Source organism: Flavitalea plasmicola, assembly GCF_030546645.1.
In the GTDB taxonomy this organism is placed as follows: Bacteria; Bacteroidota; Bacteroidia; order Chitinophagales; family Chitinophagaceae; genus Puia.
Genome location: NZ_JAUOTO010000003.1, coordinates 57672 through 115342 on the forward strand (window position 1 = coordinate 57672; position 57671 = coordinate 115342).

Sequence of the window (57671 nt, forward strand, 5' to 3'; positions counted from 1 at the left end):
CATAGGCGATGATGCGATGTGGCTGGTACCATCCGGGATGTGACAGGGTCGCCGCATTGGGGTCCGTGTTGGCGACGGCGCGGGCTGACCAGAGCGAGCTGGCCGTGCTGCCATTCTCGATGGCGGATTTGGTTTCTGTATATGTATAAGCTAAGCTGGCGATCAGGTTGTGCCAGGTTTTTTGTACCCGGGCGGTAGCGACATAGGCATAACCTTTGTTTGTGTTGGCCAGCAGGATGGCGTTGCCGATGTTGGGGTTCAACAGGCTGCTGCCGGCGGAATAATATTTATTGGTGTTGGATACGGAAGTGAGAAATCTCGTCCTGTTGTCGGGGCCATTGGTGATAGCGAACCCGTTGGACTCATTCAGGTTCACGTTGGACATATAGGGAGCATTGATATCCTTGGAATAGGTGAACTCGCCGGTGACCAACCAGTCGTTGGGAAGCTTCTTATCCAGGCCTACACTGGTCCGCAGCTTGGTGGGATATTTGAAATGTTTGTCGATGATGTTCACCGAATAGCTTTTAGGCGTATTGGTTTGCGGAGTGGAGCCAAGTTGGGTGGCCAACTGTGCAGCGGGGTCGGGGTTGAAGATGACACCGGAGTTGGCGGTGCTGGAGCCCTTGGCGAAAGACCCGAATTGCACGCCGTTGTTAGCGGCCTGGTTCTCGATCCAAACGAAGGGGGGAGCGCCTTCGAAGATCCCTGCGCCGCCACGCAGCTGCCAGGTCCTGTCACCTGTGACGTCCCAGTTGAAACCTACCCGGGGAGATACGACCAGGAAGCCGTTGGGCGCCGAGCCTACGTCATATTTTGCACCATTGAGGAAGGACAACGCAGCGAAGCTGTCATTCCTGGTGAATTTGTTCTGGTAACTGGTATAGTCAAATCTTACGCCATAGGTGAACGTAAAGGTGGGGGTCACACGCCATTTATCCTGGGCAAACAAACTGAGGTTGGTGGCGCCTGCATAGGCAAAAGGGAATGCGCCGCCTTTCAAAGCAGAATATTGCTGGTAGAAATATTGGGCCGGTGCTCCGTTGACAAAGTCTGCCAGGCTCGCGAACTGGTATACGCTGTTGAAGCCGGGCGCAAACGCATTCGTATATTTCTTATAGCTGTCCTGTGTACCGAAAGTGATCTCATGCGCGCCTTTGTACATGCTGAATATATCCGTCAGCTGATAGCTATCCATGTTGAGGACGTTGTTATACGTGTACATTTCATAGCCAAAGGTGGTGTAAATATTGCCGTTGCTTAGGATATCCACCAGCGGGAAAGTGGGAGAGGAGCTTTGAGGTGTGCGGAAATCCCTTTCACGGGTGTAGCCCACCTGCAGCTTATTGGACGCTTTGTTGCCAAATCGTGTGTTCAGTTCGGCAATATAGATGTTCAGGTTGTTGTTGATGCGGTAGCCGCTGCCGTAGAACGGCAAAGGGTTTCCATTTGACGTGGGTATCCCGCCTGTGGCCATGCTGGTATTGGGCCGGCTGGTGCTGGGAAACTGGTCGGCGTAGGACTTCAGGTAATTGTATTTCAGGGTCAGCGTATTGTAGGCATTGACGTTGATGTCGATGCGGGCATTGATCTTGTAGCTGTTGGTTTTGAAGGAATATCCGGTGTAGTCGCCCGTGTTATATCCATATTTGTTTTTCACGAAACTGCGGATCGAGTCGAGAATAGTAACGCTTGACTGGGAGACGGAGCCGGATGCTGAAGGGTGACTGGCATCTGAAGGCAGGACATTGGTAGCAGGCGCGCTCTGTTTGCTTTGCTCGGCAGAGATAAAGTAAAACACTTTGCTGGGAATGATCGCACCGCCAATGCTGAAGCCTGCTACATTGTAAGTAAAAGGAGTACGGAGGACCTTCGTGTTTTCCACGTTGTAGCCGATGGTGCCGGGTCCTTTGATATAGGTATATACGGAACCCCTGACCTGGTTAGTTCCGCTGCGTGTAACGGAATTAACGCCTGCGCCTGTGAAACCACCCTGTCTTACGTCATAAGGGGCGACATTCACCTGGATCTGGTCGATGGCATCCAGGGAGATAGGTTGGGCATTCGCCTGGCCACCCAGGGTACCCGAGAGACCAAAAGAGTTATTGAAATCCGCACCGTCCACGGTGATATTGTTCATGGATCCGCTGGTGCCGCCGAAGCTTAGTCCATTAGACGAGGGTTCGAGACGGGCAAAGTCCTGGATGGAACGCTGGATGGTAGGCAGCCTTTCTATCTGGCTGCGGACCACGATCTCCTGGCTGCCTGTGCGGCTGTTGTTGAAGATCTTGTTCTGCTGCCGGGAGCCGGCCACGACTACCTCGGTGAGCTGCCTGGATTCAGCCGTCATTTTGAAGTCGGCGGTGAAATCCTGACCGACCACCAGGTTGATATTGTCCTGCTTTTCTTCCTTGAAACCTACGTAAGAGATAGTGAGCACATAAGGACCTCCAACACGGACGTTGGGGAGGTTGAAGCGACCGTCCTTGCGGGTCGTGGTCGTGTAACGGGTGCCGGTAGGGGTGTGGAGCGCAGTGACAGTAGCCCCTGCCAATGCCCCCTGGTCACCGGTGACCGTCCCAAGGATCTGGGATGTAGTCTCCTGACCAAATGTAAAAAACACACAAAGAACTGTGAACGCTGATAGTAGCAGTCGTTTTATCATAAATAGTCGTTTTTAGTATTTTTTTTCAGCCTGCAAAGAAATGATCTTGTCTTGGCATCAGGGTTACGATCGACGTTAAGGAATTATTACTTAACGCTAGCAGGCGGCAATCGGGGGTTTTTCTCAGGAAGGAAGGGCTATCGGACAGACCGGTTAAAGAAAAGCAAAACTATAAAAAGGCTGCATCTCAGTCCTAATTAATTTTAACAAGTTATAAACAGTTGACCATCAGGAGCACTTTTTTGCCTTATTTATTTCATATGCCAATTATCGTGCATGCGTTGACGCTTTCGGAAAGACCCTCAGCCAGGCATCCTTTTCAACTAAACAGTCGTTTTATTGTTAACTTTGTAACATAATAAATAAGTTGTACATGCTGGCAAGTATTGAAAGCGCCATTGAAGATATAAAACTGGGTAAGCTGGTGATCGTGGTAGATGACGAAGACCGGGAAAATGAGGGCGATTTCATCACCGCTGCCCGGAATGTTACCCCTGAGGTGATCAATTTCATGAGCAAGCACGGACGAGGTCTCATTTGCGCTCCTCTTGAAGAGGGGCGTTGTGATGAGCTGGGCCTGGGTCTCATGGTGAACAATAACACGGCTCTTCACGAGACGCCTTTTACTGTATCGATAGACTTGCTGGGGCATGGCTGTACGACAGGGATCTCGGCAAGCGACAGGAGCAAGACCGTGAAAGCGCTGATCGACCCGTCTACCCGCCCGGAAGATCTGGGACGTCCCGGCCATATCTTCCCTTTGCGGGCTAAAAAAGGCGGGGTGCTGCGCAGAGCTGGTCATACCGAGGCCACCATCGATCTGGCAAGGCTGGCCGGATTTGAGCCGGCGGGTGTGTTGGTGGAGATCATGAACGAGGATGGGACCATGGCCCGTCTGCCGGAATTGCTGGAAATAGCCGCGAAATTTAATCTTAAAGTAGTCTCTATCAAGGACTTGATAGAATATAGACTAAAAATAGACTCCCTGATCGAAGAGATCGTCCGGGTGGACATGCCTACCAAATATGGACATTTCAAGCTCATCGCCTTCCGGGAGAAGAACACAAGCAATGAGCACCTCGCCCTGGTAAAAGGTGAGTGGGAAAAAGAAGAACCGCTGCTGGTAAGGGTGCATTCCTCCTGCTTCACCGGCGATATCCTCGGGTCTATGCGATGTGATTGTGGCGAACAGCTGCATGAGGCCATGCAGTTGGTAGAACGGGAAGGAAAGGGGGCCATCCTGTACATGAACCAGGAAGGCCGGGGCATTGGATTGGTGAACAAGCTAAAAGCCTATAAGCTTCAGGAAGAAGGCATGGATACCGTGGAAGCCAACCTTCATCTGGGTTTCCCCATGGACAAGCGGGACTACGGCGTAGGCGCCCAGATCCTTCGTTATCTCGGGATCTCAAAGATCCGGCTCATCAGTAATAATCCCCGAAAAAGGGCTGGCCTGCTGGGTTATGGCCTGGAGATCGTCGACACCGTACCTATCGAGATCCATCCCAATCCGCACAATGAAAAATATTTGACGACGAAGCGGGACAAGCTGGGACATCAGATCCTGAAATAAGCTATTCCGGCTGTGTATTGCCGCTGCTGTCTTTGGCCGTGGTGGTATTGCCTTCCGTCGCATCCGCGGGCTTCCTATCCTTTCTTGGGATGCGGGGCGTTTTCTTTTTCTTTTTAAACAACTCGTCGATCCTGTCAAAATCCCGCCGGTAGGAGATACTGGCGCCGGAGCTGTTTTGCGTGTGATTGCCTGATAAGTAATTATAGGAGTCACGGTAGAAGAACGAGAGGACAACCCTTCCGTCTGGCGTAATCTTGTATTCGGCGGTGATATCCGGCAGGAACTGGAAGGAGGCTGCCTGCACCTGCGCAGCGCCCATGCCGATGTCGAAAGCGCTTCCCAACGTCAGTGTCAGCTTTTCCTGCATGAAGCTCTTTGCGACGGATAGATTCAGGTTAGTCCTGTCCGGGGTCAGCCTGCTTTGGTCGACATCAGCTATAGCAGTACCGTTGTAGAAGCTGGTATTGAAGTTGACCCGCAGACTGTTGTCCCGGAAGATCTTACGCAGCAGATTGTAGCCCCATCGGCTAAAGTAGTTGCTGACGATACCGGAAATGCTGTTGAAGACCACGCGCGTTGCGGCCCCAGGCGCATCGAAAGCGCTGGTGCTGCTGGATAAAGGCACGAAAGTGTTTAACACCACCAGGCAGGACACCTGCTTGTTCAGCTCATTCACATCCCCCTGGATCTTCTGGAGCAGGGCAAGGGCTTCCGGATCGTTCTTCAATGTGCTGCCGGGAGGCAGATCGATCTGGAAGTCGATCTTCGGTGACATCAATTTATTCGATAGCGTTGCTGTAACGATGATGTCGCCCGTATAACGCTTTACATTCTCGCTGCTGATGACCACCCCGCTGGCAGCAGAGAGACCCAGGTCGCTGAAACGTACATTCTCCGCCCGGTAGGTCGCCGTGATGCCGATGTTGGCATCATAAGGATTTCCGCTCCACTGGATGTAATTGCCCACGCCTTCCTTAAGGATAAAGGGCTTGTGGATGAAAGACTGAAAGGTGAAGTTATAATTTCCCCTGTCGATCTCATATCTTCCTTTCAGCGTCAGGTCCTGATTCGTTCCCACTTCCAGGGCCAGCGAGCCATGACCATTGGCTTTGATGATATCTCCGGAAAGAGGATCAATAATTACATAAACATTCGCATAGTTGTTGGCATACATGTCCAGGCTGACCAGGAGGTTTGAGCTCTTTTTATCGGCAGTCTGATTTTTCATCTCCTTCCCATACACCTTCCATTCAATGAAGTCCGCCTCGCCTTTTTCCCGGACGACGGAAGGCGGCAGGTAGATATTGCTGCTGTCGGTGGGCTCTCCTTTAATATACATCCGCATGTCTTCTTCGGGGCCCGTCAGTGTCACACGTGCTTTACCGATGACAGAGCCATAGAACTGGCTATTGTCGGTGGCTTTGGTATCCAGCAGGAGCAGCCGGTTAGTGCTCAACTCAAAATCAAAGGCCAGATCGTCAAAGGAGTGGTGGAAAAGCCTTCCCCTGCTGAGATTAGCTGTGCGTCCCTGTTTGTCCTTTAGCTGGAACTGGCCAAAGTCGATGGTGTCCTTCTTGAATTGGATGGTAGCCGAAGGGATCTTATAGGTACATTGCGTATATGCGACCTTCAACGAGGCATCTTTCAACTGCACGGTGCCGAGATATTGGAGGTCGTCGCCCTGTCCTACGATCCGGAGCTTGCCAGTGGCATTGCCTGTAAGATTCGTAAAGACACCGCCCAGGTATTTCTCCAGGAGATCTACCTTTGTATCACTGACATCCGCGATAATGTCGAGAGGAGGGCCTTCGAGGCTGTCCCTCGTGTGGATCAGCCCTTTGATATCGAAATGATAGCTTTTATTATCGGAATGGGCCAGCGTATTCAACATCCCGGTGGATTTCTGATAATCCGCGTTCAGCTCCAGCCGGCCGATGGAGTCGTTTTCAAACCGGAATTGCTCCGCCTCGCCCCGGAAATGGGCGGCCGGCTTGCCAAAAGGATCGATCATGTCGACGCTGCCCGAAAGCAGGCCCTCGATCCGTTGGGACTTTACGAAGTAAGGAGTGAAGTCACCGATATTGATCTTCTTAAGGTCTATATGTACGTCGTTCCAACTGCCCTCGTCGGATGGACTGGTGGTCACCTGCACCTGTTGCTCTCCATTGTGGATCGTCAGCCCGTCAGCGGAGATGATCTGGTTGCTGAAGGACAGTTCGCCGTCCTTATCGATCGTCCATGTCTTGCTGTTGATGTCAAAGGTGGACGGCAGGAATTTTACACGCACGCCTGTGGGAAGGGTTTGGACGTCCGCCGAAAGGTTGGCGGAGTTCAACGTCTGGTTGGCGCTGGTCGTCACCTGCACATTGGACAGATCGTTGGAACTGCGCAGGTGAAGCCGGGTACCGGGAAAATGAAGACTATCGTTCAGATGGACATCGCCAATGGTCGTCTCCATGGAAAGACTGTCCAGGTTGCCCCTTCCTTTGAGTGAAAGGTTGTCAAAGCTGATATTCTTATAGCCGAAGTTCGGCAGGTCCACATTCAGGTCCAGCAGATTGTCCTTCGTATTGATACGACCACTTACGCCTGCATTGTTAAAACCCTTCAGGTCCTTACCAAAAAGATCAATGTATTCATCCACCTTTTTGGTCGTAATGACAAAGCTGAAATTTTGATTGATGGGTATGGATTTCGCTGGTTTGATATAGCTAGGATAATACTTGTTCAGAAAGGTCTGGAAGCTGGCGGGCAGGTCCTTGATAGAGAATTCACCCACGATGGCGCCATCGAACTCATTGCTGACCACGGTAATGGTCTTGTTGTTGTCTACGATGCTGGACTCCACAGACAAGGAGTCGAATGATACCCGCTGTCCGTTTTTGAAGACCGAGGCGTCGTAAATGCTGGCACGGCCCAGGAAGTTGTCGATATTGTCACCCGTGAAATTGCAGCGGAACTTACCGTTGAACTCCACCTGCTGACGGACGAACTGCAGCTTGGTCAGATCGGCCTTTGCTACCTGCGCCGTGAAATCGAATTTAGGGTGCTCCTGGCTGAAGTCGATCAATCCGTTGAGACGGGCATCCAGGGAAGGATCCCCCGAGACCAGCTCCCCATTGAACTTCCGCTTGGCCACGGCTCCGTTGATCTGGATATGCTGGTAGGTATAATGATTGAACTCCAGGCTATTGATCGTCCCGTTGAGGCTGGCATTCAATGTACCGGCCTTCAGGCCGGCACCGATGACCTTTCCCTGGAAACTGATCTTCCCCATGTCGTTGTTGTCAAGAAAAGGGCCCAGCTGGAAATTATCCGTGCTGATGATCCCGGAATAAACGGAAGGACCGTATTCCAGCAGCTTCATATTGACATTGGCGTTCAGGGAGCCCAGGTTGGTCTCGATGGTGCCGTTGGTGACGAAGTCCCGTATGTAGCCAGTGAAGTTCCCTTTAAACCGGAGCCATTCGATCCTGTCGAGACGAGGCTGTTCGATCGTCGCTATCTCGGGCGCCAGCATCTTCATATCCTCGTACGTAGTGCTGAATTCGGAGGATTGCAGATCGATAAAGGTCTTATCGATATCCGGAAGCCCTTTCAGCTTGAAGTTTCCTTTCAGCAGGGTGCTCTTACCGGCCTGGACGACGGCATTCTTTCCTTCCAGGTCGGAGACGGTGCCTTTGACAACACCGCTTATGCGGAGATGTTTTTTCCAATCCTTTAACTCAGGGGCAAAGTAGGAGATATCATCGCTGTCTATGTCTGCGTCGGCAAAGTCGGCTTCCATCCGGATCCGGGTCTCGAAGTCGGACATATCGTCCAGGGTCCGGAACCGCATGGCAAAGTAGTTGCGCAAATGACTTTTGCCTGTCTGCAGGTCCAGGCGATGGAACTCCATGGCTTCCGGATACCATTTGATGCGGGCGCTGAGCTTCTTTACTTCGAAGCCGCTGCGCTCTTTTGTGGCCAGCTGGAATTGAGCGGTGATAGTATCCTGGCGCAGCCGCAGGTTGGTAAAGCTGGTATTGACCGTATGGAAATAGATATGGTTGCCGTCGAAATGCTTGTTGGGCAGCGTGTCCTCCCGCTTTTCATTTCTGAAAGATCCATTGGTGATGCTGACCTTGCCGGCAGTGAGGTCCCATCCTGCCGGGTTCAGCCGGAGATGCAGCGGGTCGAGGATAAATGTCGTGTCGGGCGGGGCGGGCCTTCTTCCTCTGTAATTGGTCAGCGTGAAGTCAGGGCGTGTAAAGGTGAGCGCATTTATCCGTGCCAGCTTTTGCGTAAAGCTCATTGTGTCGGCATTGAGATATAGCGCCTGCAGCCGGAGGTCCATATCTTCCCCCCTCCATTCATCTTTTTTTTCAAAATGAATACGGGCAAGGTCGAGGCGTTTGAGGTCCAGCTCCACGGGGTGTTCCGTGGTGTCCTTTTGAACCGTGACGGGTTGGGAAGATGATGAAAAATAATCGACGATGAACTGATAGTTCCACACCGAATCCCTGCGATGCAGCCGGATCGTGGCATCCTCCAATCCAATGTACTGAAGCTCCGTTTTATCCTTGAAGAACCACCAGTCCGTGATATTGACCTTCAGTGCCCCGGCATACAGGATGGTGTCCCGGTGCTGGTCTTCTACCAGCGTGCCTTCCAGCACCATTTTGTTGAAAAGGGAAAAATCCACCCGCTGAACGGTGATGGTGGTATGCAGCTGATGAGAAAGGCGACTGGTGACCTTCGAGACCAGCCAGGTCTGAACAGGTGGCAACTGGATGAGCAACCAAAGCGTTACCAGAAGTAGTATTAAAATCAGTAATGTATTACGGAGTATTTTCCAGATCTTTCTCAGGGGGCATTCATTTCAAGCTGTAAAATTACACAATACCATGTGATGTGCAAATTCAATACCAATAAACCATGGATCCTGGCTGCAAATCACCCATTTATGATTTCTTTTTCCAGGATAAGTTTAATTGCCTTCAAAAGAAGCCGTCAGTGACCGTGCTGATCCTGCATTTGCCGGTTGAACTGGTCCGACCCGCCTTTGGGTATGGACAGGGATTGCCAGTCCTTACCACGGATCATTTTACCAATATAGACGATCTGTCCCACGTGATGGGGGTAATGAGCCAACTGCCGATTGATGGCATCGATGGCTAAAAGAGGCTCGTGGCGGATATGAATGGTGCGCAGGAGGTCTTCGGCTGTCAGGCTGTTTAAGGTTCCCAGCAGGCAGCTCCACCCTTTTTCCCACAGCCCGATCGTCTGCTCGCGATTGTGTGAGTGTCCCTGCAGGCTGAACTCCGTCTCTCTATTCCTACCCGGCTTTTCTCCATCCTCTGTCAGGAAATTGGTCCAGCGACTGATCATGTTGCCGCTGAGATGCTGAATGATGACGGCGATACTGTTGGACCAATCATTGGGTGTGTAATAAAAGTCCTTTTCCTCCAGCTGCATAAAGGTGCCTTCTCCCAGCAGCTTGTATGTAGTCATCCTTTTGATGACCGATGCGAGATAAACATTGCCTAATGATGATGCGTTCATCGGATCTGTATTTTAAAGGTTAATCCCGTTAATATCCTTCTGCTGCGTCGTCCCCCCGGCTATCGCCAACGGCCTCTATCTTCCCTCCCGAAATCTTTATCACTTCCGTACGTCCTATGCTTCCCCGCTGTGTGATAGTGTAGCCCATTTTCTGTAAGGCTTCCCGAACCTCGATGGGGAAGCCGGTCTCCACAAAGATCTCATCAGGCAGCCACTGATGATGGAACTTGGGCTTGTTCACTGCATCCTCCGTCGTCATGTTGAATTCGAGTATATCTATCAATGTCTGGAATACCGAAGTGGTGATGGTCGTACCACCCGGCGTGCCCGCAATGATGAATACCTTACCTTTATCCAACACGAGGGTAGGGGTCATCGAGCTCAGCATGCGCTTGCCGGGCGCAATGGCATTGGCTTCCGCACCGACAGCTCCGTACATGTTGGGAACTCCCGGCTTGATGCTGAAATCATCCATCTCATTGTTGAGGAAAAATCCCGCCCCGCCTACCACTACCTTATTGCCATATCCGCCGTTGAGCGTAGTGGTGATCGACACGGCATTGCCCTGACGGTCACATACATTCAGATGAGTGGTCTCTTCGCTGGCCGGAGAAAGGACGCCTGCCTGTATATCTTTGCTCGCACCAGCTTTGTCCGGCTGTATAAGGGACATGCGTTCATGGAGGTAAGCTTTGCTGGTAAGCGTTTTCACCGGCACCGCATAATAATCCCGGTCGCCCAGGTATTTTGCCCTATCGGCGTAGGCCAGCCTTTCCGCCTCCGCCATCAGGTGCACAGCCTTGGGGGATTCGAAGCCATAGGACTTCAGGGGCAGCTCTTCTGCCATCTTCATCATTTGCTGCAGGATGACGCCGCCGCTGCTGGGCAGCGGCATCGTGACGATGCTGTATTGCTTGTAAGGGAAAACAGTTGCTTCCCGTTCCTTCGCCTGGTATCCGGCCAGATCAGCCGCGGTAATAATGCCTTTGCCCCGCTGCATTTCTTCCAGGATCAGCCTGGCAGTCTCCCCTTCGTAAAAGCCTGCAGCGCCCTTATCCCGGATGAGGCGCAGGGTCTTGGCGAGGTCTTTTTGAATCAATGTATCTCCTGCTTTCCAGCTCTCTTCTTTGATAAATACGGGCCCAACCGTATTGTACTTTTTAAAGGAGGATTGCGCCGCATTCAGGCTATGGGCTTCTGCCGCGGTGATCGCAAAACCGTTTTCAGCAAGATCGATAGCCGGTGCGATCAGCGTAGACATCGGCAGCCGGGCATATTTCAACTCGGCAAAAATACCGGCGATCGTCCCGGGTACGCCGGCGGCCAGGTGGCCATTTTGGCTAAGGTCCGTGCGGGCATTGCCGGACGCGTCCAGGTACATGTCCCGGGTTGCCGCTGCGGGCGCTTTTTCCCGGAAATCCAGGGCGATATTCCTGCCGTCGGCCAGGTGGGCCACCATGAAGCCTCCGCCGCCGATGTTGCCAGCAGCAGGATAGACGACCGCCAGGGCCAGCTGCGTGGCAATGGCTGCGTCCACGGCATTGCCTCCCTTTTGTAAGATGGTCAGGCCGGCCCTGCTGGCCAGCGGGTGTGCCGAGACGACAGCCCCGTTGGCGACCACCTTCTTTTTTTGGATCGCGTAGTGATAAGGACTGCTTGTCTGCGCATAAAGAGAGCAGGTGAATGATACCAGAATGCCGGCGAACAGAAGGCGCATAATGAAAGATGGATTTGGTGGAAAGTTACCATTTTTACTTACATTCATGCTCCATTATTTTCGCAAAAGCGCTATCAACCAACCAGAGAAAACAAACTATGCAGAAGCTCATTTCACTCCTGTCCGGATCATTGTTATTTTCATTCATTGCTTTTTCCCAAACCGCCCCTTCTCCGGAAACATTCCTGGGGTACCGGTTAGGGGACCATTACACCCCTCATTATAAGATCGTCAACTATTTCAGGGAGGTGGCAAGGTCCCTGCCTGCCCAGGTGAAGCTGGAAGAATACGGGAAGACCTATGAAGGCCGCCCATTGCTGCTGGCATTCATCGCATCGCCGGAGAACCTGCAGCGGCTGGAGGATATACGCAAGAATAACCTCCGTCTCGCCGGTGTGCTGAAAGACGGCACCACGCCCGACGAGTCGTACCCTGCCATCGTCTGGCTGAGCTACAATGTCCATGGCAACGAGCCTTCTTCTTCCGAGGCGGCCATGAAGACCTTATATACCCTGGTTGACCCCGCCAGCACAAGGTCAAAAGAGTGGTTGCAGCACACCGTGGTCGTCATCGACCCCTGCATCAATCCAGATGGCCGGGACCGTTATGTCAACTGGTTTACCATGGCGGTGGGAAAAAATGCCAACCCCGATCCGCAATCCCGGGAACACCGGGAGCCCTGGCCGGGGGGAAGGACCAACCATTACAATTTCGACCTCAACAGGGATTGGGCCTGGCAGACACAGATAGAGACGCAGCAGCGCATGAAAAAATACAATGTCTGGCTTCCGCAGGTACATGTAGACTTTCATGAACAGAGCTATAATAACCCTTATTATTTCGCCCCGGCCGCAGAGCCTTACCACGATGTAATCACCCCCTGGCAACGGGACTTCCAGGTACAGATCGGGAAGAACAACGCCAGGTATTTCGACCGGAACGGATGGCTTTATTTCACCAAAGAGGAATTCGACCTTTTCTATCCCAGCTACGGAGATACTTATCCCACCTATAACGGGGCCATCGGCATGACCTTCGAGCAGGGAGGTTCACCCAGGGGAGGATTGGCCGTCATAAAAAATGATGACGATACCCTTACCCTGGCCGACCGCCTGGAACACCATTATACCACGGGCATTTCGACGATAGAGGTGGCCGCGCAAAATGCTTCCCGGCTGATAAAGGAGTTTCATAAATATTTCACTGAAGCAAGAGAAAGGCCGGCTGGCGAGTTTAAGGCATGGCTGATCCGTAACGATCCGTACGGCGACCGCCTCGAACGGCTGAAGGTCCTGCTGGAAAAGAACAATATCGAATGGTCTCCGGCCCCTGCGGCGAGCTTCACCGGCATTGATTATGAGACGGGTAAGATGGCCGCCGTCAAAGCCAGCGCAGGCGACATTGTCATCAATGCCAACCAGCCCAGGTCCAACCTTCTAAGAGTATTGTTCGAGCGGACATCACGCATCAGCGATTCGGTGACCTATGATATTACAGCCTGGTCCATCCCTTACGTATATGGATTGCAGACCTATGGGTTGAATGCCTTTGCCCAGGCAGGGGCGCGACCGGCAGTATCTGCGCCAACCTCATCTGGCGGGGCTGCGGCCGGGTATGCATATGCCGTCCGCTGGACAGGATTGAACAATGTCAGGTTCCTCTCGCGTCTGCTGGAGAAAGGGATAAAGGTTCGTTTTACGGAACAGGCTTTCCAATCCGGGGGACAGGAATTTGAGAAAGGCACGCTCCTCATTCTGGCTACGGGCAATGGTTCCCTGGGAGCCAATCTCTGGACTTTCGTTACTTCGGCCGCTGAATCCACCGGCGTCACGCTATATCCCATCCTTTCAGGTTTTGTGGACAAGGGCGCCGACTTTGGCAGTGACAAAGTGCATTTTATCCATGCTCCGAAAGTTGGCCTCCTGACGGGCGAGCAGGTGAGCTCGCTGAATGCCGGAGAGGTATGGCATCTGTTCGAGCGGGAGCTGGATTACCCCATTTCCCAGTTGGATGCCGAGGACATCGGGCGTCTGGACCTGAAGAAATATGATGTATTGATCCTGCCCAATGGGAATTACCGCAGCCTCGCCGATAAGACCGTTGCAGAGCCGCTGCGCAGCTGGGTGCGGGAAGGCGGAAAGCTTATTGCCATGGAGAATGCGGCGGAGCAGCTGTCCAAGCTGGAATGGGGCTTTTCCGGGAAAGACCAGGGCGATAAGAAAGAGGACGATAAAGGGAAGAAAGAGGGCGATTATTCCTCCCTCCACCGCTATGGCAACAGACAGCGGGATGAGGTTGTGAAGAGTGTTCCGGGCTCCATCTACAGGGTCGAGCTGGATAATTCCCATCCGCTTGCCTTTGGTTATCCCGATCATTATTACACGCTTAAACAGGATGATAATGTATACGAATTCATGAAGGAAGGCGGCTGGAATGTAGGAGTTATTAAAAAAGATAACTATGTCAGCGGGTTCACGGGCAATAAAGCAAAAGAAAAGCTGAAGGATGGGGTCATATTCGGCGTGCAGGAGATGGGAAGGGGTGAGATCGTCTATATGGCCGATGACCCCCTGTTCAGAAGCTTCTGGGAGAATGGTAAATTATTATTTTGTAATGCGGTGTTCCTGGTGGGAGAATAGCTACCGTTGGTGGATTTCAGCGGGCCAATAATTAATTGCACCTTAAATTGCACCCCATGAGAAAGGTAAAGCCCTTCGGAAGGATATACATATTACTGCTGACATTACTGCCGACAGCAGCCGCTCTCCACGCCCAGGCCCCTGAAACCCTGGGCTCGGCGGAGATCTTCCTGCGCCTGAAAAAGCTCAATGTCCTGGGCTCCGTATTATACATCGCGGCACACCCGGACGACGAGAATTCCCGTCTGATCGCCTATTTGGCCAAAGAGCGTTTGGTCCGCACCGGGTACCTGTCCATGACGCGGGGCGATGGAGGTCAAAACCTCATCGGGGATGAGCAAGGCGTAGAGCTGGGACTGATACGGACGCAGGAGATGCTGGCCGCCCGCAGGATAGATGGCGCCGAACAATTCTTTACCAGGGCTTTTGATTTCGGCTTTACCAAGACGACAGAGGAAGCGCTACGCACGTGGAACAAGGAAAAAGTTTTGAGCGACGTGGTCTGGGTGATCCGGAAGTTTCAGCCGGATGTCCTCATCACCCGTTTCCCGGAAGACGGTCGCGCGGGGCATGGTCATCACTCTGCATCGGCTGTGCTGGCGCATGAGGCTTTTACCGCCGCCGCCGATCCCAATCGCTTCCCCGAACAATTCAAGTATGGCGTAAAGCCCTGGCAGGCCCGGCGCATTCTCTGGAACACCTTTAATTTCGGTTCGACCAATACTACCAGTAACGATCAGATGAAGATCGACGTAGGGCTGTACAACCCGGTGCTGGGGAAAAGCTATGGAGAGATCGCCGCCGAGAGCCGCACGCAGCATAAGAGCCAGGGTGCTGCCCTTACACCTGCCCGGGGTCAGTCCATGGAGTTCTTTACACTGGTGGCAGGCGAAGACGCGCACAATGACCCCCTGGATGGCATACCTCTGTCCTGGGACCGGGTGCAGGGAGGCGGCGAGATCCGGCAACTGATCGACGGGGTGATTAAGAACTATGCCCTTTCGGATCCGGCAGCGTCCGTTCCCGGCCTGGTGAAGGTCTACCAGGCCCTCTCCCGTTTGAAGGACGACTACTGGAAGGCGCAGAAAAGCAGGGAGGTATTGCGGCTGATAGAGGCCTGCAGCGGCCTATGGCTGGAAGCATCCGTCCGCAACGGATATACGGTGCAGGGAGACTCTCTTCAGGTGTCCTTTGTCGTCAACAACAGGCTTAATGCCCGTGCATCATTGTCAGAGATAAACATCGGCTCCTATAGTCTTCCCTGGAAACAGGAGCTGATAGCCAACCGCAACTACATTCTTCAGAAGAATATTTATGTGCCGGAGAAGAATCCTGTGACACAACCGTACTGGCTGGCCGAAGAAATGTCTCCCGGATCCTATAATGTCAGCAACCAGCTGCTGATCGGCGATGCCCAAAGCAAGCCTGCCTTCGAGGTACAGTTCCAGGTACAGATGGATGGCGTTGACCTTACATTTACCCGCCCGATGCTGTACAAATACACCGATCCAGTGAAGGGGGAACTCTATCAGCCCTTGACGGTGCTGCCTCCTGTGACCGCGCGTTTCGATCCGGACCTGCTGGTCTTTGCAAATGGCGAAGAAAAAGAATTCGAGGCCCTGACAAAGGTCCAGGGCGCTCACACGGGCTCTCCTCAATTGTCGCTGACACACCCCGCAGATATATCCATCCGTGAGCATTCCGCCGCCGGCAGCCCGAACATGATCTGGTCGGCCCGGTCATCCTATAAGGAGCCTGGTATCACCTGGTCCGATCTGCTGTTCCGCCGCGATGGCGGACAGGATACGGCCCGGCAGCTGCGGACAATTATGTACGATCATATCCCGCGGATAGATTATTTCAGCCCGTCCCGTGAAAAATTCGTGTCGGCCGATGTAAAGACGCTGGGCAAACGCATCGGGTATATCGAAGGCGCAGGGGATAAGGTGCCGCAGGCCCTGCAGCAAATGGGTTATGAGGTCATCATGCTTCGGGAGAAAGACATCACGGCCGGCAATCTCCGGCAGTTTGACGCCATCATGGCCGGCGTACGTGCCTATGACGTGCATCCCTGGCTGGCGGGCAAATACGACCAGCTGATGAGCTATATAAATGAGGGTGGCAATCTCATCGTACAATACAACAGGAATGGCATTGGCAACAGCTCTCTGAAGATAGGTCCTTATCCCTTTGCCATCACCAACAACAGAGTGACGGACGAAACGGCTAAAGTGGGCTTTCTGCAGCCCGCCCATACCGTGCTTAACTATCCTAACAAGATCACCGATAAGGATTTTGAGGGATGGATCCAGGAGCGCGGGATTTATTTCATCGACCAGCTGGATCCGAAATATACGGCGATCCTCTCCATGCATGACCCCGGAGAGAGCGACCAGAAAGGCAGCCTGGTGATAGGAGATTACGGCAAAGGCAAGTTCGTCTACACAGGACTGGTCTTTTTCCGCGAGCTGCCGGCTGGTGTGCCGGGGGCCTACCGCCTGCTGGCCAATATCATTGCCCTTAACCAAAAGAAAGCGTTCTGACGCGCGCATATCTTATACACTATGAACCGTAGACGGGATATTATGATCGTGATAGCGATCGTCGTAGGATTGATAGTGGGGCGTTTCATCAAACATGCGACCATCGGCCTGATCGTGGGTTTGCTCATCGGTTTGATCGTAGCTTCCCTCATCGCCAACAGAAATAAAAAATAACGTTTGCACCATGGACACGCAAGACCAGGAAGAACAAGCACCCTTATTTAGGAAATGGAGTACCTGGTATGCCCTGGTCATCGGCTTCCTCCTGCTGATGATCCTGTTTTTTTATTTTCTTACCAAACATTTCGCATGAGTCTCGCAGACTGGATAGTCCTGATCCTGACATTGCTGGGCATGATCGCCTACGGCCTGTACAAGGGGCAAACCAGCAGGGACCTGGATGGTTATTTCCTGGCAAACAGGGCAGTCCCCTGGTACATGGTATTGCTCGGCATCATGGGTACCCAGGCCAGCGCCGTCACTTTTCTCTCGGCTCCGGGCCAGGCCTATACGGATGGCATGCGCTTTGTCCAGTATTATTTCGGCCTTCCCCTTGCTATGGTGGTCCTCTGTATAACTTTCGTACCTGCTTTCCACCGGCTGAAGGTTTACACCGCTTATGAATTCCTTGAACAACGGTTTGACCTTAAGACAAGGACGCTGACTTCTTTCTTATTCCTGTTGCAGCGCGGGCTTTCCACCGGCATCAGCATTTCCGCCCCCGCCCTCATACTTTCTTCCATTTTAGGCTGGGACATTCTCTGGACCAATATTTTTATGGGAGGACTGGTCATCATCTATACGGTGACCGGGGGCGCCAAGGCCGTGGCCTACACACAGCAGCTGCAGCTGATCATTATTTTCGGAGGGATGTTCATCGCAGGTTATATGGTCATACATCGGCTGCCTGAAGGAGTGGGGCTTTCGGAGGCGCTGCACATCGGCGGTAAGGCAGGCAAGGTGAATATCATTACCAACGGTGTAAGTGCAAAGGGGTTCGATTGGAATGACCGCTACAATCTCTTTAGCGGGGTCATCGGCGGATTCTTTCTCGCGCTGTCCTACTTCGGCACGGATCAGTCACAGGTGGGCAGGTATCTTACGGCAAGGTCCATAACGGAGAGCCGCCTGGGGCTGCTGATGAATGGATTGGTGAAAGTGCCTATGCAGTTCCTCATCCTTCTGCTGGGAGTGCTGGTCTTCGCCTTCTATCAGTTCAATAAGGAACCGGTGTTCTTCAACCAGTCGCAGGTAGAGGTGTTAAGCAAGTCAAAATACAAGGACTCCCTGGTCATGCTGGAAAGATCATATAATGAGATAGAGGCCCGGCGTATCAATGTTATCACCCCTTCTACGGAGCACCAATTGCAGCAAATGGCAACGACCAAAGCTGGCTATAAGGCCACGATCAAACGCTGGCTCAGGGATAAGGAAGTAGGGGGCGACGACAACGACACCAACTATATTTTCCTCCGGTTTGTGCTGGATTATCTGCCCAAGGGTTTGATCGGTCTGCTGATCGCCGTTATTTTTCTCGCAGCCTGGGGGTCCATCGCAGCGACCCTGAACTCCCTCGCGTCCTGTACGATCGTGGATTTTCACAAGCGGTTTTCCAGGCCGCTTACGGATGAAAAAGAGTTCCGTCTTTCCCGCCTCTATACTTTCTTCTGGGGTGTCTTTTGCGTGGTGGCGGCGCAACTGGCCTACAACCTGGGCAATAGCCTCATTGAGGCGGTGAATGTATTGGGTTCGCTGTTCTATGGTGTTATCCTGGGCGTTTTCCTGGTGGCCTTCTACCGTAAAAAGGTAGGGGGCACGGCAGTATTCATCAGCGCCCTTATCGTTGAGGCCGGCGTCATCATTTTAAATATTCTCAGCCGTAAAGGCATCGTACCATTGAGCTTCCTCTGGTTCAACCTGGTAGGGGCGGTGGGCGTGGTACTGCTGGCCGAATTGATCCAAAGGCTTTTCTATTCATCTAAAGTTAACACCGTACGACCTTAATACCCGTATCACTGCTCCGAAACCGGCACCGGAAACTTCGTCCATACATCGTCACCGGGTCTGTCGATGGGCAATTCATTCAGCCGCCCATACCTGCGAAGATCGATCCATCGATGCCCCTCACAGTACAGGGAAAATCTTCGCTGGTTCAGCATTTCTGTCAGCAGGGCCTGTGGGGTGATAGCACCCGCATAGGGAGACAGGTTATGAGCTGTCCGGATGCGGTTTAGCGCTACAATGGCATCCGGCATACCCGATAGCTGGATCTTGCATTCCGCGTAGAGGAGGATCAGCTCCTCATTCTTTATGATGGGGATGGGCGCCGTGCTGGAAGTATACACCCAGACATCCCGGTCGCCCGAAAGCCCGTTGAGGGAGGCTACTGCCGTTCGCGGTGTGGCTTTTCCGATCCGGTCATCGCCAGGGGTAATGTCGGCCGCAAAGGATGGATGGGCGATCCTGACATCGCCTGTCTGGTTTTGGGGAATGAAAAAATCATTCAGCTGGTCGCCGGAACCTGACCCGAAAACGTGATACACGCCCAGCGAAGGGGCCCCGTTCAGGTCGAAAAAAGATCCGTTCAGGTCCGTGAGGGCATCCACCCATTTCTCCCGGTAGACGGCGACCCTGGCTGCCAGTGCCCGGTTGAATTTTGTCAGGCCGGCTGCATCCGTAAAGTTTTCAAAGCCTGGCAGCGGAAAAACCACCGATGCATTTCCCAGGTCGGTCACTGCCGAATCCAGCAAAGCGGCAACAGCTGCCAGTCCGTCGGAATAATTTACGAAAGGACCTAAATGATCCGGGTCTGCCACGTCCACCCTGATCCCATTGCTATCCGTGAGGTTCAGGTTCATCAGCAGCTGATAGGCTTTGATGGTCTTCGCAAAGCCTGTATACCCATTCTTCTGCTCCTGTGAGATATAGTTACTGTGACGCGCCGCATCGATAAGAATATTGCAGTTCTTTACCACCTGGTAGCGGGATGCCCAGGTGTTCGTAATATAAAAGTTGCTGCCTGTGAGGGTGGCATCGTTAGCGCCCAGCAGGTCCGTGACATACCGGGGTTCGGCATTGATGAAATGATACATCTCCCTTCCAATGGTACCCACATCATCCAGATAGAGGGACAGGTTGTTGCGCATACCCGATTCAGTGCCGCTTACCAGCGCATTCAGCTGCTCAGTCGTGGCATTCTTGGTAAAGGCATCGACGGTGGCATGGTTGAGATCGCCATAGTCTTTTTTGCAGGAGGCCAGGATACACAGCAGTCCGCAGGTATAGAGGAATATATTCTTGTTCATATCAATTTGATAAGAGTGGTTTAAAAATCGATTGCTATATGAAAGGTGCCGCGTTTGGAGGCAGGGTAGGGGTCGACATCCACACCGCTTGAAAAGCCCGTACCGAAGTTGGATACTTCCGGGTCATAGGCCTTGTACTTTGTGATGGTGAGGAAATTGTTCAGCGATACGCCGACCCTGAGGCCCTTTACATAGCTCACAGGCAAACGGGTGAAGGAATAATACAGACCGACCTCCCGCAGGCGCAGGTAGCCTGAGTTTTGCACAAACATATGTGCATCGGAGCCCACCTGCATAATGCGATAAACGCCATCGGGCACGTTGAGTTTATTGGTCACCTGGTCATAGTCTGCGCTGGTGCCGCCGAAATCATTCTGCAGGCTGGTGAGGTTGACATTCTGTCCGCCTTGTTTCCAATGCAGGAGGAACCTTAGGCTCAGGTGATCAAAGAAGGTGATCTCGTTATAGGTGTTCATCTGGAAAGTTGGTTCCGCATCGCCCAGCTTGCCGACGCCCGTGCCATTGAGCCCCAGGATCTGGGTTGCCGACTTGCCTTCCTGTATCTGGTAGGATCCTAATACGTACCCGAAAGAGCCTTGTGGTACGGAGGGTATCGTCAGTTTGGTTACAAGAGACCTGTTGAGCCAGAAATTCACTGATGTATTCCAGGTGATATTTCTTGTCTGCACGGGTCTGGCATTGAGCCCCAGTTCCACACCTCTGTTGCGGAGATTGCCGGCATTCACCCATTTGCTGGTAAACCCTGAAGAGGAGGGCAGGGCGCTTTGCATCAGGAAATCGTCGATGGTCTTATTATACCAGGTCAATACGAAACTCAGCCTGCCTTTCAGCACGCTGAGGTCAACGCCGGTCTCGAACTCGGCCTGCCGCTCGGGCCTGATGTCCCCTGTCCCTTCCTGCGGAGTGACGATCACTCCGGAATTGCCGGTGATATTTGAAATGGACAAGCTGGTAAACTTACTTCCATAAGCAGGGACATTGTTGGCTTGCCCGTAGGCCGCGCGCAGCTTGATATTATTGATAAATCCTTCTTTCACCAGGCCCATTTTCGTGAGGTTCAGGGACAGGCCCCCTTTCGGATAGATGTAGTATTTTGCCACATCCCCATTGTTGGAAGACCTGTCCAAACGGAGGCCCCCCGTGACCGTAATGGCGTCATTGATGCTGGCTTCTTCTTGTATAAAAATGCCTTCGTTCTGGTATTTCGTCCTCAGCTGAGCAGCGTTCAGTGCGCTTGCCTGGTCGACATTGGACTGACCGGGGATCAGCTGTGTGGCTATGTTCAGTAAATTATTGTAATCGCCTGTCTCCTGGGTGAGGCCTGCGGAAGTAGTAAGCGATAGTTTGTCCGAAGGCGTCAGCGTGTTCACCAGCGAAAGGATATAATTGGTGCTGAGGTTCCGGGTGGCTCCCTGGACGGAAGTACCTTTATTCACTGCCTGGAATTGCAGAGTGGCAGGGAAGAGCACGCTGGTCCCGAGGTGATAAAAATCAAAACCACCCCGGGCGACCAATCTTGTGAAGCTCCTGGTGCTTTTCTGCAATTGGGCATCCAGGCTGATGCCTGTGATGAATCGGTTCACCGACTCGTTGTTCTGCATGAGCGCCACGGTCTGCAAGGGATTGGAAGCGGCAAAAGGATTGTTGGGATAGACGCCGAGGGAATTGGGATGCAGCTCGGCAAAGCTGGGCGTGGACGACAGTGCGATACCGAGCGAGACCCCATGGTTGTCGTTGCCCGATATTCCCCTGTCAGCGGAAGAGTTGATATAATTGGTGCTGATGCCTATTCTGATATTGTCTGTAAGATGATGGTCAACATTCAGTCGCAGACTGCTGTTGCGGTAGCCGGTGTTCTTTACGATGCCGCCTTCATCTTTCTGCGCGGCCGAAAAATAAACGCCTGTTCTGGCTGTACCACCGCTGACGCTTAGCACGGTGTTCCTGGCAAACCCCGTATTGCCATAGATCTCCTTTTCATAATCGTAGATCTTGCCTGCAGACTGCGCGGTGGTGAATGCCTGCCGGAGACCTGCGCTGGTGGCGCTGTCGCGGGATAAGCTGGCGGCGCGGTCGGCATTGAAGGTGCGTACGCCCAATAGCTTACGGACTTTCACGAAACCAAGGTCCTGGGACACGGAAGTCTTCGTGTTGCCTTCTTTTCCTTTTTTGGTCGTGATGATAATGACCCCTGCTGCGGCTCTGGAACCATAGACAGCCGCCGCACTGGCGCCTTTCAGGATCTCGATGCTTTCGATGTCCTCGGGGCGGAGATCGGCTATCCGGCTGGAAGGATTGTCCTGGTTGGAAGTAGGTGCGCCCCCTGGTAAGGCGCCAGTTATGACATTGATGCCGGCGGAAGTGGCAGTATTGTCAACAAAGACGCCATCCAGCACATACAAAGGTTGCGTATTGCCATAAACAGATGTTACACCACGCAATTTGACGGATATCCCGCCGCCTGGTGCTCCGCTGTTGGCATTAGTGTAGGCGCCGGGGATCTTCCCTTCCAGGGCGGCATCGAAGGTCTGTGCAGGCGCTATGCCTGCGAGCTCTTTCGCGGATAAGGTGGCTACGGCATTGGACAGGTTCCTTCGTTTGATGGAGGTAGCCAGTCCGGTTACCACTACCTCGTCAAGGCGGGAAATATCCTCCTCCAGCCGGATATTGAATTCCGTCGTATTACCAACAAGGATGGTTTGCGTGACAAACCCCACTGAGCCGATGGCTATGGTGGCTCCGGGCGCCGCGGCGATCCTGAATTTGCCTTCAATGTCGCTGAAGGTGCCGCGGGTAGATGGCCTGATAACGATGCTGGCGCCTGCTACAGGGTGCCCGGACCTGTCTGTGACCGTACCTGAGATGATCGTGTTTTGGGAAAAAGCAAGTCCGGGCAGGATGATACAACAGATCAATACCGTCCACAGACGTAGTTGGTGTCTCATGTCGCGTTAGTTTTTTTGGTTGACAGCCTCAGGCTGCCGGTTGTTTTTCTGAAATAATATGATTCCCGTATCCCTTTTCCGCGACCTGGCGGGCCCTGGGGCCGTAGGTGCTCAGGTCGGTCGGTGTCGTTGCTGCCAGACCATCGACATAGCGATTGAACATACAGAAAGCGGCAGCGATCAGTACGGTGTCATGAATATCTCTATCCGTTGCGCCATGCCGACGGGCATTTTCGACGTCCTCCGGAAGCACCGCCTTTCCGGCTTGCTGTACTTTTCCGGCAATGGTCAGTAAGGCTTTTAATTTCTCCGAGATGGGCGCATGCAGATAGTCATTTCTCACCTGATCCACCAGGTCCATTTCTCCGCCCAGATAATGACAGGCGATGGCACCATGTGAATGATGACAATAAAAACAATCGTTGAGCCAGGAGACGTGGGTGGCGATGAACTCCCTGTCAACCGGACTCAAACCGTCCGTGTCCCTGAGCAGGATATTCGCCAGCTCACCCATCGGTCCTGCCACCTCCGGGCGAAATGCCAACAATCCCCTGATACCGGGAAGATCATTGTTCAAGTCAATATGAGGCATAATAAAGCGTTTATTATTAATAGATCATTTGTAGAGATCGAAATCGAGATATCCTTCGGCTGCGCGCTGCGGGGCCCGGTTGATATAGAATTGCCGGTCCTGCGGCGCTGTGGTGCCGAGACCGTCCACATACCGGTTATACATACAGAAGGCTGCAGCTATCAGCACCGTGTCGTGGATCTCCCGGTCGGTAGCGCCCAGGTTTCTTGCCCTTTCGATCTGTTCAGGCTTCATCGTCTTTCCCCCTTTTTGTACACTGGCAGCAATGCTTAATAGTGCTTTCATCTTTTCCGGGATAGCCGCCGCCTCGGGATCACTCTTGATGGCGTCCAGAGCAGACATATCACATTGCAGATAGTGTTGGGCCAGACTGCCATGCACGTTCTGACAAAAAAAACAATCATTGAGATAGGACGTATAGGCGCCGATGAGTTCCCGGTCGCCACGGGACAGCGTATTGTCATCGTCCCGCAGCAGGACTTCCGCCAGCTCGTTCAGCGGCTTTGACGTGCGCGGGCTGAAAGCCATGGGCCCTCTTATGCCTGGCAGCTCATTTCCAAGATCGATATAAGCCATGATATTTATTGGTTTACAGGTTGGGGTAAAACATATCCTTTATCGGCCATGCGGCGGCCCATTTCGGCGTAGGCGGCCGGGTCGGTAGGCGTCCAGCTCGCCAGGCCGTCGACATATCGGTTGAACATGGAAAAGGCAGCTGCGATCAGCACTGTGTCATGTATCTCCCTGTCGTCAGCGCCCTGCTCGCGCGCAAGCAGGATGTCCAGCTCTGTCACCTCTTTGCCCAGTATCTGTACCTTGCCTGCGATATTCAACAAGGCTTTCATCTTTCCCGTCAGCCCGGCGTTTTCCGGATCGAGCAACGCCTCATCCACGACTGACCCTTCATCGCCATACAGGCATCTTGCCGCAGCTGCATGACTGTTAGTACAGAAGAAACACTGGTTGCGCGAAGATACATAAGCAGCGATCAGTTCCCTTTCTGCAGGGGACAGTGTTGATGGACCGCGTAGTAGTATCTGCGCAAGCTCATATAGCGGTTTTCCCGTATCAGGTCTGAAAAGCACCAGGCTTCTTATGCCTGGAACGCCTTGTTCTACATTGATATATGCCATGACGTCAGTTTTGTGGAATAGCTTTTTCCCGGGTATACCAGGTAGCTATCAGTCCGATGATAAAAATGAAGGAGAAAATAAAAATAGTATTGCTGTATCCGCCGAAGAAGCTCACCAGCGCTCCGACAAAAAATACGGCAGTAGCCGTGAATAACCTGCCTACATTGAAACAGAAGCCTGTGGCGGAAGCGCAAACGGCCATTGGGAACAGCTCCGGGATATAGGCGGACAACGCTCCCTGGCTGATGCCGAAAAAGATGGCCAGGATCGCGATCCCCGCATAGGCCAGGCCCGAAAATGAATGATTGAGCTTGAACAGGAAAAAGGCCATGGCGAAACAAACGGCAAAACATAGCAGCATCGTCCGCCGCAAACCAATGGCATGCGCCACCCAGCCGGAGATAAAGCCGCCTGTTAAACCGCCGGCTCCCAATAGCATCATGCTCAACCCCCGCTCATGCTGGGCATCCGTATGGGAGGAAAGGCTTTGCACCCAGGTAGGCAGCCATGAAAAAATCGCCCACATGCCGATGAGCATGGTCCCGAAGATCAGCGACCCCTTCCATATATTGGGCCGGTAGGCACGGGAAAGAAATCCCTTGTCGGAGCTGACGGCAGCTGTTTGTGCAGCCGCTGTCCATTTGCCCGGATCCTTCAGCACAAAGAAAGCAAGGAAAGACAGCAACAATGGGATGGCGCCTACCAGGAAAGCCTGCCTCCAACCGGGTAGGAAGTAATTGATCAACCCCGCTGAAAATATACCCACCGGGATAGAGATGGATAAGATGCCCAGCGCCACGGCTCTTTTCTTTCCCGTCCAGGTCTCGGAAATCAGGATGGTTGTGGTCACTAACACGCCACCCACGCCAAAACCTGATAGAAAGCGGCAGGCCATCACCAGCAGCCATGAAGGTGCCGCTGCTGTCAGCAGGGTGAACAATCCATAACAAAAGGTGGAAAGCATCACCGCCCGGGCTCTTCCGAGCCTGTCACAGACAATCCCCCAGACGACGCCTCCGAACATCCAGCCGAAAATGAATACTGAATTGATATAGGCGCTTACATCGTTTAATTTTTCCTGCGAGACATCGCCTAACAAATCTTTGACGGCTACGGGAAGATACACCGACATCAGGGTGGAAACGACGCCTCCAAAAAGACTGCTCACAAAACAAATTGCGAAAAGGCCTGTTTTATTCATACGATGGAGAATTATTTCTTTTTTAAATGGTCGTAACCGTTGGGCAGGCGATTATATCCATGCTGCTTCAACCTTTGTCCCAATCCCTGATAAAAAGCAGGGTCGGATGGCGTTGCCGTAGCGAGACCATCGACATAGCGGTTGTACAGGCAAAATAAGGCGGCTATCAGCACCGTGTCGTGGATCTCCATGTCGGTGGCCCCGGCTTCTTTTGCGTTGGCGATGGAGAAGGGGGTGACGCTTTTGCCGCTCTCCTGCACCTGGGCCGCGATGAGGAGTAAGGCCTTCATCTTTTCGGTCACCGGGGCGGAGGCGATATCCTGTTTGACGGCTGCCGAGGTTTTGTCCTCTTCCAATAGAATATCGGCCGCCGCAGTATGAGCCGCCGTGCAAAAGCTGCATTGATTACGTGATGATACGATGGTAGCGATCAATTCCCGTTCGCCTTCTGTCAGCGAGGACGGACCCCGCAATAACAGCTGTGTTAATTCGCGGATGGGCTTAGCGCTGTCCTGACGGTATTCCAGCAGCCCGGTGATACCAGGCAAATGGGTTTCCAGTGGTATATAAGACATGTTACATCCTTTAAGGGGTCTGATAAAAGAGATGGATATGCGAGATAAGGGATCAGGCTTGCCGGCTGGGAGGCCGTTCTTCAATGACGCGTGGGATCCAAATGACCTGTTCGGAATAGAAATAGTGATAGGTTATTTTAAAGGATAGAGGAGCATTCAGCTGGAAAGAGCTGGTCAGCAAATAAGGATCTGACACAAAGGATTTGACCGTGCAGGGAAGAGCGGGCTGCTGCTGGTGCCGTTGGGAGCTTTGAATATCATTGATGGTCCTGAAGTATTCATCCCTGGACAACCGTAGCCGCAGCGCCATTTGGTTAGGAATGCAGCGCAGCTCCAGCGAATCGTTGCAGATGCGGCGCTTGACATACTGATAGGGAATGCCATTGATCTCGATCTGTCCATCCACTCTTTCGAAGGTGCTGGAACAATTGTAGTAGCTAAGATGGGTTATTGGGACTTTAAGGGAAATGAGCTGGGATTCATCGTACTGGCTGTTATTAAGCTGTTCCTCCATCTGCCGGGTGGCCTGCTGCTGCATAAAGTTACTTACGAGCCTGTAACCGACCCAGTTGAAAAGGAATATTCCCCATAGCAGTATGGCCGCAAGCGTGCGCAATCATTGACAAATTAGGGAATTTTCTCAAAATGGAGAACTAAATACGTGTATAGAACGACAACACCGTGTGTAGGTCACACGGTGTTGTGATAGTTGTAGGGGGGTATTATTGCAATGAAGCAATGAGCTTTTCGTTCAGGGCAACATAATCGGCGTTGTTGGCCTGCTTTGACAGCTCGATGGACTTCTTTGCCGTAGTGATGGCTTCCTGTTTCTTACCCAACTTAGCCTGGCAGCGGGCTTTCTGATAAACAGCGTAAAACGCCTTGGGGTCCTGAGCGATCGCCTTGTCAAACCATTCCAGGGCCTTGTTGAGGTCTTTCCCGTTGTCCAGGTAGTACACGGCCGCCGTGTAATAAGGCCGGTTGTCCTTATTCAAGGCATTGTCTATCTGGGCCATGATCCGGGTGTCAATGTCTGTCCGGATGGGGAGGGATACTGCTGTCTTGTCCCAGATAATCTGCAGGTTGCAGCTATTGGAGGTCACATCTGCAAAGAGGATGGTGAAGGTCTCCAGCGCAAAAGGCAGCTCATGGGGGGAGGCTTTTACACGGAGGACGTCCTGGTCCTGCTTATATGCCGCCGGGCTGGTGACATCCAGCTGACGCGTGATAATGAATGTCCATTCATCCTGGGCCGGGATGGTTAAAAGTCCATATTTACCGGCCGGGACCTTTGTGTCTCCGATGATCACGTCGTCACCGAAGGTCAGGGTCGTGGCCTGGTTGGCGCCTGTTCTCCAGACCTTGCCGTAAGGCACCAGGTCGCCAAAGACCGTGCGGCCTTTCACACCCGGGCGGGAATAGGAGAGCTCGATATTCGAAAGGCCGAAATCCTGGCGGACAAATTGGGGAGGAGAGGGCGCGGGCGTTTTGACGGACTGCGCCATGCCGGAGAAATACAATGAAGAGAATAACGCAAACAATAGCATTGACCTTTGCATGTGTAAATATTTAGAGGCCGAATTTACACGAATGGGACTTAATGTCCCGTTTAAGTTTCGATGAACGGTCCTAATTAATAGGTGAGGATCACTCTTGCGCGGGCTTTCTTACCTGACAGCAGCCTCCATGCAGGACCCTCCCGGACGATGCGGGTAACCAATGAATCATGGGCCGGTGAGATGGATTGTTCCACTTTGAAAGAAGATAATTTGCCGTTCCTGTCTACGATGAAGGAAATGGTCTCACCCCCCCGGAGGGTTGAATCCAGGCTGACCGAAGACTTATTGGATTCGAGATAGGTTTTGTATGCGGGCCACCCATCTGCCGGAACGGCCAGGGTGGAGAGGGCTTTTTGCGGTGCATCGATATTCTGTCTCAGCAGCTCTTTCCGTTTGGCACCGTAGCCAACGATGGTTACTTCATTCAGCGAGGCTGACTGGGGCTGCAGTTGAATGATATTGCTTTTCGTGTTCTCCGGGTTGAGGGCAAGGGAGGCCTGCTCATAACCGACATAATTCACCACCACGGCGGAACTGGTATCCATTTTATTCAGGCGAAGGTTGAAGTAGCCGTTCCTGTCGGTGGTGGCGTTGATATTTGCATTATTTTTCAGGGACAGGAAAGCGCCCGGTAAGGGACGGTTATGCACGTCAGTCACCTTTCCGGAAAATACCAGCTGATCCGCTGCCGTGGTTTTGTCGAAACTGAAGGCATGAACGTCTGCGGCTTTTTTCTCCTGCCGTGCCCAGGTTTCGCGGTCGTACTTGTGATTGCTGGCAAGAGACAAGGTATCCCAACGCAGCTTTATCGTATCGGCCGTCACTACTTTCCCGGATGGGGACGGGGCGACTGTTTGCGCTTCGGCCTGTACCGCCACATCGCCCAGTATTGTATTCTCTTCGGCTTTCACCTTATCGTCAGCGGCGATACCATTGCCAGAACTGGCCTGACGACTTTTTTTCAATACGGGTGCTGATGGCGCTGTATTATTAACTGCAAGGGTATTCGTGTCTTTCGGCGCCGGGGTGGCAGCGGCAGGCGTCGTCGTCGTATCCGGATGTATCACAGGCGCAGCAGGTCTGTGCTCTGTCTTTGCCAGCGAGGCGTCCGCCATTCTCTTATCCGACAGCATGTAATAAGCCGTAACTCCCAATCCCAGCAGCAATATCACGGCAGCTGCATACCGCATGCCAAGGGAGATCACGCGGGGTTTGCCTTTCTCCCTGCTCTTCACCCGCTCCTGGAGCCTTTCCCGCAGTTCGGCCATATCCTTACTGAATACCGTCTGTTGGGGCATTCTCCGGTGGAGGGCTATGCCATCCAGCGCATCAGCCAGGAAAGGATCATCCAGGGCCGCACGTTCCAATGCATGCATTTCGGGGGCAGAGAGCTCCCCGCTCAGGTATTTTTCAATATCCGAGGCAGTATAAGTGGGAATATGCTTATCCTTATCGCTCATTTTATTTTCACAATAGGTTGTATGTTAAGCTCCTGCTGCTCCATGCAGATCTTCAGGTTCCTTCTGCCATTTTGTATATAACTTCTCACCTTATTCCATTCCAGACCCGTCATCGCCCCGATGTCTTTATAGCATTTGTGCTGTAGATAAAACAGCTCGACGGTCGTCTTTTGTTCGGGCGACAGGGACTCCAGGCATTTCGACAGCTTATCCAGCTGCTGTTCCTTTTCAAATACACCATTCAGATGCAATTCTTCCCCCGTTTGCATATGGTCGGGGTCGAATTCACCGGTCCTCATCCGTTTTGCGGAACGTAACTGCATCAGGCAGTGGTTCTTAGCCAGGGTATACAGCCAGCCTTTAAAGTTCTCCACCTCATGTTTGAGCAGCTTTTGTGCCAGTTCTTCGAATATAGCCATCACTGCATCCCTGGCAGCCTCGGGGTCTCCCAGGTATTTCAATGCGACGCCGTACAACAGGTCCATATATCGCTGGTAGACGGCTGCCAGAAGGGAAAGGTCGCCCGATTGCCGGTAAGCTGCTATCAGCTCGGCGTCGCCCGCAGAATGAGATGGTATGTTCTTTATAAAAGGCACCGTGATTACAGGGCCTAAAATAACTAAAATTCGGCAGGGCTTGTGTAATTTCTGCGCAGGCGACATCATGAAGGAAATGAACGCTTATGCCAGAAAAAACACAATTATCTATCGCCGAGCCCTGCCACGAGCAATGGAGCGAAATGCAGCCCGAGGCGGACGGACGCTTCTGCGGCTCCTGCCAAAGGACAGTTATAGACTTTACGATGATGAGCGACCAGGAGATACTCTCCTGGCTGTCGGGTACCGGAAAGTCCGTTTGTGGCCGGTTTATGGAGGACCAGCTCAACAGGGACTTATCTCCTTCACGGCCTCCAAAAAAAAATCGATGGGCCGTGTGGCAGTTCTTACTGACAGGGCTGCTGCTTTCATCGGAAGTTTCCGCACAGGATAAAGCGCCTGATCCGCCCGTCATAAAATTCAATAACCCTCCGGCCAGTAGTAATAATAAACAAATAGTGGTCGGCGGCGTTCGTAGGGTGCAGCACTCAGACATTACGATCGGGAAATTAGAGATCGTGGATTCGACAACGGGCGAGGCTGTACCAGGCGCCACCATACGCCTGGATAAAGCCTCCTTTTCCGCAGACAACGAAGGCAGGGTCTCCATCGAACCGGAAAAACTCCTTTCAGCGTCTGCGTTGGAAATAACCGCTATAGGATATAGATCGAGGATCCTCCCAGTGGATAAGCGCTTTTTCAGCGGAACTGTGCTGACCATTTCTCTCTCCCGGACCGCGGAAGTACTGGGAGATGTGACGGTCGTCGCCTATGGAACGTCCACTTGCCGCCGTACAATGGGATTGGTATCCGTAGTTCGTAGAACGACTATCTGGCAGGATACGCTTGCATTCCTGGGACTTGTTAAAACACCTTTCACTGTTTATCCCAACCCCGTGGCCAGAGGGGTGTCGGTGACCATCTCGCTCCGGGACATTAAGGCAGGTAATTATATTGCACAACTGATATCCACCTCAGGTGCCCTTGTCGAAACGATGCGTATGGAAGGCGTGGAAGGTGCCAGGACAGCGCTGATGAACATCCCGGAGACGATGGCTGCGGGAACTTATATCGTCAAATTGTTAAACGAATCTACGGGCAGGACGGCCATACAGAAATTGGTAGTGCTATAACGCTATTTGAATGCCGGATGGAACCGATGCAGCGTCTCCCTTAGGTATTCCCTGTCCAGGTGGGTATAGATCTCTGTGGTGGTGATGCTCTCATGCCCCAGCATCTCCTGGACAGCCCGCAGGTCGGCGCCTCCCTCCACCAGGTGGGTGGCGAAAGAATGACGGAAAGTATGCGGCGAAATGTTCTTCTCAATGCCAGCCTGCCGGGTCAGCTCTTTCAGCATTAAAAAGATCATCACCCTGCTGAGTTTGCTGCCCCTTCGGTTGAGAAAGAGAATATCTTCATTGCCCGGCTTCAGCGGCATATGCACGCGGATGTCGTGCTGATAGATCCGGATATATTTCACGGCGGATGTTCCTATAGGTACCAAACGTTCCTTATCCCCTTTCCCAATGACGCGGATAAATCCCAGGTCCAGGTGGAGGGAAGAGATACGGAGGTTAACGACTTCGCTGACACGAAGCCCACAGCTGTACATCGTTTCCAGGATAGCTTTATTCCGTCCCCCTTCCTGCTTGCTGAGGTCGATTTGCCCGATGATCGATTCTATCTCTTCAAAACTGAGGACATCCGGCAGGGCCCTTTTCAACCTGGGCGACTCCAGCAGGGTGGTGGGATCTTTTTTTACGATCTGTTCAATATAGCAATATTTATAAAAGGACCGGATGCCTGATAATACCCGGGCCTGGGAAGCCGGCTCAAGCCCCAGCTGGCCGATCCACTGCAGGAAAGCCTGCAGGTCTTTCAGCCCGATGGCTTCGGGAGGCTTTATGGACCGGGAGGTCTCCAGAAATTGTGTCAGCTTGTCGATGTCACGCAAATAAGCTTCCACGGAATTTTCCGAGAGGGATTTCTCCAGCTGCAACCATGCCTTATATCCTTTCTTATAGGGCTCCCACATGCGGCAAGTTTAAACTTTAATGAACAAACCTGAAAATTTTCTTTGTATCATGACACCTTTGCTCCATATTTGCCTTTTCATAATATCACGCATGGCAACCGTCAACCTACGTAGCTTCCGGCAGATTGTTCGTAACAATAAAAGACGCATCAAAGGATATCTGACAAGACTAAGGAACAATCCTCCCCGGGGCCTGGACACTTTGAAGGCCGAGGCTGACAAGCATGCCTGGGCACATACGGACTGCCTGGACTGCGCCAATTGCTGCAAAACGATGTCGCCTACCTATACCAAAAAGGACGTAAAGCGGATCTCAGCCCACCTGGGCATGACGGATGCAGCATTTCGTGAAAAATGGTTGTATAAGGACAGGACCGGCGACTGGATGAATGTGAAGCAGCCCTGTCAGTTCCTGGACCTGGAAACCAATATGTGTAATATCTATGCCGTGCGTCCTGCGGACTGCGCCGGCTTCCCTCATCACACGAAAAGGAAGATGGTGGAATACATGCATATGTACCAGCAGAACATCGAATATTGTCCTGCCACTTACCGGTTGGTGGAATACATCCAGGAAAAGCTAAAGTGAAACATCTTCGAAAAGCAGGTATTCCAGGGGTTTTCCATCCATCAGCCGAATAGCCAGCACATCATACTGGACTCTCTTTTCGACAGGCACGGCATGCTTATACAACCAATGGGAAGCGGTGCGCATCATCGTTCTCAGCTTGGCTTTGCTCACTCTTTCTTCAGGATACCCGAAAGTATTTCCGATGCTGCATTTGATCTCTATGAAATGATAGGCTTCTCCACGTGTGGCGATGATGTCTATTTCACCGCGCCGGTACCGCCAGTTCCTGTGCCGTACGAGAAACCCCTGTTCCACGAGCCATCCGGCCGCCTGGTCTTCTCCCCACTTTCCAAGATCATTATGCCGGGCCATCCTTTTTCCTTTTATTTGCAAAATAATTTCATTCATGCAGCAGGGAAAAAATGTTTTTAAGCTAAAAGGAAAGATACAGCAGTATGCCTGGGGGGGCCAGACCTATTTGTCTAAGCTGCTTTCCGTAGCCAACCCGGAGAACAAACCATTCGCAGAATATTGGCTGGGCGCCCACGACAATGCTCCTGCGGAGCTGGAAGGCGCAGAGCCAGCGAAGCTGAACGAGTATGTCCGTCTACAGCCGGAGACCAGTCTGGGGGCTGCCGTAGCGCAGCGATTCGGCAGGCTTCCCTATTTATTGAAGATCCTGGACGTAAAGGATATGCTGTCGATCCAGGTGCATCCTACCAAGAAGAATGCGGAGCTTGAGTTTGCGATGGAAAATGAGAAGGGCATCGCGCTTGGCGCACCCCATCGTAACTATAAGGACGATAATCACAAGCCGGAACTGATGCTCGCGCTTAGCGATTTCTGGCTGTTGCATGGGTTCAAGCCGGAGGAAGAGCTGATGCATACATTGTCCACAGTCCCCGAACTGCGCTTCCTGCTGCCCGTCTTTTCCATGGGCGGATATAAAGAATTGTACAAGGAAGTGATGGAGATGCCGCAGCAGGAAGTGAATGCCTTATTGAAGCCCCTTCTGGATAGGATCATACCTCTCTACCAGCAGAAGCTGCTCCGCAAACAGGACGAGGATTTCTGGGCCGCCCGTGCGGCCCTTACGTACAATGAAGGGGATAAGATCGACAGGGGCATTTTTTCCGTTTATTTCTTCAACCTGGTGAACGTTCATCCGGGAGAGGCCGTTTTTCAGGATGCCGGACTGCCCCATGCCTACCTGGAGGGGCAGAACGTAGAGATCATGGCCAATTCCGATAATGTGCTTCGGGGCGGACTAACGCCCAAACATGTCGATGTTCCCGAACTCCTGAAGCATGTCCGGTTTGAAGCCACCCATCCCCATATCATCAGGGAAAACAATACGCCGGGGCATATCGTCATTTATAAGACTCCCGCTCCCGACTTCGAGCTGAGCAAGATCAACCTTCAGGCGGGGGAAATAGTGACCATACAGTCTCACTCCGTGGAAATATTCCTGGTGCTCGAAGGAAAGGTACAGGTAGAGGACAGCAACGGTTTTGACCGGAAAGCCGGAGATGCTTTCATTGCTTTCGACAAGGCGAAGATCAGTCTGCGGGCGGATCAGGATACACTGTTATACAGGGCCTCCGTACCCAAAGCCTGAGAATATGAAAGTTAAAATAGTCGTATCCTTCCTGTCATGTCTTGTTGCGTTGACGACGCTGGCTCAAATAAAGGACATTCCATTCGGTGACAACAGCCACATTCGGTATGATCTCCGCAAAGGCACCTACGACGTAATCTTTAAAGGGCGGACAGTGATAAAAGACGCCTATGCTGTCTGCAGGTCGGGAGATCGTGCGGACAGCAGCATCTCCTATACCTTCCACCGGTGGACTACTTTTCCCCGCGGTGAGGGTGAAATGGTCTATATGGTCCAATCCTCGGGCGGCGGGCGTCCGGTGATGGATCAGCGATTCTACATACGCAAGGGGGAGAAAGTTTTTACTACATCGGTAAGGATCGAGGCCACCGGTTGCAATTATATGTCGCCACTGACCACGCAGCACGCCTACCTCGATGCAAGCGATGAGGACAGGGCATTGCTGGTGCCATTCGACAACGATGCCTGGGTTCGTTATAACGCTTTTCCTTTGGGGTTAGCCGACTTCACCAGCGCCGAAGTAACTGCCCTTTACAATAATGCCAGCCGTAGTGGGCTGGTCCTGGGGGCGCTCATGCAACTGACATGGAAAACGGGCATCACGATCAAAGGAGCCGACTCGGGGAAAATTACGCAGCTCTCGGCCTTCGGGGGTTATACCGACAAGACATATACCCACGATCTGATAGGACATGGAACGGTGATGGCTGAACCAGACCATTTTTGTACGAGTCCCGTAATCATGGTAGGCTGGTATGATGACTGGCGTGCCGGATTGGAGGATTATGCCACTCATGCCCGGATGCGTCAGGTGCCCCGATGGTCCAACGCTACCACTTTCGGATGGAATAGCTGGGGCGCCATGCAGGATAAGCTGACTTTACCCAAAGCCAAAGCCGTCGTAGATTTCTTTCATGACTCCTGCAGTAATTTTCGTACTGCTGACAATACTTTGTACATCGACCTGGACTCTTACTGGGACATGCTCTTGCAGGGCGGTCTCGAGGGCGACTACAGCAGGCTGAAGGAATTCTGCGACTATTGTAAAAGCAAGGGATTTCAGCCCGGCATCTATTGGGCGCCATTTGTGGACTGGGGCAAGTCCCCCCGCAAAATGGAAGGCTCGGATTACAACTATGCGGATTGCTGGGTCCGGCAAAATGGGAACTATAATGACCTGGATGGCGCCAGGGCGCTGGACCCTACGCATCCGGGCACATTGGCAAGGATCGCCCTGGTCATCAGGCACTTTAAAGCGTGCGGCTTCAGGATGATCAAGATTGATTTCCTCGGTCATGCGGCACTGGAGGCGGATCAATTCTATGACAAATCCGTCCATACAGGCATGCAGGCCTTCCGTGAGGGAATGGAATTCCTCGCGGGTCAGCTGGAGGGGAAGATGCTAATGTACGCCGCCATCTCGCCCAACCTCGCTACGGCCCGTTTTGTGCACATGCGCCGCATCGCCTGTGACGCCTACAGCGGGATCAATGAGACGGCCTATACGCTGAACAGCACTACTTATGGCTGGTGGCAGGATAAACTGTACGATTACGTCGATGCGGATCACATCGTATTCAAGGCAGAACCGCCTGGCGTGAACCGCGCCCGACTGGCTTCCGCTCTTATTACAGGCACATTGATAACAGGCGATGATTATTCGACACCGGGAAACTGGCATTCCACGGCAAAAATATTGCTGCAAAATAAGGACTTGGTGGAGGTCGCGCGAGCAGGGCGGGCGTTCAGGCCTGTAGAGGGCAATACGGGCGATCAGGCCGGGAATTTCTTTGTACGCAGGGAGGGAAAACATACCTCCATCGCCATCTTCAATTACAGCGATAAGGTGCTGCACTATACCATTGACCCCATCCGCTGGGGTATTTCAAAAAAGCCATTAAAAGAATTATTCTCAGGAGCTGTGCTGCAGCCGGGAATGTTGACCATCTCCGTTCCGCCTGCGGATGCCGTCATTTACCGGCAGGACTGATCTCAATCACCTTCTTCATATCCTTCGTCCACCAGCAGATGGCCGCCATCGGCTGCCGCTGTAGCCAGCTCATCACAGCGATTGTTGTGCGGGTTGTCCGCGTGTCCTCTCACCCAGACAAAGCGGATAGTGTTCTTTTTAGCCAGCTCATAGAAGTGCAGCCAGAGGTCCTTGTTCTTTTTACCTCCCTTGAAGTTGGTGGCGATCCAGTTCTTCAGCCAGCCTTGTTCCCAGGCCTTCACCACATATTGGCTGTCGGAATAAACAGTGATCTTCAGCCCGTCCTTTTTCAGCGCCTCCAGTCCCGCGATGACAGCCATCAGCTCCATGCGGTTGTTCGTCGTGCGCTTATAACCTTGTGAAAGCTCTTTGCGATGACCTCCCCAGAATAAGACTGTCCCATAGCCTCCCGGGCCGGGGTTGCCGCGGGATGAGCCGTCTGTATACATCACCAGTTCGTTGTTTGCCATAAATGATATTAGACTTGTATCACGCCTGTGCTGAATGCCGGCAGGTCCGGGTTATGTGCTGCCGCCTGCAGTCCTTCCGAGATCACTTTACGGGTGTCGGCCGGATCGATGATCGCGTCTACCCATAAGCGTGCGGCGGCATAATAAGGCGTCGTTTGTTTTTCATAGCGGCCTTTGATCTCATCCAGCAGCCGACGCTCCTCGGCCGGGTCGATCACCTGACCTTTGCTTTTCAGGGCGCTGACCTGGATCTGCAGGAGGGTTTTGGCAGCCTGGTCTCCACCCATGACGGCGATCCTGGCCGTCGGCCAGGCATAGATGAAACGGGGGTCGTAGGCCTTGCCGCACATGGCATAGTTGCCTGCCCCATATGAATTACCGATGATGATGGTGATCTTCGGCACTACACTATTGGCTACTGCGTTCACCATTTTTGCCCCGTCTTTGATGATGCCGGCATGCTCACTGCGGGAACCGACCATGAAGCCCGTGACATCCTGGAGGAACACCAGGGGGATCTTTTTCTGGTTGCAGTTCATGATAAAACGGGCGGCCTTATCCGCGCTGTCATTGTAGATGACACCCCCCATCTGCATTTCTCCTTTTCTATTCCGGACGATCTTCCGCTGATTGGCCACGATGCCTACCGCCCAGCCGTCGATCCGCGCATATCCGCAAAGGATCGTTTTGCCGTAGTCTTCTTTAAACTGCTCGAAGGCGGAATTATCCACGATGCGATGGATGATCTCCAGCATGTCATATGGTTTCGAACCGTCTTCCGGCAGAATGCCGTGCAATTCTTCGGGCCTTTTTTGCGGTGCGGCAGGCGTCGTCCGGTCATAAATACCCGCCGGAGAGGCCCCCAGCTTGCCTATGATCTTTTTTACCTGGTCCAGGCATTCCTGCTCAGTTTTGAATTTATAATCAGCGATGCCGGATATTTCAGTATGCGTCATGGCGCCGCCAAGGGTTTCCGTATCGATGTCCTCTCCAATGGCGGCCTTGACCAGATAGGGGCCCGCCAGGAAAATGGACCCATTGCCTTCCACCATTAATGTTTCATCGCTCATGATCGGAAGATAGGCTCCTCCGGCTACGCAGGCACCCATTACAGCGGCGATCTGGGTGATGCCCATGGCGCTCATCCGGGCGTTGTTACGGAAGATGCGGCCGAAATGTTCTTTGTCCGGGAAGATCTCATCCTGCATGGGGAGAAAGACCCCCGCGCTGTCAACCAGGTAGATCACAGGCAGAAGATTTTCCATCGCTATTTCCTGCATTCGCAGGTTCTTCTTTCCCGTAATGGGAAACCATGCGCCTGCCTTTACGGTCTGGTCGTTGGCTATGATCACACATTGCCGGCCGCTGACATATCCGATGCCGGCTACCGTACCACCCGCGGGGCATCCGCCCTGCTCTTCATACATTTCGTAACCTGCCAGGGCGCCGAGCTCAATGAATGGGCTGGACTCATCCACGAGGTAGGCAATACGCTCGCGGGGCGTAAGCTTATTTTTCTCCCGTTGCTTCTCGATGGCTTTTTTGCCGCCACCCAATGCGATCTTATCCAGCCGTGTTCTCAGCTGGCTGAGCGCCATCTTCATGACGTCCTCGTTCTTGTTAAAGTCTATGTTCATAGGCGGCGCAATTTGTCCACCAGGTTAGGTGGAATTATAGGGTGCAATTTAACATGGATGCTCTAATATTTACAGTATTTTTAGCGGTATGTTAGGTAAATCTAAATTAGCCTGGATAATCCTGATAGCGCTTGCCGTCGGCATTAAGCTTCTTTCTTTTTCCTCCGATGCCGTCGAGAAATATTATTCCATGGGTATTTACCCGGTGATTGCCCGTATCCAGCGCCTGTTGTTCGGATGGCTTCCTTTCAGCATCGGCGATATTTTGTATGCTGTGGCAGTAATGGGCCTTATATACGGGCTCATATCCCTCCTCAAAAGGCTGATACGCGGGCAAACCGGCCGGGCCTGGTGGCTGGCCTTGGCAAAGCATACCCTCTTCATACTTCTTCTGGTCTACACCTACTTCAACCTATCCTGGGGCCTTAACTACGATCGCCGTGGGATCGTCTATCAGCTGCAGCTGAACGTACAGGCCTACTCCACCAGTGAACTGGACACCCTGTTACGGGCGGTGGTCGCGAGGATCAATGACGAAGACAGCCTGGCGCACCTGCAGCGGGCTGCCCTGGCCCATAACAGCTCGATATTCCAGGGCGCCACCCATTCGTATGAAGCGCTTTCGGCACAGGATAGGCGATTTGCCTATCCTTCGGCTTCTGTAAAAACCTCTATCTATGGTTACCTGGGAGATTACCTTGGTTTTGGGGGCTATTATAACCCTTTCACCGGCGAGGCGCAGGTGAATACTACTGTTCCCGTCTTCTCCCAACCATACACCACCTGCCATGAGATAGGACATCAACTGGGTTATGCCAGGGAGAATGAAGCCAATTTTGCGGGCTATCTTGCCGCCCGTTCGTCAAGCGACCCAGCGTTCCGTTATTCCGTTTATTTCGATCTTTATCTGTATGCTGCAAGGGAGCTGTATTTGCGGGATTCCACACTGTTGCAGCCCTTGAGGAAACAATTATCTCCCGCTGTAAAGGCGGACTTTAAAGAGCTGCAACGATTCAACCGTCAATATGAGAATCCTTTCGAACCTGTATTCAGGCGGTTGTATGGACGGTACCTGCGCGCTAACCGGCAGCCCCAGGGTATGCGCACGTATAACGAGGTCATCGCCTGGCTGATAGCTTATGGGAAAAAGCATGGCTGGGAGGCCCTTTAATCCCGGATTTGTCAGAATTTATTCTTCCACATCATGCTTTCGATGGGTTTGTCGGGCTGTCCGCTGTACTTAGCGTCTTTCTTCTGGTTGTATTTTACTTCAATCTCTCCTTCTACAGGAAAGTAGATCAGCTGTCCCACCGGCATGCCCTTGTATATTTTCACCGGCTGCTTGACAGAGATCTCCAGCGTCCAGTTGCCGCAGAAGCCTACATCGCCTTTGCCTGCCGTTGCGTGGATATCGATACCCAATCTGCCTGTGGAGGATTTGCCTTCCAGGAACGGGACATGCGCATGGGTCTCCGTATATTCATGGGTAACGCCCAGGTAAAAGACGTGCGGATACAATACAAAGCCCTCTTCCGGGATCTCGAAATATTCTATCTCATTATGTTTTTTTGCATCTAATATATGATCCTTATAGGTGGCCAGCCATTTGCCTAAGTGTACATCATAGGAATTACTGCCCAGGCAGGTGCGATCGTAGGGTACGATCCTGATCGAGCCTTTTTCCATCTCCTCCAGTATGCGCAAATCAGATAAGATCATGGTGAAATTGGTTAAGTTTGCAAGTTGCTGTTATAATTTTAAAGATGCCCCTTTTTTATCAACATAATATCAACCAGGATACAAAACTTGGTATTTGGCGTATCGAAGAGCCCGAATCCTTCTTCCTGGAGAAAGTGCCTTTGAAAAGAAATGTCTCTCATCCCTACAAGCGGCTGCAGCACCTGGCGGGCAGATACCTGCTTTCCTTCCTTTTTGAGGATTTCCCCCTGGAGGAGATCCGGGTCGCGGATACGAGGCAGCCTTTCCTGGCCAGCGAGAAATATCATTTTTCCATTTCCCATTGCGGTGAATATGCTGCCGCCATTGTCAGCGGTAACAGCAGGGTAGGGGTGGATATCGAAGTGATCACCCCCCGGATAGAAACGGTGGCCCGAAAATTCCTCACTGAGGACGAGGCGCATTATTTCAATGAAGAATATGCGTTGTTCCTGGAGCAATGGGGGTTACGCGGGCGGGTTCACCAGGAGTTCCTGACCATGATATGGAGCGCCAAGGAGGCCATCTTCAAGTGGTATGGGCGAGGCGAGCTCGACTTCAAGCGGCATATGCACCTGGAAGGCAATATCACGATGGATGGGGATGCTGTCAAGCTGCCTTTTGTATTTGACAAGGGAAAAAGGATCCACCTGGGCATTGAGGGGAGGATCTTCGATGAACAGGCGCTTATCCTGGCGTGGCTATTGACCTGACCGCTCCGTGGGGCTAATCCAGCAGATCCTGGTCAGGGTCGTCCTCCAACAACTGAACATCGATGGCGTCCTTGCCGGCGATGCCTTCTATCGAGCCCCGGACATGAGCGGCATTGAGCAAGACCTTTTCCAGCTGTTTTTCCCTTGCCTTCCACAATCTTTCCATGGTGTCCCTTTCTTTTTGAATGGATTGTTTCATGGTGAGGAACCCTTCCCGGATGGCCTTCCACTGTTCGCTGAATTCACCGCTGGTGAGATAGTTGTACAGCAGCTGCATTTTGTCGCCTTTGTTCTCCTGGGATTTGGCGGCGTTGAAGACCCTGATGATACCGTCCCGAAGGACAAAAGAGAGGGCCCTGACCTCCGAGAACGAGCAGATCCAAACGCCATTCCTCTCGCCAAAACATTCCATGTCTTTTGGCATAGTCTGTGTGACGATGACGGCCACATGGGCACCCTGGTTGCGCATGTCGGCTTTTAGCTTTTCGATCCATTCAGGGGAGAAGGATTGCGTACGTTTGCTTTCATAAATGATCCTGCCGCATTCCTGGCCATAATTGTTGCGGACCGTCATGATACAATCGGCGCCGCGGATGCCTTTGCCTACCTCGCTGATCTCGTCGAAGGGGAAGCTGGAGCGTAATAATTGCTCCAGGGCCAGCTCCTGCACTTCTCCTTGTAATTGCATGGAACCTTGCTCGGCCTTTCGTTTCATTTCCTCAGCCAGCTTTTTCTGATCGTCCAGCTGTTTTTCCAGCTCTTTCATCTTCAGGAGCAGGTCGTTTTCCCTGGCAGCGGTCTTTTGTATTTCCAGGTGACGGATCTCTTCCGTCAGCTTGCTTCTTTCTTCCTGCATCCGGCGTTGTACGGAGAGTTCCATTTCCGCTTCTTTAGTTTTCAGCTCCTGTTCTTTTTTCAGGAATTCCAGCTCCTTCTGGCGGGATAGCTTCAGCTTTTCCTCATTATCCTTATTGGCGTCTTCCAGCATCCGGAGCTTGATCTCATAGTCGGTGCTGATGGATTTGCGGAGAGATTGTTCTGTGTTAAGCTGTATCAGGCGTTTTTCCTCTTCCAGCTTGCGGAGGAAGGCAGCTTCCTGTTGTTGGGAGTGATGGAGGAGTTCCTGTTCTTTTCTCTGGAATTCTTTCTCTTTGCTTTTCAGGAAGGTCTGCATCTGCTCTCTCAGCTCATTCTTGTATTCCTCGGATACGGCTTCTTCCATCGCAAATTGGTGACCGCAATTTGGGCACTTTATATCTGTCGCCATAAGGCTAAATTTTTTTGCAAATTAAGAAAGGGATCTCACCCCATCAAATGCTCCTTCAGATAATGCTGCGGGCTTTTGCCCGTGATCATCTTGAAATTCTTATGAAAGCAGGTAAAATTGGAAAACCCGCTCTCAAAGCACAGCTGCTTTATACTGATCCGGTTGTCGATCAGCAGCTTGCACGCATGTCCGACCCGTATCTCCGTAACAAACTGCGTATATGTCTTGCCGGTGCGGGATTTGAAATATCTGCAGAAAGAGTTAGGCACCAGCCCTGCCACTGCCGCCACCTGCTCCAGGTAGATCTTCTGAGGAAAATGACGGAAGGTATAATCATAGATGGCATTGATCCGCTCATTCTCCACTTCGGAGAAATCGTGACGGAAACCAATCGAAGAAAGCAGCTGCACATCCGGGGCGGCAGCAAACGCAGAAAGGCACTCGATCAGCGCTATGATCCGCCCCACGCCCTCGCTGCTCCGGATCTTCTCCACGAGAACAGCTATCCGGCGTTGCTCACGGGCGCTGACCTGCAATCCACGACGGGCCTTATCCAGCAAATTACGAATGGCCTTCGTCTCCGGCAGCTGTAAGAAAGCCTCGCCCCAGAAATTCTCCGAAAAATGGATCACCGTGGAATGAACTTTGCATAGACTATTCTCGTTGAAGTATACGTCGTCATGACGCCAATAGTGAGGGAGATTGGAACCTACCAGGATAATATCGCCGGAATCGAATCGCTTGATATGATCGCCCACGAACTGTGTACCCCCGCCCTCGTGAAAATAGATCAGTTCTACTTCAGGGTGATAATGCCAGCGATTGTTGATATAAGGGTCCCTGTCTTCGCGGACACTGAATGAATGTGCCGGGGTTTTGGGAACTTTTAATAGCCTGGGCTTCATGCGCGACGATTTACACTGGCCCGCCTGAACAGGGCCTTCTGACAAATTTACCTCTATATGGCTGAATCCGACGTGAAAATTCTAATTTTGTAGTGCTAAAACATGAAAATCACCGTGAATAAAAATCTTTCAGTCCTGCTACTGGCGGGCATCTTGTGCACACTCTCGTGTAAACGAAATCCGATCACCGGTCGCAACCAGCTTTCGCTCGTTTCAGAAAGCGAGGTCCAGTCTATGGCGCTTACGCAATACAAAAGCTTTCTTAACACCAATAAGGTGGTGCCGGTGGCGAATAACAACAGCGAAATGGTGAAAAGGGTCGGCTCCCGCATCGCAGCCGCCATTGGCAAATATTACCAGTCCCAGGGATTAGGCAGCACCCTGGAAGGCTACAATTGGGAATTTAACCTGGTAGAAAGCAAGGAGGTAAACGCCTGGTGCATGCCTGGTGGAAAAGTGGTCGTTTATACAGGACTGCTGCCCATCACACAGAATGAGAACGCACTGGCCATTGTACTGGGACATGAGATCACTCATGCCGTGGCGGGTCATGGCCGGGAGAGAATGAGCCAGCAAATGCTCGCGCAGGGCATACAGGTAGCCGGCAACGTGGCATTGGGAAGCAATCCTCAGACTGTCAGCATCTTTAACCAGGTATATGCTCCTGCATCAGAGGTGGGTGTCCTTTTGCCTTATGGACGCAAACATGAATATGAAGCCGATCATTATGGGCTTATTTTTGCCGCCATGGCGGGCTATGATCCCCGGGAAGCGGTTCCTTTCTGGCAGCGCATGGCCGCGATGGGCGGAGAAAAGCCGCCGGTTCTTCTCAGCGATCACCCTGCGGATGCTGACCGTATCGCAAAATTGCAGGAGCTGATGCCCGAAGCATTGAAATACTACCGTCAGGCAGGAGGCAAATAATGGGTCATAATGCCCACTGCAGCGCAAAATATTCACATCGTCCGCTGCCTTTGTTCTCCAATGCGTGGGGTACCTGGGAAGGAAGGTAGATCACATCGCCTGCCGTGGCGGGATAGTATTTGCCGCCAATATATTCCTGCACTTTTCCTGAACGCATGAGGATGAGTTCTTCCGACCGGTGAACATGTGGCGGATGGCTTATTTCGCCGGCATTGAGGGTCGTGGCATGCATATCGATCTTCCCCAGCCAGACTGCGGGCCGGCTGCATATCTGCCGGCTCTCGCCCTTGTTCGTGGGCCTGGTCATCATCTCTTTCCAATCCACCAGGAAGGGAGGGGCGGCGCGGGAGGGGTCTTTGACTGCCCTGCTCCTGAACCGCAGTATGTAATAACTGGCAGGAATGCTGTCCCCGTCCTCGATGCTGTATTTTTCCCCCGCGGAGAAAAGGGCCACCCCGCCGGGCCCCAGGACCTTGTCCACATCGCCGAAAGAAACATCCAGCTTGCCTTCCTTGACGATGATCAACTCATCGGCATCGGACCCATAGGCGGGTAAGATGACGCCTGCCTCCAGGGTGATGGCCCGTATATCCAATAAAGAAAGGTCTCTTGTAGCGCCTTTCAGCACCTGCCTGTTCATCACCCCCTGACCGGAAGAAAGCGGGAGATCATTCCATACGGCCACCCGGGCGGTGAGGGTATCGCCCACCGGAGTTTGAGCATAAGAGAAGAGAACGGATAAATTAAAAAAGACCAGCATCGCCAGGCTACGCATATCGTGAAATTTTAATGGAATATAAGCAAAAATGCTCCAGCTGGCATGTTCTTTCGAACCTTGCATCCATAATTCCGTTAGTAAAACAATGAAATCAGAGCCCCTGACTTTAAAGGAGCGGCTGGAAGCTTTACGCAACCTCCCCAGGTTCTTCCGGCTCGTATGGCAGACTAGCCCCCGGATCATGGTGGTCAATGGGATCCTCCGCATTGCCCGTTCCGCCACACCCGTTGCCATCTTATATGTCGGTAAACTGATCATCGACCAGGTGATCCTCCTTTCCAAAACGCACAATACGTCTCCTGAAGGGATACACCACCTTTGGGAATTGATCGCTCTGGAATTTGGACTGGCAATCGCATCAGATGCATTAAGTAGATCTATTTCTCTGATGGATAGCTTATTAGGAGACTTGTTCGCTAATTTTACTTCCATCAGGATCATGCGGCATGCCGCCAGCCTGGATCTGGATCAATTCGAGGATTCCACTTTTTATGACAAGCTGGAAAGGGCCCGGCAGCAGACCACCGGCCGCACGGTCCTTTTATCCCAGGTGCTCAGCCAGGTCCAGGACCTGGTGACCATGGCATTCCTTACAGCGGGGTTGATGGCTTTCAATCCCTGGCTGATCGTTCTGCTCCTCATTGCCGTGATACCTGCTTTCCTGGGAGAATCCTACTTTAACGATAAGACTTACGCACTCACCCGGCAGCAGACCACAGAAAGACGGGAGCTGGATTATATCCGTTATCTGGGCGCGAGCGATGACACGGCCAAAGAGGTTAAACTTTTTAATTTATCAGACTTCCTGATTGGCAGATTCCGAACGCTTTCTGAAAAGTTTTACCTGGACAACAAAAGCCTTAGTGTTCGTCGTTCCACCTGGGGCGCCATATTCGCATTTATCGGATCAATAGGCTATTATATAGCTTATATGATAATTATATGGAGGTCTGTAAGCGGAGCTCTTTCCATCGGCGACCTCACATTCCTGGCCGGTTCATTCCGTCAGCTCCGGTCTCTTCTGGAAGGTATTCTAAGCCGGTTTACCAGTGTATCCCAGGGGGCTATTTACCTCCGGGACCTCTTCGAATTTTTTGAGATCCAACCCCGCATCAAGGTCGCCGACCATCCGCGACCTTTTCCCAAAAAGATCAGAGAGGGTTTCACATTCGAGAATGTCGGCTTTCGTTATATGAACTCCGAGCGTTGGGCTATCCGGCACCTGTCCTTTACCTTAAAACCGGGAGAGAAACTGGCCCTGGTAGGTGAGAACGGGGCAGGGAAGACCACCCTTATCAAATTGCTGGCGAGGCTGTACGACCCCGTCGAAGGTCAGATCTTCCTCGATGGCTTCGATCTGAGAGAATATGATCCGGAGGCGCTCCGGCGTAATATCGGCATCATCTTCCAGGATTACCTCCGTTATCAGATGACTTTCGCCCAGAACATCGCCGTAGGCAATATCGTTCATAAGGACGATAGGGCGCTCATCGAGTCGGCGGCCCAACAAAGCCTTGCGGACAAGCTGGCGCTGCGACTCCCCGATCAATATGACCAGGCCCTTGGCAGACGCTTTCACCAGGGGGTGGAGCTTTCCGGCGGTGAATGGCAGAAGGTAGCCCTGGCCAGGGCCTATATGCGGGAAGCTCAATTGCTGATCCTGGACGAACCGACGGCGGCATTGGACGCACGGGCAGAATACGAGGTCTTCCAGCGTTTTGCCGACCTTACCCGGGGTAAAAGTGCGGTGTTGATCTCCCACCGGTTCTCCACGGTACGGATGGCGGACCGTATCCTAGTCCTGGACAAGGGACAATTGCTGGAGATCGGCAGCCACGAGGAGCTGTTGGAAAAGGAGGGGCGCTATGCGGAGCTCTTTCATTTGCAGGCGGCGGGATACCGCTAGGAAAAACCTCCTAACTTTACGCTATGAAAGTTCTGATCATAGAAGATCACCAGGAGCTGGCCCGTAATATCCACGACTTCCTGGCCAAAGAAGGGTATATATGCGAGCTGTCAGGCAACCTGGAGACTGCCCGTGAAAAGCTGGGCCTTTTTCAATATGACTGTATCCTGCTGGACATCGGTCTGCCGGATGGCAACGGGATCCACCTGCTGGATCTGATCCGAACCGAACACAAACAAAGCAATGTTCTCATCATTTCCGCCCGCAATGCCCTTGACGATAAGATCGTGGGACTGGACAACGGGGCCGACGACTACCTGACCAAACCTTTCCATCTCGCCGAGCTCCACGCCCGCATCCGCGCCGTTTACAGGAGGAAGAACCTGGGCGGCACCCATATCGTGGAATTCAATGAGATCAACCTTAATACGGACACATTCGAAGCGCGCATCGGCAACACTACCCTGGACACCACCCGGAAAGAGTTCGATCTGTTGTTGTACTTCCTCGTCAATAAGAACAGGGTGCTGTCCCGTCAATCCATTGCTGCACATCTCTGGGGCGATTATACGGACAATCTGGCCAATTTCGATTTCGTCTACCAGCATGTAAAGAACCTCCGGAGGAAAATAGCCAATGCCGGCGGGACGGATTATATCAGCACCGTCTATGGCCTGGGGTATAAATTCACCATGCACAAGCATACAGCTGAAACTAAAAACTTAGATGAAGCTCACTAACAAATTTACTATCTGGTATTTCGCCATCATGATGGTGGTACTGCTGATCGGCGGCGCCATCGTTTATTTCGAGATCCAGTGGAAGATCAGCAGGGTGGAAGTGGTACGGCACGAAAAATTGAACGACCTGATCGCTCAACAGGTCAGCAAGGGGAGCGATTATTCCAACCATCCCACCCGCAAGCGTGCGACGATCTCCGAGATACCCGCCGACAGCATGCCGAAAGAGGCCAGCTCCTATTATACCCGTGGCGTAGGCTGGAACCCGGAGTACCAGCGGAATGAATACCGGCTGGTGGTCACTTCCTTTTATACCATCAACAGCCGGCATTACCGCATTTCCACCTATTCCTTTATTCCCTCTTTTTACCAGCTGCTGCCTGGGGTAGTGGACTCCTTCAAATGGATCCTTCTTTTATTATTAATATTAGTTGCCATCTCCGGCAAGCTGATACCCAAATACATCCTTTCGCCTTTCAAACGGACGCTTAAGGTCATTCAGTGCTTCGACCTCAAACAGCGTAAACCCATCCTCCTGCCTGAAACGCGGACAGATGAATTCAAAGAATTAAATGAGTTTCTTAAGAAAATGACAGACAAGGCATTAGAGGATTATCAATCCTTGAAGGAGTTTGCCGAGAATGCTTCCCACGAGCTGCAGACACCCACTGCCATCATCCGCGGCAAGCTGGACCTGCTGATGGAGTCGGATATCCGTGATGACCAGGCCATACTCATCGCGGAAATGCAGAATGCCCTGGAAAAGCTGTCCCGGATCCATAGCTCCCTGACCTTACTGACCAAGCTGGAGAATAAAGAGTATACAGCCCAAAAGCCAGTGTGCCTCAGCGCCCTGACAAGGGAGGCGCTGGAATCATTTGAAGAGTTGATTCAATTGAAATCCATCGAGTTAGAAACGTATATTGAAGATAAAGTGTATATAGACCTCCACAATGCTCTGGCTGACCTGCTGCTGACCAACCTGGTGAGCAATGCCATCCGGCACAATATTCCCGGCGGCGTGATCAATGTGCACCTTACAAAAGCGGGCCTGCTCATCAGCAACACGGGTCTGCCTCCCCAGGTACCTGTAGCGGAATTATTCGAGCGCTTTAAGAAAGGCGATCCTGCCAGCGACTCCATCGGCATTGGCCTGGCGATCGTCCGGCAAATTTGCGAATTAATGAATTTTAATATCGTCTATGAATACGTGTCCAGCCGGCATATCATAGCTATCAGCTTCCAATCTTCCCATCCTGCTTCAAAATTGCTTCAAAATCTTAATTTCCCTTTGTATCCAGTGATGCAGCCCTAAGCTTCCTAATGAACTATGAACAGGAGCTCCTCCTGTCGACCTTGTGTTCTCCGCAAGCTGCTCCCTGCCGCCATATGGATCCGGAAGAATGAAAAAATTGTTCATCTATCATGTCAAAGAACCCATTTGCCACCCTGCTAGGGGCCTTGTTGCTTAGTTTTTTTACGGCTGGCGTGCAAGCTCAGACGCTCTCGCTGAAAGACGCGGTACAGACCGCGCTTAATAATTACGGCAGTATCCGTGCCAAGGCCAATTATGTCAAAGCTTCCCGGGCCAGTGTCCTGGAGAGTAAAAGGGAATATCTGCCAGATCTGAATATCTCTGCTCAGCATGATTATGGTACGATCAACGGGACCAATGGCCCTTTATATGGCTATAAAGGCGGCGCTGTAGCTTCCGCTGGTCCGGCCATGGCCGCGCAGAACTGGCATGCCGCCTTTGGGGCGCTGTACCTTACGGATGTCAACTGGGACTTTTTTCAGTTCGGCAGGGCGAAAGAAAGGACCAGGGTGGCGCAGACGGTATTATCCCGCGACCAGGAAGACCTCAACCAGGAGCGCTTTCAGCAAAGCATCCGGGTCTCGGCCGCTTATCTCAACCTGCTGGCGGCGCAAAGGCTGGTCATCACCCAGCAGCATAATCTCGACAGGGCTACGGCCCTGCTGAATGTGGTGGTGGCCCGGGTACAGAATCAGCTCAACCCCGGCGTGGATTCCTCCCTTGCCCTGGCTGAAGTGTCCAATGCCCGCATCGCGCTGACCAATGCCCGGGAGTTCCAGCAGGAGCAGGCCAACCAGCTTGCGATCTATATGGGCGTACCTCCGGCAGACTTTGTGCTGGACAGTCTATTCATCTCGCGTATACCCACGGCGCTTGGCACGGGACCGGCCACACCCATGACGGAACACCCCCTGCTGAAATACTACCAGCAACGGATCAACGTCAGCAATGAACAGGCCAAGTACCTGAAGACCTTCAGTTATCCCACCCTCTCCCTGTTCGGCGTATTACAGGACAGGGGGTCGGGCTTCGACTATAATTATGGTACGCAGTTCCCGGACGCTTATACAGGCAACTATCTGAAAGGCGTAAGTTTTTCCCGTGGCAACTACCTCATTGGAGTGGGGATGATCTGGAATCTCACCAGCCCGTTGCGAATCCATCAGCAGGTGGCTTCCCAACGATGGATCTCGGAAGGACTGAAAGAGGAGTATGCCCTGGTGAACCAGCAGCTGCAGGCCCAGCTGGTCCTTTCCGATACCCGGATCAAAAATGCACTGGACAATTACCAGGAAGCTCCCATACAGTTGAAAGCCGCCTCGGATGCCTTTCTCCAGAAGTCGGTGCTGTATAAAAATGGCCTGGCCACCATCGTGGATATCACCACAGCCCTGTTCACGGTGAACCGGGCCGAGGCCGACAGGGACATCGCCAACAACAATGTCTGGCAGGCGCTGCTGTTCAAAGCCGCCGCCAGCGGGGATTTTAGTTTGTTTTTTAATGAATTTTAACTGAATTACCACCATGGGATTGATAAGAAGCGCACTCAGAAAACCTATTACCATCTTAGTATTGGTGGCCGGCCTGCTTTTCTTTGGCATCGGTGCAGTCCGTACCGTCAGGATCGATATATTCCCGGATATGAATCTTCCGGTGATCTATGTCTCGCATCCTTATGGCGGCTTTACTCCGGACCAGATGGAGACCTACTTCGGGAAACAGTACGTCAACCTCCTGCTATACATTGGCGGCGTAAAAAGCATCGAGACACGGAATATCCAGGGGCTTACCCTCATTAAGCTCACCTTCTATGAAGGTACCAATATGGCGCAGGCGGCTGCGGAGGTCACAGGGTATACCAACAGGGCCCAGGCCATTTTTCCACCGGGCTCACAGCCTCCTTTCATCCTCCGTTTTGACGCCAGTACCCTGCCGGTAGGTCAGCTGGTGATCAGCAGCCCCCAGCGGAGCAACAACGAATTGCTGGACCTGGCCAACGTATATGTACGCGCCCAGTTCAGCAGCATACCCGGCCTGGTGGCGCCGGCGCCTTTCGGCGGCAACGTCCGGACGGTGGTGATCAAAGCCGACCCTGAATTGTTGCGTAGTCATAACCTTACGCCCGATCAGCTGGTGGAAGCGTTGCGACTGAATAACCAGGCCACCCCAGCCGGCAATGTCCGCATAGGCAACCTGAACTATTTCACGCCGTCCAATACCACCATTGAAAAAGTAAAGGACTTCGAGATGATCCCGCTGTATACCAACAGCGTGCAAAACGTCTATCTGAAAGATGTGGCATCCGTGGAAGATGGCGCTGATATCACCGCCGGCTATGCGCTGATCAACGGCAAACGATCCGTCTATCTCCCTATTACCAAATCCGCCTCGGCATCCACCTGGGATGTGGTGCAGGGCCTGAAGAAGGCCATCCCCCGCTTCCAGGCCCAACTACCGGAAGACGTGAAGCTTTCATATGAATTCGACCAGTCCGTGTATGTTATCAATTCGGTGAAGAACCTATTGACGGAAGGCGCTATCGGCGCCATCCTCACCGGTCTGATGGTCCTGCTGTTCCTGGGTGATGCAAGGGGCGCCGCTATCGTGATCCTCACCATACCCATCTGCGTGATCTCAGGTGTCCTTTTTCTCACTCTTTTTCACCAGACCATCAACATTATGACGCTGAGCGGCCTTTCATTGGCCATCGGCATCCTCGTCGACGAATCGACAGTCACCATAGAGAACATCCACCAACATTTGGCCATGGGCAAGCCGAAGGCCCTGGCCATCTGGGATGCCTGCCGGGAGATCGCCTTCTCAAAACTGCTGATCCTTCTCTGTATCCTGGCCGTATTCGCCCCGGCGTTTACCATGAGCGGCATACCGGGCTCTTTGTTCCTGCCGCTGTCACTGGCCATCGCTTTCTCCATGATCACTTCCTACCTTATGGCGCAGACCTTCGTACCCATCATGGCTAACTGGCTGATGAAAGGACATCACGGCAAGGGGAAGACCGATGAGGAGGAGTTCAGGGAATCAGGGATCTCCGTCGCTGATGAGCAGGATCCCTGGGCAGAAAAGCACAAGCTGGCGCAAGGCGGCACTGGTAAAGGCGGAAAAGTAACGGCCTTCGATAAATTCAGGAACCGCTTCATTCGTTTCCTGGACAGATGTTTCCCTTTCCGGAAGGCTATCGCTGTCGCATACATCCTCCTGGGTTTGGGGGGCGCATGGCTCCTTATCAACAGCATCGGCCGGGACGTATTGCCCAAATCGAACGCGGGGCAATTCCAGGTCCGCCTCCGCGCTCCCGATGGCACCCGTGTGGAGAGAACCGAGGGATATATGATCCGCGCGTTGCACATCCTCGATACGATGGTAGGGCATGAGAACATCGGCGTCACTTCCGCCATGGTAGGCATGCACGGAAGCCAGTTCTCTACCAATCCCATCTATCTTTTCATGGCGGGTCCGCAGGAAAGTGTATTACAGGTGAGCCTGAAAGAGGATTATAAGGTCAATATGGACAACCTGAAAGATGAGTTCCGGCAAAAGATCCAAAAGGATATGCCGGAAGTGAAAGTATCGTTCGAACCCATCGAGCTCACCGACAAGATCCTCAGCCAGGGGTCGCCGACGCCCATCGAGGTGAAGATCACCGGCAAGAACAAGAAGCTCAACGAGCAATTTGCCGGTAGGGTGATCGCCCAGTTGCAGCAGATACCCTACCTCCGCGACGTGCAGCTGGGACAGGCCATCCATTATCCGGCTATCAATATCAACATCGACAGGGTAAGGGCAGCGCAGCTGGGCGCCAACGCCGCTACGATCAGCCGCTCCCTGCTGGCCGCCACCTCCTCTTCCCGTTTTACCGAGAAGAGCGTTTGGATCGATCATAAAAGCAATCTTGCCTACAACGTCCAGGTGGAAGTGCCTGAGAATTTGATGACGAGCACCAGCGATATCGGGGAGACCCCCATCGTCCCGAATGCGCCCCGTCCCACGCTCAGCGATGTGGCCACCATCACCACCGATTCCACCTATGGCGAGAATGACAATATCGGTCCCAATCCGGTACTATCGGTGACGGCTAACCTATATAAGAAAGACCTGGGCAGCGCATCGAAAGATGTAGAGGCGGCGATCGCATCCCTGGGGACGCCGCCCCGTGGGATCACTGTCGAGACAAGAGGGCTGGTCCAGGTCCTTTCGGAGACCCTCAGCAGTCTGCAGACAGGCCTGATCACGGCCATCCTGGTCATTTTTCTCATGCTGGCGGCCAACTTCCAATCCTTTAAAGTATCGCTGGTGACGCTGTGCACGGTCCCTGCCGTATTGTTGGGCTCATTGGGTCTGCTCATGCTCACGGGATCTACCCTCAACCTGCAGAGCTACATGGGAATGATCATGTCGGTGGGTGTGTCAATCTCCAATTCGGTGCTGCTGGTGACGAATGCGGAACACCTGCGCGTCCATTCCGGCAATGCCCTGGAGGCAGCCCGGGAGTCCGCAGCTGTACGTCTGCGGCCTATCCTGATGACCAGCGTGGCCATGGTGGTGGGGATGATCCCGATGGCTTCCGGTTTCGGCGAAGGCGGCGACCAGGCTGCACCATTGGGCCGTGCGGTAATAGGGGGTTTGATCGCCTCCACTTTCGCGGCATTGTTTATCCTGCCGCTTATTTTTGCATGGGTTCAGGGTAGGACGTCCACCCAGTCCGTGTCGCTCGATCCTTCAGATAAAGAAAGTAAACATTATATACCGTCATTATATGAACAAAATGAGAAATAATATTTCATTGACCTTTTTTATGGCCTTGCACACGCTGGTGGCTGCCACCCTGTTCAGCGCCTGTTCCTCGTCGGATGGAGAAGGCAGTGAAAAGAAAGATGCCAAACAGGCGCCTGCGGCCACAGCGCCTGCCGAGACTTTTTCACTGGAAAGGGGCAGGCTGTCCACTGCACTGTCTACGCCCGGTGAGCTGATAGCTTACCAGCAGGTGGACCTCTATGCCAAAGAGAACAGCTTTGTAAAAAAGTTATATGCAGACGTAGGATCGGAAGTGCGCGAAGGACAGCTCCTGGCAAGCCTGGAAGCGCCTGAGCTCGGTTCGCAGGTGGCCAGTGCCCAGTCGCGGGTGAAATCGCAGGAGGCGATCTACATCGCCAGCAAAGCCAATTATCAGCGTTTGGTGGAGACGAGCAAAACACCGGGCACCATCTCGCAGAATGACATCGATCAGGCTGACGCCCGCCAGAAATCGGACCTCGCGCAGCTGGAAGCCGCGAAGTCCGCCTATAGCCAGGTGGCAGAGACCCTCAAATACCTGGAAATAAGAGCCCCTTTCAGCGGCGTGATCAGCGCCCGCAACGTGAACCCGGGTGCTTATGTCGGTCCTTCCGGCAAAGGCTCGGAATTTCCCCTTTTCACCTTGCAGGAGCAACGCCATCTGAGGCTGGTGGTCTCCGTGCCGGAGGCATATACAGGCTATCTCAATGACAGGAACGAAGTGAAATTTTCGGTGAAAGCCCTGCCGAACGAGGTCTTTCACGCCAGGGTCAAACGCCTTGCCGGCGCCCTGGATAACAAGCTCAGGGCGGAACGCATAGAAATGGATGTGATCAACGAGGACAAGCGTTTATTGCCCGGCATGGTGGCTGAGGTCAACGTGCCCCTTCCTGCAAGGGACAGCACCTTCATCGTTCCGTCGACTGCCATTGTCAATTCTACGGAACGGATATTCGTTATTCGGGTTGCCGGTGGTAAGGCGCAATGGGTGGATGTGAAGCCGGGGCGTTCCGACAAAGGCAAAGTAGAAGTATATGGCGACCTTCGGCAGGGAGACACCATCATCAAAGTAGCCAGCGAGGAAAGGAGGGACGGCTCACCTGTAAAATAGCAATAGGCTTACATCTCAGGCGCCCAATAATTTCCTGATAGGATGATCATATTGATCATCTTGATGCTATTGTCATAATAATCAAACCCTTTCAGCCGGAAATTCACCGTGTAATCCCAGAGCTTGTTCAGCCAGGGTTGGTTGTCCCTGTCGACCATGGCTGCCACAGAGAAGGGTGCAATGAAGCAAAGGGCCTCATAATATCTGTTCTTCAGGTCTTCTCCCTGCAGGCTGTAGCCCGCGGATATATTATCGGGATTCCCACGCGTGGTGGCGCGGATCCACTTGTTGATCTTTCCCACGATGCCGGCCGCACGCGGATCGCCATTCACGATGAAATCCGTTGCGATGCGCCAGGGCGTACGACAGGCATTATAATTGTAAACGCCGTCATAACGGGATTCAAGATAGCGTGGCCGGGCGGGCTTTGCCTGCGGCCCCACCTTATTGATAAAATCAGGCAACAGCCCCGCGTCCGGGCTAAACGTGTTTTGCAGATATTCGAATAGTTTATAGTTGCTGTCGATGACCCTGTCCCAGCCCTGATCGCCAGAGGCGGCCCGAAATGTGCGGAAATGGGCAGGCATGAAGTCCGAGCTGCGCATATCGAAATAGTCCTTACTATCATGCTCACTCGAATTGCTCAGCAGCACCGAAAACGTCTTCGGGTTGATCTCCAGGTGCAAAATGGCCCTTACCATCCGCCGTCCTTCTTCCTTGTAATTGATGGCTCCTTTACTGCCCCACTGGGCGTCGGCCAGCAGAAGAGAATAGGCGATATCCATGTCGCCATCCGTAGCCGAGCTGCCGTCGATGTTGCGGCAATCTTTCTTCTGTGCCCATGCCATCAGGTAGGGGTCGGCCTTGCTGGGATGGTTGCGGTAATAATGATACAGCCCGTTATAGATGGTCTGTGCCGCCGTGTCGTATCCGGCCATCAGCGTCGTGATGATCATGCCGTAGCCCTGCCCTTCGGATACACATAATTTATTATGCGTATCCGGCCCTTCAAACCATACGTAGAATTCGTCTTTATTACATCCCTTGCGTATATATCGTTGCCTCCATGCTTTGTAAAATGTCCGTACACTATCATCCATCTGCCGCCTGCTGACATGGCTGGGCAGGATACATCCTTCCCGGTAGGCGACATGCTGAGGAAACGGCTTGGCCGGAAGGATTGGTTCAAGGGACGGCGAGTCCCCTGGCCGATGTGGGATGAAAAGACTTAGGAGCGCTACCGATGAGAAAAAATAATACCTGAACAATGACATAAGGTAACAAAGAGCAATTTTCGCGCCGTATGTGCGGCTTTGCATTAATATTACGATTTTATCCTCTTAACATTTCTTATAGAAAACCTTAACAGGAATTTTGCCGCGATGCGGAGGGGTGACCGCTCTTGCATAAGTGACCATTGCTTAAGAGAGAATTTATTAAACCCATAAAAAACCTCCTACATGCATCGTTCTATCTACCTTCCTGTTATCGGCTTTTTGGTATTGTCTGTTTTTAGTAATTCATCCTGCAGCAAGGCCAGCCCGTCTTATCTGCAAACGGGCGATTGGATCCAGGCTTCCGCTATCTATGGATATCCCCGCAGCAATGCTTCCTGCTTTGTCGTGGGTAATGTAGCCTATGTAGGGCTGGGCATTAATGAATCGGTCGGAGGTTCTTTCTACAACAGGCTGAATGATTTCTGGTCCTTCAGCAGTGACACCGGCTGGACGCAGCTACAGGACTTTCCGGGCGCCCGCCGCAGCAGTGCCGCCGCTTTCAGTGTGGGCAACTATGGCTACGTCGGCACAGGGTGGGACGGGATCCACCAATTCAATGATTTTTACCAATACGATGTGGTAAACAAAGTGTGGTCAAAAAAAGCGGATTACCCGGGCGGCGCCCGGTATGATGCCGTGGGTTTCGCCGTCAAAGGAAAAGGCTATATTGGGACAGGCTACAGCATCTATGCCCTGGCCGACTTCTACCAGTATGAGCCGGATTTGGACAGATGGGCAAGGACGCCGGGCACGGATCTTAATTTCTCCAAACGCCGGGGGGCTGTGGCCTTTGTATATAATGACAAAGCATATATAGTTACGGGCTCGAATAACCAGACAATGGTCCGGGACTTCTGGGAGTTTGATCCGACACAAACTGCGCCCTGGAAGCCATTGAGCAATATCACCAACACCGATCCCGCCACCTTCGACGACGGATATACGAACATAGAACGGGAGTATGCAACGGCGTTCATCAACAACGGGAAAGCTTATCTCGTGACGGGACAGAATGGCTCACTGCTGTCGGCCACCTGGGCATATGATTTTGTTACGGGCTATTGGAGCCAGCGTACGCCCTACCCGCGTGCGCAGCGGCAGGGAGCCGTGTCCTTCACCATCAATGGAAAAAGCTATGTAGGGCTGGGCGGCACGGGCGGCAGCACCACCACCTTTGATAATATGGACATCTTCAGTCCGGACAAGATCTTTAATCCAAATGACTGATCACATGGGGCTAAACCCCTTGTGAAGAGCGCGGGAACGGGTATGCTCCAGTTCCAGCAACAAGGTCAGTATATGTGCTGCTAATCCGTCGGAACGTTTGTACCAGGCATACCTCAGGCTAAATGCGTTGAACGTATAGCGGGGGCTCACTGGTCGCTGCGGTGCATAACGTAAGGTGAGTCCCGCTTTATAGCTGGAAAAATGCGAGAGATCGTAGTCGGAAGTGTAATATTTTTCCGTCAGCACGTGTTTGCGGAAAGGGGCGAAGTAGCGGGCAGCCGTCTGCGTGTAAAAGCGCACCAGGGGCGCCAGGCTCAGCTCCGGCTTTATTTTCACCGGCACTTCGAATTGCAGGGTATGCGCGGTGATGCCAAGGTCATCGTGATAGTAGCGGTAGTAGCTGCGGATAATGGTACGGGTGCCGGCAAATATATTCAGCTGGGCCGCTAAAGGGAATTTCCACCGCTCTGCAGGCAGTTTTTCCACCCTGACGGTGAACCGGTCGTTATTGAAATACACCCGATGATAAGAGGTGGACAACAACCCTTTCTGGTATACGAGCTCCGGGAATATGGCCAGCTGCATCCGGGGATTGATCACCTGGTAGAAGGA

General features: G+C 52.6%; 45 protein-coding genes (2 of these 45 cut by a window edge). 20 read left to right on the top strand and 25 right to left on the bottom strand.

All coding sequences use genetic code 11. The annotated features are described in order from the left end of the window. A protein-coding gene (locus Q4E93_RS10310; protein ID WP_303584886.1) for a TonB-dependent receptor crosses the window boundary here: on the bottom strand, nt 1-2665 show its 5' portion. The gene continues 698 nt to the left of window position 1, outside the view; 2665 of the gene's 3363 nt are visible here — the first part of the coding sequence; the start codon lies at nt 2663-2665; its stop codon lies beyond the left edge, outside the window. Nucleotides 2666-3038: 373 nt separating this feature from the next. Here Q4E93_RS10310 and Q4E93_RS10315 point away from each other — a divergent pair, with 373 nt between their 5' ends. Beyond that, nucleotides 3039-4238: a bifunctional 3,4-dihydroxy-2-butanone-4-phosphate synthase/GTP cyclohydrolase II gene (locus Q4E93_RS10315; protein WP_303584887.1), complete on the top strand. Its 1200-nt coding sequence runs from the start codon at nt 3039-3041 to the stop codon at nt 4236-4238. 1 nt (nt 4239) lies between these two features. On the opposite strand, the gene Q4E93_RS10320 is transcribed toward Q4E93_RS10315, so the two are convergent. The 3 genes from Q4E93_RS10320 to ggt form a co-directional block, all read right to left on the bottom strand. After that, nucleotides 4240-9018: a translocation/assembly module TamB domain-containing protein gene (locus tag Q4E93_RS10320; protein ID WP_303584889.1), complete on the bottom strand. Its 4779-nt coding sequence runs from the start codon at nt 9016-9018 to the stop codon at nt 4240-4242. 212 nt (nt 9019-9230) lie between these two features. Beyond that, nucleotides 9231-9782 carry a DUF1572 family protein gene (locus tag Q4E93_RS10325; protein ID WP_303584890.1) on the bottom strand — a complete coding sequence of 184 codons (552 nt, stop codon included), beginning with the start codon at nt 9780-9782 and terminating at the stop codon, nt 9231-9233. Between the two features lie 28 nt (nt 9783-9810). Continuing rightward, nucleotides 9811-11499 carry a gamma-glutamyltransferase gene (ggt, locus tag Q4E93_RS10330; RefSeq protein WP_303584892.1) on the bottom strand — a complete coding sequence of 563 codons (1689 nt, stop codon included), beginning with the start codon at nt 11497-11499 and terminating at the stop codon, nt 9811-9813. 98 nt (nt 11500-11597) lie between these two features. Between ggt and Q4E93_RS10335 the strand changes: the two genes are divergently transcribed. From Q4E93_RS10335 to Q4E93_RS10355, 5 genes are read left to right on the top strand one after another with little or no spacing between them, the layout of a single operon-like run. Continuing rightward, nucleotides 11598-14138 (top strand): M14 family metallopeptidase, encoded by a 2541-nt coding sequence (locus Q4E93_RS10335; RefSeq protein WP_303584894.1) that lies wholly within the window; start codon nt 11598-11600, stop codon nt 14136-14138. 56 nt (nt 14139-14194) lie between these two features. After that, nucleotides 14195-16681, top strand: coding sequence for a PIG-L family deacetylase (locus Q4E93_RS10340; RefSeq protein WP_303584896.1), 2487 nt, complete (start codon nt 14195-14197; stop codon nt 16679-16681). Nucleotides 16682-16702: 21 nt separating this feature from the next. Continuing rightward, a complete protein-coding gene (locus tag Q4E93_RS10345; protein ID WP_303584898.1) occupies nt 16703-16855 on the top strand; it encodes a hypothetical protein in 153 nt (50 codons plus the stop codon). Nucleotides 16856-16865: 10 nt separating this feature from the next. Beyond that, complete coding sequence (locus tag Q4E93_RS10350; protein ID WP_303584900.1) at nt 16866-16994, top strand: hypothetical protein; 129 nt, start codon at nt 16866-16868, stop codon at nt 16992-16994. Further along, nucleotides 16991-18685, top strand: coding sequence for a sodium:solute symporter family protein (locus Q4E93_RS10355; RefSeq protein WP_303584902.1), 1695 nt, complete (start codon nt 16991-16993; stop codon nt 18683-18685). Before Q4E93_RS10350 ends, Q4E93_RS10355 begins: the two co-directional genes overlap by 4 nt. Nucleotides 18686-18693: 8 nt before the next feature. Here Q4E93_RS10355 and Q4E93_RS10360 read toward each other — a convergent pair whose 3' ends face one another. The 11 genes from Q4E93_RS10360 to Q4E93_RS10410 all read right to left on the bottom strand — a co-directional run bounded on the left by Q4E93_RS10360 (nt 18694) and on the right by Q4E93_RS10410 (nt 30068). After that, nucleotides 18694-19986, bottom strand: coding sequence for a RagB/SusD family nutrient uptake outer membrane protein (locus Q4E93_RS10360; RefSeq protein WP_303584905.1), 1293 nt, complete (start codon nt 19984-19986; stop codon nt 18694-18696). A 20-nt stretch (nt 19987-20006) separates the two neighbouring features. After that, entirely contained in the window at nt 20007-22952 is a 2946-nt protein-coding gene (locus Q4E93_RS10365) for a SusC/RagA family TonB-linked outer membrane protein (RefSeq protein WP_303584908.1), read from the bottom strand. A 28-nt stretch (nt 22953-22980) separates the two neighbouring features. After that, nucleotides 22981-23544 carry a carboxymuconolactone decarboxylase family protein gene (locus Q4E93_RS10370; RefSeq protein ID WP_303584909.1) on the bottom strand — a complete coding sequence of 188 codons (564 nt, stop codon included), beginning with the start codon at nt 23542-23544 and terminating at the stop codon, nt 22981-22983. Between the two features lie 24 nt (nt 23545-23568). Beyond that, nucleotides 23569-24120, bottom strand: a complete 552-nt coding sequence (locus Q4E93_RS10375) for a carboxymuconolactone decarboxylase family protein (protein ID WP_303584911.1) — start codon at nt 24118-24120, stop codon at nt 23569-23571. A gap of 5 nt (nt 24121-24125) precedes the next feature. Beyond that, nucleotides 24126-24677: a carboxymuconolactone decarboxylase family protein gene (locus Q4E93_RS10380; protein ID WP_303584913.1), complete on the bottom strand. Its 552-nt coding sequence runs from the start codon at nt 24675-24677 to the stop codon at nt 24126-24128. Between the two features lie 4 nt (nt 24678-24681). Further along, nucleotides 24682-25878 (bottom strand): MFS transporter, encoded by a 1197-nt coding sequence (locus Q4E93_RS10385; protein ID WP_303584914.1) that lies wholly within the window; start codon nt 25876-25878, stop codon nt 24682-24684. An 11-nt stretch (nt 25879-25889) separates the two neighbouring features. Further along, nucleotides 25890-26453 carry a carboxymuconolactone decarboxylase family protein gene (locus Q4E93_RS10390; RefSeq protein WP_303584916.1) on the bottom strand — a complete coding sequence of 188 codons (564 nt, stop codon included), beginning with the start codon at nt 26451-26453 and terminating at the stop codon, nt 25890-25892. Between the two features lie 52 nt (nt 26454-26505). After that, entirely contained in the window at nt 26506-27069 is a 564-nt protein-coding gene (locus Q4E93_RS10395; protein WP_303584917.1) for a hypothetical protein, read from the bottom strand. A gap of 106 nt (nt 27070-27175) precedes the next feature. Next, the gene (locus tag Q4E93_RS10400; protein WP_303584919.1) at nt 27176-28012 is read right to left on the bottom strand and encodes a DUF2911 domain-containing protein; all 837 of its coding nucleotides are present in this window, start codon (nt 28010-28012) and stop codon (nt 27176-27178) included. Between the two features lie 74 nt (nt 28013-28086). Continuing rightward, nucleotides 28087-29472, bottom strand: a complete 1386-nt coding sequence (locus Q4E93_RS10405) for a carboxypeptidase-like regulatory domain-containing protein (protein ID WP_303584920.1) — start codon at nt 29470-29472, stop codon at nt 28087-28089. Next, the gene (locus Q4E93_RS10410) at nt 29469-30068 is read right to left on the bottom strand and encodes an RNA polymerase sigma factor (RefSeq protein WP_303584922.1); all 600 of its coding nucleotides are present in this window, start codon (nt 30066-30068) and stop codon (nt 29469-29471) included. The genes Q4E93_RS10405 and Q4E93_RS10410 overlap by 4 nt, the downstream gene beginning before the upstream one ends. Nucleotides 30069-30154: 86 nt before the next feature. On the opposite strand from Q4E93_RS10410, the gene Q4E93_RS10415 reads away from it, so the two are divergent. Then, on the top strand, nt 30155-31201 hold the full coding sequence (locus Q4E93_RS10415; protein WP_303584924.1) for a T9SS type A sorting domain-containing protein: 1047 nt from the start codon (nt 30155-30157) through the stop codon (nt 31199-31201). Between the two features lie 2 nt (nt 31202-31203). On the opposite strand, the gene xerD is transcribed toward Q4E93_RS10415, so the two are convergent. Further along, complete coding sequence (xerD, locus tag Q4E93_RS10420) at nt 31204-32103, bottom strand: site-specific tyrosine recombinase XerD (RefSeq protein ID WP_303584925.1); 900 nt, start codon at nt 32101-32103, stop codon at nt 31204-31206. Between the two features lie 91 nt (nt 32104-32194). Between xerD and Q4E93_RS10425 the strand changes: the two genes are divergently transcribed. Beyond that, nucleotides 32195-32692: a YkgJ family cysteine cluster protein gene (locus tag Q4E93_RS10425; RefSeq protein WP_303584926.1), complete on the top strand. Its 498-nt coding sequence runs from the start codon at nt 32195-32197 to the stop codon at nt 32690-32692. Here Q4E93_RS10425 and Q4E93_RS10430 read toward each other — a convergent pair. Continuing rightward, on the bottom strand, nt 32684-33082 hold the full coding sequence (locus tag Q4E93_RS10430; RefSeq protein WP_303584928.1) for a YraN family protein: 399 nt from the start codon (nt 33080-33082) through the stop codon (nt 32684-32686). The two genes, Q4E93_RS10425 and Q4E93_RS10430, sit on opposite strands and share 9 nt — an antisense overlap. Between Q4E93_RS10430 and manA the strand changes: the two genes are divergently transcribed. Beyond that, a complete protein-coding gene (manA, locus tag Q4E93_RS10435) occupies nt 33081-34292 on the top strand; it encodes a mannose-6-phosphate isomerase, class I (RefSeq protein ID WP_303584930.1) in 1212 nt (403 codons plus the stop codon). The genes Q4E93_RS10430 and manA overlap by 2 nt on opposite strands. A gap of 4 nt (nt 34293-34296) precedes the next feature. After that, entirely contained in the window at nt 34297-36282 is a 1986-nt protein-coding gene (locus Q4E93_RS10440; RefSeq protein ID WP_303584933.1) for an alpha-amylase family protein, read from the top strand. Between the two features lie 2 nt (nt 36283-36284). Here the strand turns inward: Q4E93_RS10440 and rnhA are convergent, their stop codons facing one another. Continuing rightward, on the bottom strand, nt 36285-36752 hold the full coding sequence (gene rnhA / locus Q4E93_RS10445) for a ribonuclease HI (RefSeq protein WP_303584935.1): 468 nt from the start codon (nt 36750-36752) through the stop codon (nt 36285-36287). 8 nt (nt 36753-36760) lie between these two features. Beyond that, nucleotides 36761-38389 carry an acyl-CoA carboxylase subunit beta gene (locus Q4E93_RS10450; RefSeq protein ID WP_303584937.1) on the bottom strand — a complete coding sequence of 543 codons (1629 nt, stop codon included), beginning with the start codon at nt 38387-38389 and terminating at the stop codon, nt 36761-36763. An 88-nt stretch (nt 38390-38477) separates the two neighbouring features. On the opposite strand from Q4E93_RS10450, the gene Q4E93_RS10455 reads away from it, so the two are divergent. Continuing rightward, nucleotides 38478-39560: a DUF3810 domain-containing protein gene (locus tag Q4E93_RS10455; RefSeq protein ID WP_303584939.1), complete on the top strand. Its 1083-nt coding sequence runs from the start codon at nt 38478-38480 to the stop codon at nt 39558-39560. Between the two features lie 11 nt (nt 39561-39571). Here the strand turns inward: Q4E93_RS10455 and dcd are convergent, their stop codons facing one another. After that, nucleotides 39572-40108: a dCTP deaminase gene (gene dcd / locus Q4E93_RS10460; RefSeq protein WP_303584940.1), complete on the bottom strand. Its 537-nt coding sequence runs from the start codon at nt 40106-40108 to the stop codon at nt 39572-39574. Between the two features lie 44 nt (nt 40109-40152). Here dcd and Q4E93_RS10465 point away from each other — a divergent pair, with 44 nt between their 5' ends. Continuing rightward, the gene (locus Q4E93_RS10465; RefSeq protein ID WP_303584942.1) at nt 40153-40818 is read left to right on the top strand and encodes a 4'-phosphopantetheinyl transferase family protein; all 666 of its coding nucleotides are present in this window, start codon (nt 40153-40155) and stop codon (nt 40816-40818) included. 13 nt (nt 40819-40831) lie between these two features. Here the strand turns inward: Q4E93_RS10465 and Q4E93_RS10470 are convergent, their stop codons facing one another. Together Q4E93_RS10470 and Q4E93_RS10475 are read right to left on the bottom strand one after the other, a co-directional pair. After that, nucleotides 40832-42085, bottom strand: coding sequence for a DUF2130 domain-containing protein (locus Q4E93_RS10470; RefSeq protein WP_303584944.1), 1254 nt, complete (start codon nt 42083-42085; stop codon nt 40832-40834). A 35-nt stretch (nt 42086-42120) separates the two neighbouring features. After that, nucleotides 42121-42990, bottom strand: coding sequence for an AraC family transcriptional regulator (locus Q4E93_RS10475; protein ID WP_303584946.1), 870 nt, complete (start codon nt 42988-42990; stop codon nt 42121-42123). A 102-nt stretch (nt 42991-43092) separates the two neighbouring features. On the opposite strand from Q4E93_RS10475, the gene Q4E93_RS10480 reads away from it, so the two are divergent. Beyond that, nucleotides 43093-43914: a M48 family metallopeptidase gene (locus Q4E93_RS10480; RefSeq protein WP_303584947.1), complete on the top strand. Its 822-nt coding sequence runs from the start codon at nt 43093-43095 to the stop codon at nt 43912-43914. Nucleotides 43915-43918: 4 nt separating this feature from the next. Here Q4E93_RS10480 and Q4E93_RS10485 read toward each other — a convergent pair whose 3' ends face one another. Beyond that, nucleotides 43919-44689 (bottom strand): cupin domain-containing protein, encoded by a 771-nt coding sequence (locus Q4E93_RS10485; protein WP_303584948.1) that lies wholly within the window; start codon nt 44687-44689, stop codon nt 43919-43921. A gap of 88 nt (nt 44690-44777) precedes the next feature. Here Q4E93_RS10485 and Q4E93_RS10490 point away from each other — a divergent pair, with 88 nt between their 5' ends. From Q4E93_RS10490 to Q4E93_RS10515, 6 genes are all read left to right on the top strand, one after another. After that, on the top strand, nt 44778-46598 hold the full coding sequence (locus Q4E93_RS10490; protein ID WP_303584949.1) for an ABC transporter ATP-binding protein: 1821 nt from the start codon (nt 44778-44780) through the stop codon (nt 46596-46598). A gap of 23 nt (nt 46599-46621) precedes the next feature. Further along, complete coding sequence (locus Q4E93_RS10495) at nt 46622-47338, top strand: response regulator transcription factor (protein WP_303584950.1); 717 nt, start codon at nt 46622-46624, stop codon at nt 47336-47338. Continuing rightward, entirely contained in the window at nt 47325-48653 is a 1329-nt protein-coding gene (locus Q4E93_RS10500; protein ID WP_303584951.1) for a sensor histidine kinase, read from the top strand. The genes Q4E93_RS10495 and Q4E93_RS10500 overlap by 14 nt, the downstream gene beginning before the upstream one ends. 110 nt (nt 48654-48763) lie before the next feature. After that, a complete protein-coding gene (locus Q4E93_RS10505; RefSeq protein ID WP_303584952.1) occupies nt 48764-50164 on the top strand; it encodes a TolC family protein in 1401 nt (466 codons plus the stop codon). 13 nt (nt 50165-50177) lie between these two features. After that, a complete protein-coding gene (locus Q4E93_RS10510; protein ID WP_303584954.1) occupies nt 50178-53447 on the top strand; it encodes an efflux RND transporter permease subunit in 3270 nt (1089 codons plus the stop codon). Next, nucleotides 53428-54555, top strand: coding sequence for an efflux RND transporter periplasmic adaptor subunit (locus Q4E93_RS10515; RefSeq protein ID WP_303584958.1), 1128 nt, complete (start codon nt 53428-53430; stop codon nt 54553-54555). Before Q4E93_RS10510 ends, Q4E93_RS10515 begins: the two co-directional genes overlap by 20 nt. Nucleotides 54556-54563: 8 nt before the next feature. Here Q4E93_RS10515 and Q4E93_RS10520 read toward each other — a convergent pair whose 3' ends face one another. Next, nucleotides 54564-55874 carry a family 8 glycosyl hydrolase gene (locus Q4E93_RS10520; protein WP_303584960.1) on the bottom strand — a complete coding sequence of 437 codons (1311 nt, stop codon included), beginning with the start codon at nt 55872-55874 and terminating at the stop codon, nt 54564-54566. A gap of 141 nt (nt 55875-56015) precedes the next feature. Between Q4E93_RS10520 and Q4E93_RS10525 the strand changes: the two genes are divergently transcribed. Then, nucleotides 56016-57059, top strand: a complete 1044-nt coding sequence (locus Q4E93_RS10525) for a Kelch repeat-containing protein (protein WP_303584962.1) — start codon at nt 56016-56018, stop codon at nt 57057-57059. Here Q4E93_RS10525 and Q4E93_RS10530 read toward each other — a convergent pair whose 3' ends face one another. Then, a protein-coding gene (locus Q4E93_RS10530) for a DUF3570 domain-containing protein (RefSeq protein WP_303584964.1) crosses the window boundary here: on the bottom strand, nt 57060-57671 show its end. The gene runs 633 nt beyond the window's last position; 612 of the gene's 1245 nt are visible here — the last part of the coding sequence; its start codon lies beyond the right edge, outside the window; it ends in the stop codon at nt 57060-57062.

Excerpts from the sequence above, each read along its gene's own strand:
- Q4E93_RS10315 (WP_303584887.1), top strand. The coding sequence starts at position 3,039 with ATGCTGGCAAGTATTGAAAGCGCCATTGAAGATATAAAACTGGGTAAG.
- Q4E93_RS10325 (WP_303584890.1), bottom strand. The coding sequence starts at position 9,782 with ATGAACGCATCATCATTAGGCAATGTTTATCTCGCATCGGTCATCAAA.
- ggt (WP_303584892.1), bottom strand. The coding sequence starts at position 11,499 with ATGCGCCTTCTGTTCGCCGGCATTCTGGTATCATTCACCTGCTCTCTT.
- Q4E93_RS10335 (WP_303584894.1), top strand. The coding sequence starts at position 11,598 with ATGCAGAAGCTCATTTCACTCCTGTCCGGATCATTGTTATTTTCATTC.
- Q4E93_RS10340 (WP_303584896.1), top strand. The coding sequence starts at position 14,195 with ATGAGAAAGGTAAAGCCCTTCGGAAGGATATACATATTACTGCTGACA.
- Q4E93_RS10345 (WP_303584898.1), top strand. The coding sequence starts at position 16,703 with ATGAACCGTAGACGGGATATTATGATCGTGATAGCGATCGTCGTAGGA.
- Q4E93_RS10350 (WP_303584900.1), top strand. The coding sequence starts at position 16,866 with ATGGACACGCAAGACCAGGAAGAACAAGCACCCTTATTTAGGAAATGG.
- Q4E93_RS10355 (WP_303584902.1), top strand. The coding sequence starts at position 16,991 with ATGAGTCTCGCAGACTGGATAGTCCTGATCCTGACATTGCTGGGCATG.
- Q4E93_RS10360 (WP_303584905.1), bottom strand. The coding sequence starts at position 19,986 with ATGAACAAGAATATATTCCTCTATACCTGCGGACTGCTGTGTATCCTG.
- Q4E93_RS10365 (WP_303584908.1), bottom strand. The coding sequence starts at position 22,952 with ATGAGACACCAACTACGTCTGTGGACGGTATTGATCTGTTGTATCATC.
- Q4E93_RS10370 (WP_303584909.1), bottom strand. The coding sequence starts at position 23,544 with ATGCCTCATATTGACTTGAACAATGATCTTCCCGGTATCAGGGGATTG.
- Q4E93_RS10375 (WP_303584911.1), bottom strand. The coding sequence starts at position 24,120 with ATGGCTTATATCGATCTTGGAAATGAGCTGCCAGGCATAAGAGGGCCC.
- Q4E93_RS10380 (WP_303584913.1), bottom strand. The coding sequence starts at position 24,677 with ATGGCATATATCAATGTAGAACAAGGCGTTCCAGGCATAAGAAGCCTG.
- Q4E93_RS10385 (WP_303584914.1), bottom strand. The coding sequence starts at position 25,878 with ATGAATAAAACAGGCCTTTTCGCAATTTGTTTTGTGAGCAGTCTTTTT.
- Q4E93_RS10390 (WP_303584916.1), bottom strand. The coding sequence starts at position 26,453 with ATGTCTTATATACCACTGGAAACCCATTTGCCTGGTATCACCGGGCTG.
- Q4E93_RS10400 (WP_303584919.1), bottom strand. The coding sequence starts at position 28,012 with ATGCAAAGGTCAATGCTATTGTTTGCGTTATTCTCTTCATTGTATTTC.
- Q4E93_RS10405 (WP_303584920.1), bottom strand. The coding sequence starts at position 29,472 with ATGAGCGATAAGGATAAGCATATTCCCACTTATACTGCCTCGGATATT.
- Q4E93_RS10415 (WP_303584924.1), top strand. The coding sequence starts at position 30,155 with ATGCCAGAAAAAACACAATTATCTATCGCCGAGCCCTGCCACGAGCAA.
- xerD (WP_303584925.1), bottom strand. The coding sequence starts at position 32,103 with ATGTGGGAGCCCTATAAGAAAGGATATAAGGCATGGTTGCAGCTGGAG.
- Q4E93_RS10425 (WP_303584926.1), top strand. The coding sequence starts at position 32,195 with ATGGCAACCGTCAACCTACGTAGCTTCCGGCAGATTGTTCGTAACAAT.
- manA (WP_303584930.1), top strand. The coding sequence starts at position 33,081 with ATGCAGCAGGGAAAAAATGTTTTTAAGCTAAAAGGAAAGATACAGCAG.
- Q4E93_RS10430 (WP_303584928.1), bottom strand. The coding sequence starts at position 33,082 with ATGAATGAAATTATTTTGCAAATAAAAGGAAAAAGGATGGCCCGGCAT.
- Q4E93_RS10440 (WP_303584933.1), top strand. The coding sequence starts at position 34,297 with ATGAAAGTTAAAATAGTCGTATCCTTCCTGTCATGTCTTGTTGCGTTG.
- rnhA (WP_303584935.1), bottom strand. The coding sequence starts at position 36,752 with ATGGCAAACAACGAACTGGTGATGTATACAGACGGCTCATCCCGCGGC.
- Q4E93_RS10450 (WP_303584937.1), bottom strand. The coding sequence starts at position 38,389 with ATGAACATAGACTTTAACAAGAACGAGGACGTCATGAAGATGGCGCTC.
- Q4E93_RS10455 (WP_303584939.1), top strand. The coding sequence starts at position 38,478 with ATGTTAGGTAAATCTAAATTAGCCTGGATAATCCTGATAGCGCTTGCC.
- dcd (WP_303584940.1), bottom strand. The coding sequence starts at position 40,108 with ATGATCTTATCTGATTTGCGCATACTGGAGGAGATGGAAAAAGGCTCG.
- Q4E93_RS10465 (WP_303584942.1), top strand. The coding sequence starts at position 40,153 with ATGCCCCTTTTTTATCAACATAATATCAACCAGGATACAAAACTTGGT.
- Q4E93_RS10470 (WP_303584944.1), bottom strand. The coding sequence starts at position 42,085 with ATGGCGACAGATATAAAGTGCCCAAATTGCGGTCACCAATTTGCGATG.
- Q4E93_RS10475 (WP_303584946.1), bottom strand. The coding sequence starts at position 42,990 with ATGAAGCCCAGGCTATTAAAAGTTCCCAAAACCCCGGCACATTCATTC.
- Q4E93_RS10480 (WP_303584947.1), top strand. The coding sequence starts at position 43,093 with ATGAAAATCACCGTGAATAAAAATCTTTCAGTCCTGCTACTGGCGGGC.
- Q4E93_RS10485 (WP_303584948.1), bottom strand. The coding sequence starts at position 44,689 with ATGCGTAGCCTGGCGATGCTGGTCTTTTTTAATTTATCCGTTCTCTTC.
- Q4E93_RS10490 (WP_303584949.1), top strand. The coding sequence starts at position 44,778 with ATGAAATCAGAGCCCCTGACTTTAAAGGAGCGGCTGGAAGCTTTACGC.
- Q4E93_RS10495 (WP_303584950.1), top strand. The coding sequence starts at position 46,622 with ATGAAAGTTCTGATCATAGAAGATCACCAGGAGCTGGCCCGTAATATC.
- Q4E93_RS10500 (WP_303584951.1), top strand. The coding sequence starts at position 47,325 with ATGAAGCTCACTAACAAATTTACTATCTGGTATTTCGCCATCATGATG.
- Q4E93_RS10505 (WP_303584952.1), top strand. The coding sequence starts at position 48,764 with ATGTCAAAGAACCCATTTGCCACCCTGCTAGGGGCCTTGTTGCTTAGT.
- Q4E93_RS10510 (WP_303584954.1), top strand. The coding sequence starts at position 50,178 with ATGGGATTGATAAGAAGCGCACTCAGAAAACCTATTACCATCTTAGTA.
- Q4E93_RS10515 (WP_303584958.1), top strand. The coding sequence starts at position 53,428 with ATGAACAAAATGAGAAATAATATTTCATTGACCTTTTTTATGGCCTTG.
- Q4E93_RS10520 (WP_303584960.1), bottom strand. The coding sequence starts at position 55,874 with ATGCAAAGCCGCACATACGGCGCGAAAATTGCTCTTTGTTACCTTATG.
- Q4E93_RS10525 (WP_303584962.1), top strand. The coding sequence starts at position 56,016 with ATGCATCGTTCTATCTACCTTCCTGTTATCGGCTTTTTGGTATTGTCT.